General features: G+C 68.2%; 48 protein-coding genes (2 of these 48 only partly in view). 11 read left to right on the top strand and 37 right to left on the bottom strand.

Features of this window, described 5'->3' with window-relative positions; genetic code table 11:
- The 5 genes from R9B84_RS07320 to R9B84_RS07300 all read right to left on the bottom strand — a co-directional run.
- Positions 1-719: the 5' portion of a FecR domain-containing protein gene (locus R9B84_RS07320; RefSeq protein ID WP_423759782.1), read on the bottom strand. 643 nt of this gene lie to the left of the window's left edge; the window shows 719 of its 1362 coding nt (coding positions 1-719); the start codon lies at positions 717-719; its stop codon lies beyond the left edge, outside the window.
- Complete coding sequence (locus R9B84_RS07315) at positions 716-1420, bottom strand: response regulator transcription factor (protein ID WP_034183383.1); 705 nt, start codon at positions 1418-1420, stop codon at positions 716-718. The genes R9B84_RS07320 and R9B84_RS07315 overlap by 4 nt, the downstream gene beginning before the upstream one ends.
- A 267-nt stretch (positions 1421-1687) precedes the next feature.
- A complete protein-coding gene (locus R9B84_RS07310) occupies positions 1688-2122 on the bottom strand; it encodes a peptidase (RefSeq protein WP_423759781.1) in 435 nt (144 codons plus the stop codon).
- A 228-nt stretch (positions 2123-2350) separates the two neighbouring features.
- Positions 2351-2578 (bottom strand): sulfurtransferase TusA family protein, encoded by a 228-nt coding sequence (locus R9B84_RS07305; RefSeq protein ID WP_262542561.1) that lies wholly within the window; start codon positions 2576-2578, stop codon positions 2351-2353.
- Between the two features lie 116 nt (positions 2579-2694).
- Positions 2695-3630, bottom strand: a complete 936-nt coding sequence (locus R9B84_RS07300) for a LysR family transcriptional regulator (protein ID WP_065500209.1) — start codon at positions 3628-3630, stop codon at positions 2695-2697.
- Positions 3631-3738: 108 nt separating this feature from the next.
- On the opposite strand from R9B84_RS07300, the gene R9B84_RS07295 reads away from it, so the two are divergent.
- The gene (locus R9B84_RS07295; protein ID WP_423759780.1) at positions 3739-5259 is read left to right on the top strand and encodes a CoA-acylating methylmalonate-semialdehyde dehydrogenase; all 1521 of its coding nucleotides are present in this window, start codon (positions 3739-3741) and stop codon (positions 5257-5259) included.
- A gap of 94 nt (positions 5260-5353) precedes the next feature.
- On the opposite strand, the gene R9B84_RS07290 is transcribed toward R9B84_RS07295, so the two are convergent.
- The 8 genes from R9B84_RS07290 to R9B84_RS07255 form a co-directional block, all read right to left on the bottom strand.
- Positions 5354-6238, bottom strand: coding sequence for a MurR/RpiR family transcriptional regulator (locus R9B84_RS07290; RefSeq protein ID WP_096470737.1), 885 nt, complete (start codon positions 6236-6238; stop codon positions 5354-5356).
- Positions 6239-6529: 291 nt separating this feature from the next.
- Positions 6530-7702, bottom strand: a complete 1173-nt coding sequence (locus tag R9B84_RS07285) for a Gfo/Idh/MocA family protein (protein WP_423759779.1) — start codon at positions 7700-7702, stop codon at positions 6530-6532.
- A gap of 59 nt (positions 7703-7761) precedes the next feature.
- A complete protein-coding gene (locus R9B84_RS07280) occupies positions 7762-8688 on the bottom strand; it encodes a TIM barrel protein (protein WP_423759778.1) in 927 nt (308 codons plus the stop codon).
- Between the two features lie 62 nt (positions 8689-8750).
- Positions 8751-9764: a Gfo/Idh/MocA family oxidoreductase gene (locus tag R9B84_RS07275; RefSeq protein WP_423759777.1), complete on the bottom strand. Its 1014-nt coding sequence runs from the start codon at positions 9762-9764 to the stop codon at positions 8751-8753.
- Between the two features lie 59 nt (positions 9765-9823).
- Positions 9824-10735 (bottom strand): sugar phosphate isomerase/epimerase family protein, encoded by a 912-nt coding sequence (locus R9B84_RS07270; RefSeq protein WP_423759776.1) that lies wholly within the window; start codon positions 10733-10735, stop codon positions 9824-9826.
- 43 nt (positions 10736-10778) lie between these two features.
- Complete coding sequence (locus R9B84_RS07265) at positions 10779-11804, bottom strand: ABC transporter permease (protein WP_423759775.1); 1026 nt, start codon at positions 11802-11804, stop codon at positions 10779-10781.
- Positions 11805-11831: 27 nt separating this feature from the next.
- On the bottom strand, positions 11832-13427 hold the full coding sequence (locus R9B84_RS07260; protein ID WP_423759774.1) for a sugar ABC transporter ATP-binding protein: 1596 nt from the start codon (positions 13425-13427) through the stop codon (positions 11832-11834).
- Positions 13428-13495: 68 nt separating this feature from the next.
- Entirely contained in the window at positions 13496-14422 is a 927-nt protein-coding gene (locus R9B84_RS07255) for a sugar ABC transporter substrate-binding protein (protein WP_423759773.1), read from the bottom strand.
- A 306-nt stretch (positions 14423-14728) separates the two neighbouring features.
- Here R9B84_RS07255 and R9B84_RS07250 point away from each other — a divergent pair, with 306 nt between their 5' ends.
- The 5 genes from R9B84_RS07250 to R9B84_RS07230 all read left to right on the top strand — a co-directional run bounded on the left by R9B84_RS07250 (position 14729) and on the right by R9B84_RS07230 (position 21054).
- Positions 14729-16687 carry a bifunctional 5-dehydro-2-deoxygluconokinase/5-dehydro-2-deoxyphosphogluconate aldolase gene (locus tag R9B84_RS07250; RefSeq protein WP_423759772.1) on the top strand — a complete coding sequence of 653 codons (1959 nt, stop codon included), beginning with the start codon at positions 14729-14731 and terminating at the stop codon, positions 16685-16687.
- Positions 16688-16734: 47 nt separating this feature from the next.
- Positions 16735-18618, top strand: a complete 1884-nt coding sequence (gene iolD / locus R9B84_RS07245; RefSeq protein ID WP_423759771.1) for a 3D-(3,5/4)-trihydroxycyclohexane-1,2-dione acylhydrolase (decyclizing) — start codon at positions 16735-16737, stop codon at positions 18616-18618.
- Positions 18619-18679: 61 nt separating this feature from the next.
- A complete protein-coding gene (gene iolE, locus R9B84_RS07240; protein WP_423759770.1) occupies positions 18680-19609 on the top strand; it encodes a myo-inosose-2 dehydratase in 930 nt (309 codons plus the stop codon).
- 52 nt (positions 19610-19661) lie between these two features.
- Positions 19662-20480: a 5-deoxy-glucuronate isomerase gene (gene iolB, locus R9B84_RS07235; protein WP_423759769.1), complete on the top strand. Its 819-nt coding sequence runs from the start codon at positions 19662-19664 to the stop codon at positions 20478-20480.
- Positions 20481-20559: 79 nt separating this feature from the next.
- Positions 20560-21054 (top strand): heme-degrading domain-containing protein, encoded by a 495-nt coding sequence (locus R9B84_RS07230; protein ID WP_423759768.1) that lies wholly within the window; start codon positions 20560-20562, stop codon positions 21052-21054.
- Between the two features lie 61 nt (positions 21055-21115).
- Here R9B84_RS07230 and R9B84_RS07225 read toward each other — a convergent pair whose 3' ends face one another.
- The 11 genes from R9B84_RS07225 to R9B84_RS07175 form a co-directional block, all read right to left on the bottom strand.
- Complete coding sequence (locus R9B84_RS07225; protein WP_423759767.1) at positions 21116-21862, bottom strand: glucose 1-dehydrogenase; 747 nt, start codon at positions 21860-21862, stop codon at positions 21116-21118.
- A gap of 161 nt (positions 21863-22023) precedes the next feature.
- Positions 22024-22731 (bottom strand): ABC transporter ATP-binding protein, encoded by a 708-nt coding sequence (locus R9B84_RS07220; protein ID WP_423759766.1) that lies wholly within the window; start codon positions 22729-22731, stop codon positions 22024-22026.
- Positions 22728-23480: an ABC transporter ATP-binding protein gene (locus tag R9B84_RS07215; protein WP_423759765.1), complete on the bottom strand. Its 753-nt coding sequence runs from the start codon at positions 23478-23480 to the stop codon at positions 22728-22730. The genes R9B84_RS07220 and R9B84_RS07215 overlap by 4 nt, the downstream gene beginning before the upstream one ends.
- On the bottom strand, positions 23477-24706 hold the full coding sequence (locus tag R9B84_RS07210) for a branched-chain amino acid ABC transporter permease (protein ID WP_423759764.1): 1230 nt from the start codon (positions 24704-24706) through the stop codon (positions 23477-23479). The genes R9B84_RS07215 and R9B84_RS07210 overlap by 4 nt, the downstream gene beginning before the upstream one ends.
- Positions 24699-25634: a branched-chain amino acid ABC transporter permease gene (locus R9B84_RS07205; RefSeq protein WP_423759763.1), complete on the bottom strand. Its 936-nt coding sequence runs from the start codon at positions 25632-25634 to the stop codon at positions 24699-24701. Before R9B84_RS07205 ends, R9B84_RS07210 begins: the two co-directional genes overlap by 8 nt.
- A gap of 14 nt (positions 25635-25648) precedes the next feature.
- The gene (locus R9B84_RS07200) at positions 25649-26086 is read right to left on the bottom strand and encodes an acyl-CoA thioesterase (RefSeq protein WP_423759762.1); all 438 of its coding nucleotides are present in this window, start codon (positions 26084-26086) and stop codon (positions 25649-25651) included.
- A gap of 139 nt (positions 26087-26225) precedes the next feature.
- Positions 26226-26762, bottom strand: a complete 537-nt coding sequence (locus R9B84_RS07195) for an NUDIX domain-containing protein (protein ID WP_423759975.1) — start codon at positions 26760-26762, stop codon at positions 26226-26228.
- 331 nt (positions 26763-27093) lie between these two features.
- Positions 27094-30471, bottom strand: coding sequence for a filamentous hemagglutinin N-terminal domain-containing protein (locus R9B84_RS07190; protein WP_423759761.1), 3378 nt, complete (start codon positions 30469-30471; stop codon positions 27094-27096).
- A gap of 423 nt (positions 30472-30894) precedes the next feature.
- Positions 30895-34119, bottom strand: a complete 3225-nt coding sequence (locus R9B84_RS07185) for a GLUG motif-containing protein (RefSeq protein ID WP_423759760.1) — start codon at positions 34117-34119, stop codon at positions 30895-30897.
- A gap of 62 nt (positions 34120-34181) precedes the next feature.
- On the bottom strand, positions 34182-35738 hold the full coding sequence (locus tag R9B84_RS07180) for a ShlB/FhaC/HecB family hemolysin secretion/activation protein (protein WP_423759759.1): 1557 nt from the start codon (positions 35736-35738) through the stop codon (positions 34182-34184).
- A 526-nt stretch (positions 35739-36264) separates the two neighbouring features.
- Positions 36265-37506 (bottom strand): YbfB/YjiJ family MFS transporter, encoded by a 1242-nt coding sequence (locus tag R9B84_RS07175; protein ID WP_423759758.1) that lies wholly within the window; start codon positions 37504-37506, stop codon positions 36265-36267.
- A 127-nt stretch (positions 37507-37633) separates the two neighbouring features.
- Between R9B84_RS07175 and R9B84_RS07170 the strand changes: the two genes are divergently transcribed.
- Positions 37634-38548, top strand: a complete 915-nt coding sequence (locus R9B84_RS07170) for a LysR family transcriptional regulator (protein ID WP_423759757.1) — start codon at positions 37634-37636, stop codon at positions 38546-38548.
- A gap of 233 nt (positions 38549-38781) precedes the next feature.
- Here the strand turns inward: R9B84_RS07170 and alaS are convergent, their stop codons facing one another.
- Positions 38782-41406, bottom strand: coding sequence for an alanine--tRNA ligase (gene alaS, locus R9B84_RS07165; RefSeq protein ID WP_423759756.1), 2625 nt, complete (start codon positions 41404-41406; stop codon positions 38782-38784).
- A gap of 283 nt (positions 41407-41689) precedes the next feature.
- Between alaS and R9B84_RS07160 the strand changes: the two genes are divergently transcribed.
- Positions 41690-42910, top strand: a complete 1221-nt coding sequence (locus R9B84_RS07160; protein ID WP_423759974.1) for a CaiB/BaiF CoA transferase family protein — start codon at positions 41690-41692, stop codon at positions 42908-42910.
- 49 nt (positions 42911-42959) lie between these two features.
- Here R9B84_RS07160 and R9B84_RS07155 read toward each other — a convergent pair whose 3' ends face one another.
- The gene (locus tag R9B84_RS07155) at positions 42960-43508 is read right to left on the bottom strand and encodes an RBBP9/YdeN family alpha/beta hydrolase (protein ID WP_174383925.1); all 549 of its coding nucleotides are present in this window, start codon (positions 43506-43508) and stop codon (positions 42960-42962) included.
- Positions 43509-43673: 165 nt separating this feature from the next.
- On the bottom strand, positions 43674-43883 hold the full coding sequence (locus R9B84_RS07150) for an ornithine acetyltransferase (protein ID WP_006497729.1): 210 nt from the start codon (positions 43881-43883) through the stop codon (positions 43674-43676).
- Positions 43884-44135: 252 nt separating this feature from the next.
- Here R9B84_RS07150 and R9B84_RS07145 point away from each other — a divergent pair, with 252 nt between their 5' ends.
- Positions 44136-45845: a glutamine--tRNA ligase/YqeY domain fusion protein gene (locus R9B84_RS07145; protein ID WP_096470693.1), complete on the top strand. Its 1710-nt coding sequence runs from the start codon at positions 44136-44138 to the stop codon at positions 45843-45845.
- 114 nt (positions 45846-45959) lie between these two features.
- On the opposite strand, the gene R9B84_RS07140 is transcribed toward R9B84_RS07145, so the two are convergent.
- The 3 genes from R9B84_RS07140 to R9B84_RS07130 form a co-directional block, all read right to left on the bottom strand.
- Complete coding sequence (locus R9B84_RS07140) at positions 45960-46430, bottom strand: NUDIX hydrolase (RefSeq protein WP_423759973.1); 471 nt, start codon at positions 46428-46430, stop codon at positions 45960-45962.
- 11 nt (positions 46431-46441) lie between these two features.
- Positions 46442-46828, bottom strand: a complete 387-nt coding sequence (locus R9B84_RS07135) for an RT0821/Lpp0805 family surface protein (protein ID WP_423759755.1) — start codon at positions 46826-46828, stop codon at positions 46442-46444.
- 107 nt (positions 46829-46935) lie between these two features.
- A complete protein-coding gene (locus R9B84_RS07130; RefSeq protein WP_423759754.1) occupies positions 46936-48285 on the bottom strand; it encodes a cytochrome-c peroxidase in 1350 nt (449 codons plus the stop codon).
- Positions 48286-48499: 214 nt separating this feature from the next.
- Between R9B84_RS07130 and R9B84_RS07125 the strand changes: the two genes are divergently transcribed.
- Complete coding sequence (locus tag R9B84_RS07125; RefSeq protein WP_423759753.1) at positions 48500-50086, top strand: acid phosphatase; 1587 nt, start codon at positions 48500-48502, stop codon at positions 50084-50086.
- Positions 50087-50188: 102 nt separating this feature from the next.
- On the opposite strand, the gene R9B84_RS07120 is transcribed toward R9B84_RS07125, so the two are convergent.
- Genes R9B84_RS07120 through R9B84_RS07095 form a run of 6 tightly spaced genes read right to left on the bottom strand, consistent with a single transcriptional unit; the run spans position 50189 to position 55924 of the window.
- Positions 50189-51748, bottom strand: coding sequence for an alginate export family protein (locus R9B84_RS07120; protein ID WP_423759752.1), 1560 nt, complete (start codon positions 51746-51748; stop codon positions 50189-50191).
- Positions 51745-52440 carry a YoaK family protein gene (locus tag R9B84_RS07115; protein ID WP_423759751.1) on the bottom strand — a complete coding sequence of 232 codons (696 nt, stop codon included), beginning with the start codon at positions 52438-52440 and terminating at the stop codon, positions 51745-51747. The genes R9B84_RS07120 and R9B84_RS07115 overlap by 4 nt, the downstream gene beginning before the upstream one ends.
- Complete coding sequence (locus tag R9B84_RS07110) at positions 52437-53351, bottom strand: glyoxalase (RefSeq protein WP_423759750.1); 915 nt, start codon at positions 53349-53351, stop codon at positions 52437-52439. The genes R9B84_RS07115 and R9B84_RS07110 overlap by 4 nt, the downstream gene beginning before the upstream one ends.
- Before the next feature lie 26 nt (positions 53352-53377).
- Entirely contained in the window at positions 53378-53839 is a 462-nt protein-coding gene (locus R9B84_RS07105; protein ID WP_423759749.1) for a DoxX family protein, read from the bottom strand.
- Position 53840: 1 nt separating this feature from the next.
- On the bottom strand, positions 53841-55736 hold the full coding sequence (locus R9B84_RS07100) for an amidohydrolase (RefSeq protein WP_423759748.1): 1896 nt from the start codon (positions 55734-55736) through the stop codon (positions 53841-53843).
- A 20-nt stretch (positions 55737-55756) separates the two neighbouring features.
- A complete protein-coding gene (locus R9B84_RS07095) occupies positions 55757-55924 on the bottom strand; it encodes a DUF1427 family protein (RefSeq protein ID WP_047900440.1) in 168 nt (55 codons plus the stop codon).
- A gap of 117 nt (positions 55925-56041) precedes the next feature.
- Between R9B84_RS07095 and R9B84_RS07090 the strand changes: the two genes are divergently transcribed.
- The gene (locus R9B84_RS07090; RefSeq protein ID WP_423759747.1) at positions 56042-56965 is read left to right on the top strand and encodes a LysR substrate-binding domain-containing protein; all 924 of its coding nucleotides are present in this window, start codon (positions 56042-56044) and stop codon (positions 56963-56965) included.
- 25 nt (positions 56966-56990) lie between these two features.
- Here R9B84_RS07090 and R9B84_RS07085 read toward each other — a convergent pair whose 3' ends face one another.
- Positions 56991-57671, bottom strand: partial view of a hydrolase gene (locus R9B84_RS07085; RefSeq protein WP_423759746.1) — the 3' portion only. It continues 6 nt past the right edge of the window; 681 of the gene's 687 nt are visible here — the last part of the coding sequence; its start codon lies beyond the right edge, outside the window; it ends in the stop codon at positions 56991-56993.

Genomic DNA, 57671 nt, shown 5'->3' with positions numbered 1-57671 from the left:
GCGACGCCGACGGTACCGTCGAGCACTTCGACGCGCGTCGACGCATTGCCGGCCGCGTCGTAGTTCACGCGAAAGCGCGTGCCGCGCACGCCGGCCACGACCGACGGCGAGCGGATCAGGAAGCGGTCGTCGCGTTTCTTCAGATGGGTGACTTCGCTGTCGACCGAGCCGCGCGTGAGTTCGAACTGGCGATCGAGCGTGCCGGTCAGCACGGTACGGCGCAGCGCCTTCAGGTCGAGCTGGCTGTCGGGCGGCAGGCTCATGTGCGTGCCGTCGGCAAGCTCGAGCGTCACGAAGCCGTTCGCGCCGGTGCGCACGCGGTCACCCTCGGCGAGCGTCGCATCGTTCGCCAGCGGCACGTAAGCGTCGCCGGACGCGCGCTCGGCCGTGCCCTGCACCGCGACGACGCGCGCGGTCAGCTTTTCCTTGCGCAGGCGCGCAACCGGCAGCTTCAGCGCGACGCCGGGCTGCAGGTGCTTCGGTGCCGGAACGCCGTTGATCTGCTGGAGCAGTTGCCAGTCGTCCGCGCCTTGCAGGTAGCGCGCGGCGACGTCGTACAGCGTGTCGCCGGCCTGCGTGCGGTAGACGACCATCTTGCCCGCGGCAGCGGGCGGCTGTGCTGCCGCATGCTGCGCGGCGAACGCAAACGCGACCGCGCAGGCCGTGCGCAGCGCGATCGTGCGCAGATTCGCCGTGCGCTGCGTGATACCCGTGGTCACTCCGGTTCCCCCTGGCCGACCCGTTCGAGCCGGTAGCCGTAGCCGTAGATCGGCGCGAGGCGATAGCCGTTTTCGGGCCGCAGGCCGAGCTTGGTGCGCAGCATCGAGATGTGCGTATCCATCGTGCGCGACGGGATGTCGGTCGCCTGCTTCCACACGAGATCGAGAATGTGTGCGCGCGACAGCGGCCGGTCGAGATGCTGGAACAGCAGCAGCGCGAGTTCGAATTCCTTCTGCGTCAGGCTCACGGGCTTGTCGCCGACGTAGGCCTGCTTCAGGTTCACGTCGAAACGGAACTGGTCGAATTCGCGAACCGTCGCCTCGGCATTGACCGGATACGCGCGGCGCAGCAGCGAGCCGATGCGTGCGCGCAGGATCGGGCCCGACACGGGCTTGACCACGTAGTCGTCGGCGCCGGCGTTGAGGATCTGCGTGATCCCCGCCTCGTCGTCGCGGCTCGTCATGAAGATGATCGGCAGGCTGTGCTCGGTCTGGTTGGCGCGCACCCACTTGAGCACTTCCTCGCCGGACATGTCGGGCACGTTCCAGTCGAGCACCAGCAGATCGAACGTCTCGCGCTGCAGACGCTTCTTCAGGGCCTTGCCTTCCTTGAACGCATAGCACGTATGGCCAACGGCAGTCAGCGTTTGACTGACGAAATCCGTCTGGGCCGGATCGTCATCCAGTACAGCAATTCTCATAGCACCCCGCAAATCGAAAGCGATTCGTCCAGTTCAGCTCCCCGCACCCACCCCGCCGCGCTGCGCGCACGCGGCTTCCGGATACCGGCCGGCGAGCTGTCGTTCGCCGCTCGCGCCACCTGCGCAAACCGGCGACCCCGGCCAAATATCTCAAAAACGGGGCGCGGACGAACCGGCGATTTCATCATAGTAGTATGAAATTCGCCAAAAAATTGCGCGGACTACCGTCCTTTTTCGAATAATCCTTCCTGTCGCGCAGTCGGACGCCTAGTCGGCGCCCGCCATGCCGACCACCGGCTCGGCGAATTCATCGGCCGGCAGATGCTGCAACAGCGGTTGCGACGGCGCCGGTTGCGCAAGCATCCGCTGCAACTGTCCGCGCACGCGCTCCCACGCGGTGGCCGCGTAGTCGGGCTGGCCCGCCGCCCATGCCTGCGCCAGATCGAACACGCGCTCGATCGTCGCACCGCAGTAGGTCGGGCCCGAGCCGTCGTCCTGCGCAGCGTCGCGCAGCCGTTCGTCGAGCCACTCGGCCAGCCACGGCATCTCGGCCGCGGCTGAATCCGCATACGCCTCCAGCGCGGCACGCGCGTGGCGGTCCTGTCGCGGATCGAGCTCGATACGGCTCAATTCCGACGCACGCTCGGGCGCAATGCATTCCGCTCCGGACGGACTTCGAAGGGTCCCTGGTCTGAAGGACATGTCCTTTCCCCGTTGTACGACGGTAGCGTCAGGCATGGCCCCCGTGCCCGCCGTGCGACGTACCGTGGCCGGTGCTTCCGCTGGGAGCGGACGACCGGCCGGGTCAGTATACGCAGCCGGTCGCGAAGCGAGGTTTAAGAATTGTCAGAGGCTCGACCGGCCGGCGCCGGGCGTTGCCGGCCCGCTCACCGCGAGCGGACGCCGCGGCCGGGCGCGCGACGCGGGCCGTCAGCGGCGGCGCATCAGGAACACGTAGGTCTTGTCCTGCGTCGTCGATTCGACGATCTCGTTGCCCGTCTGCTTCGCGAACGCGGCGAAATCGCGCTGCGAGCCGGGATCGGTCGCGAGCACCTTGAGGATCTGCCCGCTTTCCATATCGGCAAGCGCTTTCTTGGCACGCAGGATCGGCAACGGGCAATTGAGCCCGCGCGCGTCCACTTCCTTGTGAATCTGCATCGGCTGTCGACCTTCGAATGTCGCGCCACACGAGGCGCGGGAGGAAGCCGCGATTTTACCGCAGCGCCGCGGCGCCCGCCCAGGCACGCCGCGGCCCGGCGCCGCGGGCGCCGGCGTCACGCGCCGGAGAAACCGCCCGCGAGCCGTTCGCGCAGGTGCCGCACGAGCGCGCGCACCGCGCTCGGCACGACCGGGCTGTACGGGCGGATCGCGAAGATGTGGTCGCCGAACGCGCCCGACGGCCGCCAGCCGTCGAGCAGCGCGACGAGCCGGCCGGCGTCGAGATCGCGTCGCGCGCTGAAATCGGGCAGCAGCGCGATGCCGAGCCCGCCGAGCGCGGCCTCGCGCATCGCCTCGCTGTTGTTCGCCGCGAAACTGCCGCGCACCGGCACGCTCACGCGCTGGCGCCGCCGGCCGTCCGGCTCGAAGCTCCACGCGGCCGGTTCGTTGTCGCGCAGGTAGCACAGGCAGCTGTGGTCGACGAGTTCGCTCGGGTGCCGCGGCGCGCCGCGCGCGTCGAGGTAGTCGCGGCTCGCGACGAGCAGCGAGCGCGTGTCGCACAGCTTCCACGCGACGTGGGTCTGCGGCGCGGTGGTCGTATGGCGGATCGCGAGGTCGAAGCCCTCCTGCGTCAGCGAATGCAGCCGGTCCGACAGGTCGAGCTCGATGTGCACGCCCGGATGCTGCCGCAGGAAATCGGGCAGGTGCGGCACGACCTGCTGGCGTCCGAGCGCGACCGGCGCCGTCACGCGCAGCAGGCCGCGCGGCTCGCCGGCCAGGTCCTTCACGCGCGCGAAATGCTGCCCGATCGACTCGAACGCGTCGCGCGTGCTGTCGACGAGCGTCTGGCCCGCATCGGTGAGCCGCACGCTGCGCGTCGTGCGGCGCACGAGCGGCACGCCGGCCGCCTTTTCGAGATCGGCGATGCGCTGGCTCATCGCGGCCTTGCTGATGCCGAGCCGCTGCGCGGCGGCCGTGAAACTGCCGGCCGCGGCCAGTACCGTCAGCGAATGGATATGCGGCCAGAGCGCCTGGACATTTTGCTGATTCATTCGTCGATTATTCAGAATTCTGAACAGTGAATCAAGTTGCGCGGCCTTCTCCCGCCCCGCCGGTTTCCCTAGACTAGGTTCCGTTCCCCCTCATTCCCAGGAGACACGATGAATCCGGTTCCCGCGTACACGTCCGACGCCGACGTCGGCCACTATGTCGACGGCGCGCCCGTTGCCGGCCGCAGCGGCCGCTTCCAGGACGTCCTGAACCCGGCACTCGGCCGCGCGGTGCGCCGCGTGGCGCTCGCGGACAACAGCGAAGTGCAGCAGGCCGTCGCGTCCGCCCACGCCGCGTTCCCGGCCTGGGCCGAGACGCCGCCGATCCGCCGCGCGCGCGTGCTGCACCGCTTCCTGCAACTGATGAACGAGCACCGCGACACGCTCGCGGCGATCATCACGGCCGAGCACGGCAAGGTGTTCTCCGACGCGCAGGGCGAAGTCGCGCGCGGCATCGACATCATCGAATTCGCATGCGGCGTGCCGCAGCTCCTGAAGGGCGACTTCACCGACCAGGTCAGCACCGGCATCGACAACTGGACGATGCGCCAGCCGCTCGGCGTCGTCGCGGGCATCACGCCGTTCAACTTCCCGTGCATGGTGCCGTGCTGGATGTTCCCGGTCGCGATCGCGACGGGCAACACGTTCGTGCTGAAGCCGAGCGAGCGCGATCCGTCGGCGGCGCTGTTCATCGCCGACCTGCTCACGCAGGCCGGGCTGCCGGCCGGCGTGTTCAACGTCGTGCAGGGCAACAAGGACGCGGTCGACGCATTGCTCGACCACCCGGACGTGCAGGCCGTCAGCTTCGTCGGCTCGACGCCGATCGCAGCCTACGTGCAGCAGCGCGCGGTGCAGTCCGGCAAGCGCGTGCAGGCGCTCGGCGGCGCGAAGAACCATCTCGTCGTGATGCCCGACGCGAACATCGAGCAGGCGGTCGACGCGCTGATCGGCGCTGCATACGGCTCGGCCGGCGAACGCTGCATGGCGATCAGCATCGCGGTGCTGGTCGGCGACGTGGCCGACCGGATCGTGCCGGCGGTTGCCGAGCGCGCGCGCAAGCTGGTGATCGGCGACGGCATGCAGCCGGAAGTCGAGATGGGCCCGATCGTCACCGGCGAAGCGCTGAAGCGCATCGAAGGCTATATCGAGCAAGGCGTGAACGAAGGCGCGCAACTGGTGGTCGACGGGCGCGGGCTGCGCGTGCCGGGCCGCGAGGCAGGCTTCTTCACCGGCGGCACGCTGTTCGATCACGTGACGCCCGACATGCGGATCTACCAGGAGGAAATCTTCGGGCCCGTGCTCGGCTGCGTGCGCGTGAAGGATTTCGGCGCAGCGGTCGACCTGATCAACGCGCACGAGTTCGGCAATGGCGTGTCGTGCTTCACGAGCGACGGCGGCATCGCGCGCGAATTCGCGCGGCGCATCCAGGTCGGGATGGTCGGCATCAACGTGCCGATTCCGGTGCCGATGGCGTGGCACGGCTTCGGCGGCTGGAAAAAGAGCCTGTTCGGCGACATGCACGCATACGGCGAGGAAGGCGTGCGCTTCTACACGCGCCAGAAGTCGGTGATGCAGCGCTGGTCGTCGAGCATCGGCAAGGGTGCCGAATTCGCGATGCCGACCGCGAAGTAAGCCGGCCGGTGCGCCGCCCGTCGGCCCAGGGCCTGTTCACAAGCCCGTTATTAGCGGGAACAGGCCCTGGCGGGCGGTGCGCCTGCAGAACGCGTCAGCCGGCTTTCGTGCCGTGCGCGCCGTCGGCGGTCGGCAGGTACGACAGTTCGAGCCGGTACGCGAGCGCGACGAACAGGCTCTGCGCGAGGCCCATCGTGGCCGTCAGCGCGCGGAACCCGAACGTCTCGCTGTCCTGCACCATCAGCGTCACCTCGGCCTCCCGCGCGAGCGGGCTCATCCGGCTGTCGGTGATCGCGATCAGGCGCGCGCCGCGCTGCACGGCCTGCTGCGCGACCTGCACCGTCTCGTCCGCATACGGCATGAACGAGATGACGATCATCACGTCGCCCTTGCGCACCGACCGGATCTGCCCGAGATGCATGCTGCCGAGCGCGCTGAACAGCCCGATGCGCTTGTCGGTGTGCTGCAGCGCATAGTCGAGATACACGGCGATCGGAAACGCGCGCCGCGAACCGGCGATCCAGATCGCCTGCGTGTCGGCGAGCAGGTCGACGGCCTGCGCGAGCGCCTGCGGGTCGAGCGTCTGCCGCAACTGCTGCATCCCGGCAATGCTGCCCTTGATGAATTCGTCGGCGATCTGCTCGGGCTGCAGGCTCGACGAACCCGATTCGATCACGTCGCGCAGCCGCAGGTTGTACGCACGCCCCGGCGCGATCTGCTGCGCGAGCCCTTCGCGGAACAGCCGCTGCATCTCGGAGAAGCCGGAGAAGCCGAAATGCTTCGCGAAGCGCACGACCGCCGACGGCTGCACGCCGCACGCCTCCGCCAGCGACTGGATGCCTTCCAGGCCAAGCTGGTCCCGATGCGTTTCCACGTGACGCGCAATGACCTTCAGGCGATTGCTGAGGCCGTCGTATTCCTGCGTCAGGTGCTGCAGGAACTGCTCGACGGTAGCGGGAGGTTTCTCGGATGAACTCATCGGATTGCGCGAAGTTGACGGCCCCGGTGCACGCGCGATGCTGACGGACGCGGCCCGAAGCTCACCTGGAACATGCATGAAGGGCGAATTTAATCACGTTTGCGGCACGGCCCGCGCCGCGCGTATCGCTCCCACGCGCTCGATCATCACCTGCACACGCTCCACGGCAAGACTGGAAACGATTGTCCAACGCTCTCGCGGCGTCGTAAAGATTAGGGTGTCTACCGAGCCTACCGAGGCCGGCGGCCAGTGCGAAGCGGCGCGTGGCGCACCGCTTCCGGCCTGCCCTGCTCAGCGATAGTCGACCCACACGCTGCCCGCGTCGGCGGAACGCACGCAGTTCTCGACCCATCGGACGCCCTCGACGCCCGCGTGAACGTCCGGAAAGCGGATGCCCTTCAGCGCGGCGGCGTCGCCGCGATCGGCCGCATCCATTGCGAGCGCGAAGCGCGCGTAGAGATTCGACCACGCCTCGAACAGCCCTTCCGGATGCCCGGCGCCGATGCGATCCTCGCGCAATGCGTTCGGATGCAGATAACCCATCCCGCGATCGAGCACTTGCGCGGGCTGCCCCTGCACTTCGTAGCGCAACTGGTTCGGATGCTCGTCCCACCATTCGACGCTCGCCTTCGAACCGATCACGCGCACCTTCTGGCCATGCATCGAACCCGCGTTCACCGCGCTCGACCACACGTAGCCGACCGCGCCCGTGTCGTATTCCATGATCGTGAACGCGTTGTCTTCCAGCGGCGCGCGGCTCTTCACGAAGCTCTGCCGCGAACACATCAGCCGCCGGATCTTCAGCTCGGGCGCCATCACCTCGGAGATGTACAGCGGATGCGTGCCGATGTCGCCGAGCACGTAGCTCGGGCCCGCGAACTTCGGGTCGACGCGCCAGCGCGCGGCCGCGCTCGCGGCCTCGACGCCTTCACTGTGAAACCCGTGCGCGAACTGCATCTGCACGATGCGGATCTCGCCGAGATCGCCGCGCGCGATCATCTCGCGCGCCTGTTCGATCATCTGGTGACCCGAATAGCCGTATGCGACGCCGACGATCCGGTTCTTCTCGACCGACAGGCGCTGCAACGTCTCGGCCTCCTCGGTCGTGAAGCACAGCGGCTTCTCGCAGACCACGTGCAGCCCCGCGTTCAGCGCGGCGCGGCAGATCTCGAAGTGCGTGTTGTTCGGCGTCGCGATCGACACCGCGCGAATTCCGTCCGGGCGGCGCGCCTCGGCGTCGAACATCGTCGCGTAGTCGGGATAGCAGCGATCCGCCGCGACGCCGAGCTTAACGCCGAACTGGCGGCCGCGTTCGGGATCGATGTCGAACGCGCCGGCGACCAGCTCGAAGCTGCCGTCGCGCAGCGCGGCCGACCGGTGGCTGTAGCCGATCTGGCTGCCGAGCCCGCCGCCGACCATGCCCCAGCGAATCGAGTGTCCAAGCAGAATCTGTCCGTCAATCATGATGGTGGTGTTCCTGGTCCGTGTTCAGGTGTTCGGTGGTTCGGGCGTTCATGCGAAGTTCATGCGAAGCCGGCCGACGCGAGAAACGCGCGGCTCGCGGCAACGTCGCGCAGGCTCGTGCCGGCATTGCGCGGATCGCGCTCCTGTTCGATCGTGATATAGCCCGCGTAGCCGATGTCGTCGAGCGCGTGCCTGATCGCCCGGTAGTCGAGCACGCCGGTGCCGATCGGGCACATCACGCCGCGCGCGCACGCGGCGAAGAATGCGATGTGCTCGCCCATCACCGCGTCGTACACGGCTGCGTCGATATCCTTGAAATGCACGTAGTCGAGACGCGCCGCATGACGGCGCAGCCAGGTCTCCGGATCCATGCCCGAGTAATGCAGGTGACCCGTGTCGAGGCAGAGGCCGGCCGTGTCGGCTGGAATATCGGCGACGATCCGGTCGATCTCGTCCGCGAACTCGATGTAGCCGCCCGCGTGCGGATGAATTACCGCGCGCACGCCGAACTCGTCGCGCGCGATCGTCGCGATCTGCCGGATGTGCTCGACCATGTGCGCCCAGCGTTCGCCGGACAGCCGCGGCGCGCGATCGGCGTGGCCAGCCGCGTAATCGCGTTCTTCGTGCCCCCAATCCATCACGACCAGGTACGGCGCCGCGTAGCGTTGCCCGTCCTGCGTCGGCAGCTTCGGCAGCCGCGTGATCAGCGCGCAGATCTCGCGCGTCTGGCGCAACAGGTTCGGCAGGTTCTCCGGCGACACGAGATCGTCGAAGATCGTGCCTGCGGTAATGCTCAGGCGCTGCCGCTCGAGCTCGGCGCTCACCACGTCGAGTTCGAGCGGGATATAGCCGTACGGGCCGAGCTCGATGCCCGAATAGCCGGCCTGCGCGGCCTCGGCAAGCACGTGCCGCCACGGCGGCAGGTGCGGGTTCTTCACGTCGTCGACACCCCAACAGCACGGTGCGCAACCAATCTTCATCGTCATGTCGGTCAGTCCGGCAGGTACGCGGCACGCGGCCGCACGAGTCGTGGCAATGCGGCCGCGGTTCAGCCGCGGTAGAACGCGGGGCGGTCGGCCATCGCGATCGGTTCGACCGCACCGCTCTTTTGTGCACGCACGCATGCGTCGGCCGCGACCGCCGCCGCGTAGCCGTCCCATGCCGACGGGCCCGTCAGCGCACCCTGCCGCACGCCGTCGATGAACGCCTGCAGCTCGACGTCGTACGACGCGATGAAGCGCTCCTTCCAGTCGGTCATGATGTCGACCGACTGCCGCGCTGCGCGCTTGAGCCCCACGGCCGGCGGATCGGGCAGCTTCGCGATGCCCTGCTCGCCGACCACTTCGCACTGGATGTCATAGCCGTACTGGCAGTTCACGAAGATCTCGACGTCGATGCGCACGCCGCTCGCGGTTTCCAGCAGCACGATCTGCGGATCGGCGAGATGCGCGGACGCGTGGCGCGTTTTCTTCGGATAGACGACCTGCGCGCTCGCGTAATCCTCGCCGAGCAGCCAGCGCAGCACGTCGAGCTCGTGGATCAGCGTGTCGGTGATCGCCATGTCGGTCGTGTAGCGCTCGCCGACCGCCTGGTTGCGGTGCGCGCAATGCAGCATCAGCGGCGCGCCGATCTCGCCGCTGTCGATCACGCGCTTCAGCGCGCGATAACCTTCGTCGTACGGCCGCATGAAGCCGACCTGCACGAGCCGTTTGCCGTGCGCGACTTCCGCTTCGACGATCCGCATGCAGCCGTCGGCCGTGACGGCAAGCGGCTTCTCGCAGAACACGGGCTTGCCGTGCGCGATCGCGTCGAGCACGAACGCTTCGTGCGTCGGCCCCCACGACGTGACGAGCACGGCCTGCACGTCGGCGGCCGCAACCACGTCATGGCCGTCGCCGTAGATCTCGGCGTCGAGCCCGTATTTCGACACCGCATCGCGCGCCTGCTGCGGATCGATGTCGTTGACGGCCACGACGCGCGCACCGGACAGCGTGCGGGTCAATCTGCGGATATGGTCCTGGCCGATCGCGCCGCAGCCGATCACGCCGATTTGCAAGGTCATCTGGGAGTCTCCAGTCGTTCATCAGCGGCGCGGCCCGTGCCGCGCCGGTCAGTAATCGGTCAGCGCATCGTGCGATCGAAATGACGATCGACGTAGCGCTGGATCGTGTCGCGCATGTAGCGCGACGATGCTTCGGCGCGGTCCTCCCACGCGAACACGCACGACGACATCACGCCGTCGAAGCCCGCGGCGCCGAGCGCGCGGAAAAACACGTCCCAGTCGATCTCGCCCTGCCCGATGTCGAGATGCTGGTGCACGCGGATCTGGGTCGAACCCGGCGGGTTCACGATGTAGCGAAGCTGGCTGCTCTTGCGGTGGTCGAAGGTGTCGGCCACGCGCACGTGCGCGAGGATCGGTGCGGCCTGCGCGATCATCGCGGCGATGTCGTCGCCGTAGTAAAACGTGTGCGGCGCGATATACGACAGCTTCAGCGACGGCGAGCCGAGGTTCGTCACGATGTCGATCGCCGGTTGCAACTGCTCGATCCAGTCCTCCGGATGCGGTTCGACCGACAGCACGATGCCCTCGCGTTCGAGAATCGGCAGCAGCTCGTCCATCGACCGGAACCACGCGGCTTCGCACAGCTCCTTCGGGTTCGCGCCCGGCCGCTCGCCGACCGAGCGCTCGGGCGACGCACCGCGCCCGAACTCGGACACCATCAGCGCGCACTCCATCTCGACCGCGACCTCGATCGCCTTCTTCCAGCAGCGCACGGCCCATAACCGCTCGTCCTCGAACGGGCTGGCCCAGCGGTACATCGGCTGCAGCGACGCGAGGCCGACGCCGCTCGCGCGCATCGCCTGGCGGAATGCGGCCATGCGCTCGCGCGTCGCGCGCGGCATCACCCACCAGTCGAGGAAATCGCTGCGCGGCGACAGCTCGATCTGGTCGTAGCCGAGCTCGGCCACCGCGTGCGGCAGCCGGTCGAGCGGCAGGTGGCGAATCATGTAAGGGTCGAGCGCGATCTTCATCAGGCATCCTTGGCGATATCGGATTCCAGTCGGACAGGCAGGGTCAGCGACGCTTCTTCTTGTTGCGATACTGGTCGGCGATCACGGCCGCGACGATGATCGCGCCCTTGACCATCTCCTGGTAATACGCGTCGATGCGGATGAACGTGAAGCCCGACGTCATCACGCCGAGGATCAGCACGCCGATCACCGTACCCGTCACGCGGCCGAGGCCGCCCGACAGCGACGTGCCGCCGATCACGACCGCGGCGATCGCATCGAGCTCGTACATCACGCCCATGCCCGACTGGCCCGAGATCGCGCGCGCGGCCGTCACGGTGCCGGCGATCCCGCTCAGCAGGCCCGCGATCGCATAGACGAACACCAGGTGACGCGTGACGTTGATGCCCGAGACGACCGCCGCATGACGGTTCGCGCCGATCGCATAGGTGTACTTGCCGAAGCGCGTGTAGCGCAGCACGACGTGGAAGATCGCGGCGATCACGAGAAAGATGATCACCGGATTGGCGCCCGCGCCGATGGCCGCGAACGGGTCGGTCAGCATCGACACCGGCATCCCGTTGGTGAACCACTTCGCGAACCCGCGCGCGGCCACCATCGTGCCGAGCGTCGCGATGAACGGCGGGATGCCCGTCATCGCGATCAGCGAACCGTTCAGCAGGCCGACCAGCAGCCCGACGCACACGCCGGCCAGCACCGGCCAGATGATCGGCAGGTCGGTCAGGTGCGGAAACACCGCGCGCGGGAAATCGGACACCTGCGCGAGGCTCGCCGACACGACGGCCGCGGCGGCCACGACCGACCCCGACGACAGGTCGATCCCGCTGGTGATGATCACGAGGTTCACGCCGACCGCGATGATGCCGATCACGGCCATCTGCAGCACGATGATCTCGAGCCGCTCGGCATTGAACAGGAAGCTCTGGCCGACGACGATCCAGCCGACGATCTCGAAGAACAGGCTGATGCCGACCAGCACGAGAAAGATGCTCAGCTCGGGCGGCCACTTCGTGTGCCGCGGCTTGATGGTCATGGTCTGCGCATCCGCGACCGGATTCAGGTTGCCCATTTCATTTGTCTCCAATCTTGTTTCGGCTCAACGCGACGCGAGATCCATGATGCGGACCTGGTCGGCGTCCTTGCGTTCGACGATGCCGGTCATGCGCCCTTCGTGCATCACCATCACGCGGTCGCTCATCCCCAGCACCTCCGGCATCTCCGACGAGATCATCAGCACCGCGACGCCCTTGCCGGCGAGCGCGCTGACGAGCCGGTGAATCTCGGCCTTCGCGCCGACGTCGATGCCGCGCGTCGGTTCGTCGAGGATCAGGATGCGCGGCTGCGTGAGCAGCCAGCGCCCGATCAGCACCTTCTGCTGGTTGCCGCCCGACAGGTTCTGGATCTCCTCGTGCAGCCCCGGCGATTTCACGCGCAGCATCCGGCTCATTTCCTCGCAGTCGCGCTTCAACTGCGCCTGCCGCACGAAATTGAACTTCACGTAGCGGTTGCTGAGCACGGCCGCTTCCATGTTCGCGAGCAGGTCGAGATTCAGGAAGCAGCCGGTATCCTTGCGGTCCTCGGTCAGGAACGCCATCCCGTGCTTCATCGCCTGCGCGGGCGTCGCGATCCGCACCGGCTTGCCGTCGATCCGGATCTCGCCCGACGTGGCCGGCACGACGCCGAACAACGCCTCCGCGACGTTCGAGCGCCCCGAGCCGACCAGGCCCGCGACGCCGAGGATCTCGCCCGCGCGCAGCTCGAAGCTCACGTCGCGGAACACGCCGTCGACGCCGAGGTTCTTCACCGACAGCACGACGTCGCCGATCGGCACCTCCTCCTTCGGGAACATCTGCGTGATCTCGCGGCCGACCATCATACGGATGATGTCGTCGCGCGTGACGTCGCTCGATGCGTGCGTGCCGATGTACTTGCCGTCGCGGAACACCGAGAACTCGTCGGCGATTTCGAACAGCTCGTTCATCTTGTGCGTGATGTAGACGATGCCCTTGCCCTGCTCGCGCAGCTGGCGAATGATCCGGAACAGGTGCGTGACTTCCTTGTCGGTCAGCGCCGACGTCGGCTCGTCCATGATCAGCACGTCCGAGTCGAACGACACGGCCTTCGCGATCTCGACCATCTGCCGGCTCGCGACCGTCAGCGTGCGCACGTCGGTTTCCGGATCGATGTCGATCGACAGCCGCTCGAACAGCTCGGCCGTGCGGCGGCGCAGCGCCGCGTGATCGATCAGGCCGAAGCGGTTCTTCGGTTCGCGGCGAATCCAGATGTTCTCCGCGACCGTCATGTACGGCATCAGGTTGAGTTCCTGATGGATCATCGCGATCCCGCGGTCGAGCGCATCGAGCGGCCCGTTCAGCACGACGGGTTCGCCGTTGATCAGGATCTCGCCCTGATCGGGCGTGTAGACGCCCGCGATGATCTTCATCAGCGTCGACTTGCCCGCGCCGTTCTCGCCCATCAGCGCATGGACGGTGCCGCGGCGCACGCGGAACTGCACGCCGTCGAGCGCGACGACGCCGGGAAAGGACTTGCCGACGCCGCGCACCTCGAGCACGCAGTCGGCCGCGGCAGAAGCCGGCGACCCGGACGATCCGGATGCGCCGGGCGCTCCGCCGGATGAAGCGGCCGGCGCGTCGACGCCGGCCATCGGGCGCGCGATCCTGGCTGTAAACATGGACGTTCCTCGACAAGTCGCGCGCGAACCCGGCCAGGCCGGGCCCGCGCAGTTCAACGGATCGCCGCTCAGTGCTTGGCGTACTGGTTCATGTTTTCGGGCGTCACGAGCTCGAACGGCACGTTCACGAAGCGGTCGACGGGCTGCTTCTTCGCGAGCTTCAGCGCGGCGGCAACCGACTGCGCGCCCTGCCCGGCCGCGTTCTGGTACACGGACACCTTCAGCTCGCCGCTCTTCATCGCCGCCAGGCCGTCCGGCGTCGCGTCGATGCCGGCGACGACGGTTTTCGGCGTCAACTTGCGCGCGGCCTTCAGCGCGTTGATCGCGCCGATCGCCATTTCGTCGTTGTTCGACACGATCGCGTCGAACTTCGTCCCGGAACTCAGCCAGTTCATCGTGATGTCCTGGCCCTGCGTGCGGCTCCACTTGCCTTCGCGCTTGTCGACGATCTTCATGCCCGAGCAGTCCTTCGTCGCGATGACTTCCTCGATGTCCTTGGTGCGGGCGCGCGCCGATTCGTTCGACAGCTCGCCCATCAGCACGAGGAGGTCGCCCTTGCCGCCGAGCAGCTTGCACACCTGGCGCGCCTGCAGCGTGCCCGACTGCTTCTCGTCGGACGCGACGACCGCGACGCCGGCCGGCAGCTTGTCGAAATCGACCGGCTTGCGGTTCACGTAGACGAGCGGGATCTTCGCCGCCGTCACCATCTTCGTGATCTTCGGCGTCGCGTCGGTGTCGACCGCGTTCACGATGATCGCGTCGACCTTCTGCGCGATCATGTTCTGGACCTGGCTCAACTGCTTGCCGACGTCGTTGCCGCCGTCCTCGATCTGCACCGTCGCACCGTCCTTCTTCGCTGCGTCGGTAATGCTGTTGCGCAGGATGGTCAGGAACGTGTCGTCGAACGACGCCATCGTCACGCCGATCTTCTCGGCATGCGCGAGCGGCGCAGCCAGGATCGCGGCGGCCGCGACGGCCATCAGCTTGGTCTTCATGATCACTTTGTCTCCTCATCTCCGGGGGGCGGAAGACGGCGCGTTGCGCGCCGCCGGGCCGAGTCCGATACGGACTGAAGCATCCGGATGAAACTGTAGATCACTTCCTCGAAAATTTGGAAATTTATTTCTACGTGATTTCACCTAGGGAACTGGATTTCCAAAAAGTCTAGACTGCGTCCGTAGCCCGATTCCTTGCGGCAGGCAGCCTCGCGTCGTGCAGCGCACGTTGCGGACCGTCGCCGGCGGATCGGTCCCCTAATCTGCCGGCACCGCCGAACGCCGGCCGCGAGCGTGACACGTGATATGAGCCTGCTGAACTTTCCGAGTGACCGCCCCATCGATCTCGCCTGCCTCGGCCGCGTGGCCGTGGATCTCTATGCGCAGCAGTACGGCAGCGGCCTGGAGGACGCGCGCAGCTTCCAGATGTATCTCGGCGGCTCGTCGGGCAACGTCGCGTTCGGCGTCGCCCGGCTCGGGCTGAAGACCGCGATGATCTCGCGCGTCGGCGACGAGCAGATGGGCCGCTTCCTGCGCGAGACGCTCGAGCGCGAAGGCTGCGACACGAGCCAGCTGCAGACCGACCGCGAGCGCCTGACCGCGCTGGTACTGCTCGGGCTGAAGGATCGCGACACGTTCCCGCTGCTGTTCGTGCGCGAGAACTGCGCGGACATGGCCGTGCGCGCCGACGAGATCCGCGAGGACTTCATCGCCGGCTGCCGTGCGCTTGCGATCACCGGTACGCATCTTTCGACGCCGGCCACGCGCGAAGCGTCGCTGACCGCGCTCGGCTACGCGCGCCGCCACGGCGTCGTGCGGATCCTCGACATCGACTACCGGCCCGTGCTGTGGGGGCTGACCGCGCGCGGCGCGGGCGAGAACCGCTACGTGCCGGACGCGCAGGTGACGCAGCAACTGCAGCAGGTGCTCGGCGAATTCGACCTGCTGGTCGGCACCGAAGAGGAATTCCTGATCGCGGGCGGCGTGCCGCACGACCTGATCGGTTCGTTGCAGGCGGTGCGCGGGATCACGAACGCCACGCTGGTCGTCAAGCGCGGCGCGCTCGGCTGCTGCGTGATCGAAGGCGACATCCCCGCGCGCATCGACGATGCGCCGACGTTTCTCGGCGAACGCGTCGAGGTGCTCAACGTGCTCGGCGCGGGCGACGCGTTCCTGTCGGGCCTGCTGTCGGGGCTGCTGCGCGGCCGCGACTGGGCCGAATCGACGCGCATCGCGAACGCATGCGGCGCAATTGTCGTATCGCGCCACGCGTGCTCGGCCGCGATGCCGACGCCGGCCGAACTCGCGCACTGGTTCGACGGCAGCCGCAATCCCGTGGTCGACGCGGACCGCACGCTCGCGCACCTGCATCGCGTCACGGTGCCGCGCCGCGAATGGGACGACCTGTGCGTGATGGCGTTCGACCATCGCAGCCAGTTCTACGAACTCGCGGTGCAGGCCGGCGCGGACGAAGCGCGGATCAAGACGCTGAAGCGCCTGCTCGTGCGCGCGGCCGAACAGGTCGAGCGCGATCGTCATATCGAAGGCCACGTCGGTGTGCTGATCGACGGCGGCGCGTACGGCAGCGACGCGCTCGCGTCGGCCACCGGGCGCGGCTGGTGGGTCGGCCGCCCGGTCGAGCTGCCGGGCTCGCGGCCGCTGCGCTTCGACGAGACGCGCTCGGTCGGCTCGTCGCTCACGCACTGGCCGACCGAGCAGGTCGTGAAGTGCCTGGTCCACTACCACCCGGACGACGACGTCGACCTGCGCGTCGAGCAGGAGCAGCGCGTGCTGGAGCTGTGGGAAGCCACGCGCGCCAGCGGCAACGAGCTGCTGCTGGAAGTCATTCCGCCGCGCGCGGTCACGCCGGCCGGCACCGAGGACGATGCGGTGCTGCGCGCGGTCGCGCGCTTCTACAACCTCGGCGTGATGCCCGAATGGTGGAAGCTCACGCCGCTGAGCGCCGACGGCTGGGCGCGGCTCGCTACGCTGATCGCCGAGCGCGACCCCCATTGCCGAGGCGCGGTGATCCTCGGGCTGAACCAGCCGCTGCAATATCTCGTCGACAGCTTCCGCTCGGCGACCAACCCGATCGTCAAGGGCTTCATGGTCGGGCGCACGCTGTGGGCCGATGCGTCGCTGAACTGGCTCGCCGGCCGGATCGACGACCAGGCACTGATCGACGAAGTCGCCGGCAACTTCGCGCAGCTCGTCGACGCGTGGCTCGGCCGCCGGGGCGCCGCGCGCGCCGCCGCCGCGGCCTGATGCGCGCGCCCGTCATGACCGATCCGATCCTTCTTCACCGACCGACGATGCCCCCTACCGTGAGACTGACCGTCAGCCAGGCGCTCGTGCGCTACCTGGCCGCCCTGCGCACCGAAGTCGTCCAGCCCGACGGCCGCACCGAGATCCTGCCGTACTGCGGCGGCGTGTTCGCGATCTTCGGCCACGGCAACGTGGCCGGGCTCGGCGAAGCGTTGCATGCAGAAAAAGACCGGCTGCCGACGTTCCGCGCGCATAACGAGCAAGGGATGGCCAACGCGGCCGTCGCGTTCGCGAAAGCGAATTTCCGCCAGCGGATGATGGCGGCGACGTCGAGCATCGGCCCCGGCGCGACCAACATGCTGACGTCGGCCGCGCTCGCGCACGTCGGCCGGCTGCCGCTGTTGCTGCTGCCCGGCGACGTGTTCGTGTCGCGGCTTCCCGACCCCGTGCTGCAGCAGGTCGAGGATTTCGAACAGGGCGACGTCAGTGCGAACGACTGCTTCCGCCCCGTCACGCGCTACTTCGACCGGATCACGTCGCCCGAGCAGTTGCTCGTCGCGCTGCCGCGCGCGATCCAGGTGATGACCGACCCCGCGCAATGCGGCCCCGTGTGTCTCGCGCTGCCGCAGGACGTGCAGACCTTCGCGTACGACTGGCCCGAGGATTTCTTCGCGCCGCCGGTGATCCGGATGCGCCGGCCGCCGGCCGACGCGCTCGAACTCGCCGATGCGCTCGACGTGCTGAAGGCCGCGAAAAAACCGCTGATCGTCGCCGGCGGCGGCGTGCTGTACAGCCAGGCGTGGGACGCGCTGCGCGCGTTCGCCGACACGCACGGCGTGCCGGTCGCCGAATCGCAGGCCGGCAAGGGCAGCCTCGCGTGGGATCACCCGCTGAACCTCGGCTCGATCGGCGTGACCGGCTCGCCCGCCGCGAATCGCGCGGCCGCGCAGGCCGACGTCGTGCTCGCGGTCGGCACGCGGCTGCAGGACTTCACGACCGGCTCGCACGCGCTCTACGGCGACGCCACGCTGCTGAGCCTGAACGTGCAGCCGTTCGACACCGGCAAGAAACGCGGCCGGCAACTGGTTGCCGATGCGCGCACGGGCCTCGGCCAGTTGTCGGCCGCGCTGGCCGGCTGGCGCGCCGACGCGGCATGGACGGCCGCCAACCGCGACCAGGCCGCGGCATGGAACGCGCGCGTGACCGAGCTGACGACGCGCGTGCCGAAGGACACGCTGCCGTACGATGCGGACGTGATCGGCGCGGTGCGCGATTCGGCGGCCGACGCGGGGTGCGACAGCGCGCGCGACGACCTCGTCGTGTGCGCCGCCGGCACGCTGCCGGCCGAGCTGCACAAGCTGTGGCGCAGCGGCGTGCCGGGCAACTACCACATGGACTATGCGTATTCGTGCATGGGCTACGAAGTCGCGGGCGGCCTCGGCGCGAAGCTCGCGCGGCCCGAACGCGAAGTGATCGTGATCGTCGGCGACGGCTCGTACATGATGCTCAACGCCGAGCTCGCCACTTCCGTGATGCTCGGCCGCAAGCTCATCGTCGTGATCCTCGACAACCGCGGCTACGGCTGCATCGAGCGGCTGCAACTGAATTGCGGCGGCGCAAGCTTCAACAACATGCTCGACGACTGCGTGCCGGAAGGCGGCGAGCGCTCGACGATCGACTTCGCAATGCATGCGCGCGCAATGGGCGCCGACGCCGTGCATGTGCGCGACGTCGGCGAGCTGCGCAGCGAAATGAAGCGCGCTCGCGCGGCGAAGACGAGCCAGGTGCTCGTGATCGACACCACGCACCAGCGCACGACCGACGACGGCGGCGCGTGGTGGGAAGTCGCGGTGCCGCAGGTATCCGAGCGTGCCGGCGTCGAGCAAGCGCACCGCGCGTATCTCGACGCAAAGACCCGGCAGCGGCGCTGATGCCGCGCGCTGCCCACCCACCCGCCCCGCGAAAAACCCATTCGAACCAAGGAAGCACGCCATGAGCTGGAACGTCCGCATCGGTATCAATCCCCTGTCGTGGATGAACGACGACCTGCCGTCGCTCGGCGGCGAGACGCCGCTCGAAACGGCGCTGAAGGAAGGCGCAGAAATCGGCTACGCGGGCTTCGAGCTCGGCAACAAGTTTCCGAAAACGGGCCCCGAGCTGAAGGCGAAGCTCGCCGAGTTCGGGCTCGTGTGCGTATCGGGCTGGTATTCGGGTTTCCTCGCGGAAGTCGAACCGGGCATGAGCGACGCCGATGCGGTCGCCGCGGAAATCGAACGCTGCCGCGCGCACCTGACGAAGCTGCAGTACAACGACGTGAAGGTCGTCGTCTACGGCGAATGCGCGGGGACGATCCAGGGGAACATCGACACGCCGGTCGCGAAGCGGCCACGCTTCGTCGACGACGCAGCGTGGCACCGCTACGCGGCGCGCCTCGACGCATTCGGCGCGCACCTGCTCGCGACCTACGGTATCAAGCTCGCCTACCATCACCACATGGGCGCATACGTCGAATCGCCCGACGACGTCGACCGGCTGATGGCGCTGACCGATCCGGCCAAGGTGTTCCTGCTGTTCGACACCGGCCACGCGTATTTCGGCGGCGCGGCCGACCCGGTGACGCTGCTGAAGAAACATGTGTCGCGCGTGGTCCACGTGCATTGCAAGGACGTGCGGGCGCAGGTCGTCACGCAGGCGCGCAACGACGGCTGGAGCTTCCTGAACGGTGTGATCAACGGCACCTTCACGGTGCCGGGCGACGGCGCGCTCGACTACGACGCGACGCTGCGCACGCTGAAGGACGCCGGCTACGAAGGCTGGCTCGTCGTCGAGGCCGAGCAGGATCCGGCCGTCGCGCCGAGCTACGCGTATGCGAAGAAGGGTTACGAGTCGCTGCGCGCGATCGTCGACCGGTTGAGCGCGTGAGCATGCAAGTGCTCGAATGCTTGAGCCCTACCCTATTGCGGAGCCCCACCCCATGACGATTTCTCCCCTGCTGGTCAAGGCATCCGCCGACCGCGAAATCTGCAACGTCACGCCCGAGTCGGCCGGCTGGAAGCATGTCGGTTTTCGTGCGCTGCGCCTGAAGGCCGGCGATACCGAAACGCTCGACACCGGCGCGCGCGAGCTGTGCATCGTCGTGCTGACGGGCACGGTGCGCGCGGAGGTCGACGGCGAAACCTACGATGCGCTCGGCAAGCGCGACAGCGTGTTCGAGGACGTTTCACCGGACGCGCTGTACGTGCCGGGCGGCAAGAGCGTCACGCTGGTCGCGACGCGCGATGCTGAAATCGCGCTGTGCACCGCGCCGTACGCGAGCGGCGACAAGCCGGTGCGGCGCCTCGATGGCGAACGGATGCGCCGCTCGGTGCGCGGGCAAGGCACCAACACGCGCTACGTGTGCGACATCCTGATGGGCGACAACCCTGCTGCCGACCGGCTGCTGGTCGTCGAGGTCGTCACGCCGGCCAGCCATTCGAGCAGCTATCCGCCGCACAAGCACGACCGCGACGCGGCACCCGACGAAACCTCGCTCGAGGAAACCTATTACCACCGGATCGATCCGCCGCAGGGTTTCGCGTTCCAGCGCGTGTACACGGACGACCGCAGCCTCGACGAAGCATGCGCGGTCGAGAACCACGACGTCGTGATGGTGCCGCGCGGCTACCACCCGGTCGTCGCGCCGCACGGCTACAACCTGTACTACCTGAACGTGATGGCCGGGCCGAGCCGCGCGTGGGCGTTCAAGAACGATCCTGCGCACGAATGGATGCTCGACGCGGCGCCGAAGCGCTGAACGAACCACGGGCAAGCGCGCGGCCCGTGACGAGGCGACGCCGGCGCGCGAACCCGACTTGCGACGATACGGAGCCGCCATGGTGACGACCTTCCTGCGCATCGATCACGCGCCCTTCGACGACGACGCGCCGGACATGGCGCTGCCACGCTTCAATGCCGACGTCGCGCGCCGGCTCGGGGAAATCGCGGTCAATATCGCATCGCGCCGCGGGCTGCCGATCGCGGTCGGCATCGTCGGCGAAGCGGCACCGCTGTTCTATTGCGCGCTCGACGGCAGCCGTGCGGAAGACAGCGATGCGATTCGCCGCCGGCAGAACACGGTGCTCCGTTTCGGCCTGAGTTCGCTCGAGGTCGGCACGCAGTTTCGCCGCGCCGGCTGGTCGCTGCGGTCGCAGGGCCTGTCGGACGACGACTATGCGCTCGACGGTGGCGGCGTGCCGCTGCGAATCGCCGGTGCCGGCCTCGTCGGTGCGATGACGATCGCGGGGCTCGACTCCGAACGCAATCACGCGCTCGTCGTCGAGAGCCTGCGCTGGCACGTCGGCGCGAACGCGCTGGCGATGATCGCGTAACGACGCAATCGGCACGACCGGCGCACGCGCGCCGATGGTGCCGATTTGCCGTATCGCTCGATCAGTTCAACCCGCCGCTCACGACGAGGTGTTCGCCGGTCATCCAGCGCGCATCGTCCGATGCGAGGAACACGGCGACCGACGCGATATCGTCCGGCTCGCCGAGGCGGCCGAGCGGCGTCTCGCTGCGCACCTGCTTGTCGAGATCGGAACCGATGATGCCCGCGCTGTGCGTGCCCTCGGTCACGATCATGCCCGGGTTGATCGCGTTCACGCGGATCTTGCGCGGGCCGAGTTCGAGCGCGAGCACGCCGGTGATCGCGTCGACCGCGCCCTTGGTGCCGCTGTACACCGCGCTGGCGGGCGGCGTGATGCTGGTGACCACCGAGCTGATGTTGATGATGCTCGCGCCTTCGCCGAGATGCTTGACGGCCGCCTGCGTCACGAGCAGCACGCCGAACACGTTCGTGTCGAACTGCCGGCGGTAGTGTTCTTCGGTGATCGCTTCGATCGGCGAGAATTCGTACACGCCGGAATTGTTGACGAGCACGTCGAGACGGCCGTACGTGTCGACCGCCGTATCGACGATGCGCTGCGCGTCGGCTGCCTTCGACACGTCGCCGCCGACCGCGACCGCGCGGCCGCCGGCTTCGACGATCGCGCTCACGACCGCATCGGCGCCCGCCTTGCTGCTCGCATAGTTGACGACGACCGACGCGCCTTCCGCGGCCAGCGCCCTCGCGATCGCGGCACCGATGCCCTTCGATCCGCCCGTGACGATCGCTACCTTGCCTGCCAGCTTGCTCATGATTTCATTCCTCAGTCAGATGACTATCGATGGATGGCGCCGGGCGCCGCGTCGATGCGGCGGCCCGGCATGACTGGCAATTTAAGGTGCGGCGCGGCGGCGATAAAGCGGCTCGACGCGAATTGTCTGGCGGGGCCAGCCGAACAATCGGGTCGGCGCCGTCAACCGGCGCTCAGCCACGCGTTGGCGACATCGCCGCCCAGGCCGTCGAGCGCGCCGTCGTAGACGATCCGTCCGCGCCCCATGACCGCGACGCGCCGCGCGAGCCGCGGCGCGAACTGCAGCCGCTGCTCGATCAGCACGATCGCGACGCCGTCGGCCTGCAGCGTGGCGAGGCACGCACCGACTTCGTCGACCGCGAGCGGCGCGAGCCCTTCGGCCGGTTCGTCGACGATCAGCACGCGCGGGCTGCCGGCGAGCGCACGGACCAGCGCGAGCACCTGCTGCTCGCCACCCGACAGCCGCCCTGCCTTCACGTCCGCGCGCGCGGCCAGCAGCGGAAAGCGGTCGAACAGGCGTTCGAGCGCCGCGCGTTCGGCCGCGCCACGCATGCCGCGCAACCCGAGCGTCAGGTTGTCGCGCACGGTCAGCAACGGAAACACGTCGCGGCTTTCGGCAACGTAAGCGACGCCGCGCCGCGCGATCTCGAACGTGCGAGCGCCCGCGCATTCGGCGCCGGCGATGCGCACCGAGCCGGCCGTGCGCACGAGCCCCATCACGGCCTTCGCGAGCGTCGAGCGCCCCGAGCCGTTGCGGCCGAGCAGCGCGAGCGTCTCGCCCGGCGCGAGTGCGAGATCGACACCGTCGAGCACGGGCTGCATCCCGTACCACGCGCGCAGGTCGCGAATGTCGAGCAGTGCGTTCGTCATGCGCTGCCCTCCCCGAGATACGCGGCGCGCACGGCCGGATCGGCGCGGATCGCATCGGGCTCGCCGGTCGCCACCACCGAGCCGCGCACGAGCACCGTGATGCGTTCGGCGAAGCCGAACACCGCATCCATGTCGTGCTCGATCATCAATACCGTACGGCCCTGCGTCGTCGCGCGGATCAGCGCGATCATCCGCGCCGCCTGCGCGCGGCTCATGCCGGCCGTCGGCTCGTCGAGCAGCAGCGTGCGCGCGCCGCTCGCGAGCGCGATCCCGAGATCGAGCGCGCGCTGCTCCGCATAGCTCAGTTCGGCGGCCGGCGTGTCGCGCCGCGCGTCGAGGCCGATGTCGTGCAGCACGCGCGCGGCCGCGAGATCGACCGACGCCGATTCGCGCAGCCGGTTCCACCAGCGCCGCCGCTCGGCCGGCGCATGCAGCGCCGCGCAGCGCAGGTTGTCGAATACGGTCAGCCGCGCGAACGCACTCGTCTGCTGGAAACTGCGGCCGACGCCGAGGCGGCTCGCGACGACCGGCCCGCGCCCGCGCAGCTCGACGCCATGCAGCACGACGCGCCCGCGGGTCGGCCGCGTCGCACCCGCGATCACGCCGAACAGCGTCGACTTGCCTGCGCCGTTCGGCCCGATCAGCGCATGGCGCTCGCCGGCCGCGATGCTCAACTCGATGCCGTCGAGCACGGTCTGCGCACCGAAACGCTGCGTGATGCCGTGGAGCGCGATCGCGTTGCCGTTCATCGCCCGTCCTCCCGCTTGCCGGACCGCGTGCCCTGCACGAGCCGCGCGCGCCAGCCCCACAGCAGCGTGCCGATGCCCGCCGCCGAGCACGCGACGGCCCAGCCGGCCGGCGTATCGGCGTCGATGCCCCAGGCGCCGAACGCGAGGCCCGTGCCGTCGTCCTGCGCGAAGCGCCACGCATAACCGAGCTCGGCCGCGCAGACGATCGCGACGCCCCAGAACACGCACGCGCCGACGCCGCACAGCATGCGCCACCGCTCGGCTGCCGGCGCGCCGCGGCGCAACGCCTGCGCGAGCGCTTGCGCGATGCCCGCGATCCCGCGCGGCGCGGCCATGACGATCACGACGAACAGCACGCCGAGATACAGCGCCCACGCGCGCGACACGCCCGCGACGACGATGCTCAGCGCCGTCAGCACGGCCGCGCCCGCCGCCGGCCCGAAGAACGCGCCGGTGCCGCCGATCACCGCGGCGATCAGCACGGTCGCCGAGCGCGCCATCGACATGCTGTCGGGTGTCGCTATTTCGACGTCGATCAGCGTCAGCGTGCCGGCGATGCCCGCGAAGAACGACGCACAGGTGACCATCGCGAGCCGCACGCGGCGCGGATCGGTGCCGAGCGCGGCGACGCGCGCCGGGTTGTCGCGCACCGCGTTCGCGAGCCGCGCGAGCGGCGTGCGCGTCAGCGCATGCATCGCGAACGCCGACACGACGCACCACGCGGCAATCACCGCATATGCGTGCGCCGGCGCGCCGAAATGCCAGCCGCCCCACGGCGTGCCGCTCGCGCGGTCGATCGGCACGCCGCCGATGCCGCCGAACCACGCGGGCACGCTCCACGCGGCGGCCGCGACGCATTCGCCGAGCCCGAGCGTGATCATCGCGAACGCGGTGCCCGAACGGCGCGTCGCGAGCAGCCCGGCGACGAAACCGAAGCCCGCGCCGGCCATGCCGCCGACGAGCGGCAGCAGCGGCAGCGGCCCGCCGAAGCGGTTGAACCAGTGCGCGGCAGCGAAGGCGCCGAGGCCCGCGAACGCCGCATGCCCGAACGACAGCAGCCCGGTCGTGCCGAGCTGCAGGTTGTACGACAGCGCGAGCACGACGAGCGCGGCCGTCTGCGCGAGATAACCGAGCACCGCGCCGTGCGGCCACAGCCACGCGGGCAGCGCGACGCACGCGGCGAACAGCGCCCAGCGCGCGAGGCCGGCGAGCGCGCGGCTACGCATCGGCACGCTCGCCGAACAGCCCGCGCGGCCGCGCGACCAGCACCGCGACGAGCAGCAGGTACGGCACCAACGGCGCAAGCTGCGCGATCGACACCGCGGCCACGCTGTCGGGCAGCGCGACGCCGGCCCATAACGCGAGGTCGCGCAACGACGTGTCGCTCGCGGCCGCGAAAGTCTGCGCGAACCCGACCGCGAGCGACGCGGCGAACGCGCCGCCGAGCGAGCCGAGCCCGCCGATCACGACGACCGCGAACACGACCGATCCGACGGTCTCGGCGAGCGCGGGCTCGATCACCGCGAGCGGCGCGCCGATCACGCCGGCCAGCGCCGCGAGCGCGGTGCCCGCGCCGAACAGCGCCGTCATCACGCGCGGCACGTCGTAGCCGAGCGCCTCGACGGCCGCGCGATGCGTCAGCGCCGCACGCACGACGAGCCCGATGCGCGACACGCGCAGCAGCGCGCCGAGCGCGACCAGCATCGCCGTGGACATCCCCATCATGAACAGCCGGTAACGCGGCAACGCGAGGCCGAACACGGTCACGGGCGCGCCGTCGAACAGCGGCGGCACGGGCGCCGGCAGCGGCGCGAGGCCCCACAGCAGTTTCGCGCCCTCGCCGATCAGGTAGGCAAGGCCGAAGGTCAGCAGCAGCTCGCTCGTATGGCCGCGTGCCTGCACGCGGCGCAGCAGCCCGCGTTCGCAGCCGGCGCCGAGCAGCCCGACCGCGAGCGGCGCGAGCACGAGCGCAGGCCAGAAACCCGCGCGGGCCGCGATGCTGTAGCCGACATACGCGCCGAGCATGTAGAAGCTCGCATGCGCGAAGTTGAGCACGCCCTGCACGCTGAAGATCAGCGTGAGGCCCGCCGACAGCATGAACAGCAGCAAACCGTAGCTGAGGCCGTTGAAGGCCTGGAGCGCGAACGCGTGCACCGCCGCGCGTTCCGTCAGGCCGCGAGCGGGTCGAGCGCCGCGCGCAGCGCGTCGGGCAGCGGCACCGGGCGGCGCGTGCCGCGATCGACGTACACGTGCACGAAATGCCCCTGCGCGGCGGGCGATGCGTCGCCTTGCGCGAACAGCCCGACCTCGTAGCGCACGCTCGACGTGCCGAGCTTGACGACGCGCAGCCCCGCGTCGACCGACTGCGGAAACACGAGCGGCGCGAAGTAGTTGCATTGCGTCTCGACCACCAGCCCGATCGTCTGCCCGTGCTCGACGTCGAGCACGCCCGCGCGGATCAGGTACGCGTTCACGACGGTGTCGAAGTAGCTGTAGTAGACGACGTTGTTCACGTGCCCGTAGACGTCGTTGTCCATCCAGCGGGTCGTGATCGGCAGGAAGTGGCGGTAGGCGTCGCGCGGACGCGGCTGCGGCTTGTCGGACATGGCGATGGCGGTCAGGACGATGGGGGCGATGAAGACGAAGCGCGGCGGCCGTACGGCACGGCTCGCCGGCAAGAAGCGAAGCGCCGCGTCGCGATCGCGCGCGGCACGGCGGATGAAACCCTGCGGACGGGCCGGCCCGTCACTGCCCCGGCCGGTCGACGAATTCGAAATCGAGGCCGCGCGCGCGCATCCAGTCGGCGAGCGCGATGCCCGTGCCGGCGCGCCACGGGCGCAGCAGCGGCGGATCGACGAGCTTGTATTCCAGCAGTTCCGGCGACAGCGCGACCGTGCCCGACGCGCGCACGTGATACGCGATGATCAGCTCGTTCTTGCGGATGAATTCGTAGACGCCGACGAGCGACACGTGCTCGGCCTTCAGCGCCGTTTCCTCGAACACCTCGCGCGCGATGCCGTCCTCGGGCGTTTCGCCGTTTTCGAGGAAGCCGGTGATCAGCGCGAACATCCCTTCGGGCCAGGCCGCGTTGCGCGCGAGCAGGATCTTGCCGTCGAGCTCGACGATCGCGGCGACGACGGGCAGCGGGTTGTTCCAGTGCACGTAGCCGCAGGTGTCATCGGGGCACGCCTGGCGGACGCGACCGCCTTCGTGGTCGGAATCGGCGCGCTCGGTCAGCGGGCTCGCGCAGCGCGGGCAAAAACGGTAGTCGGCGGTGGTCATCGGTGGAGACATGGCGAACGGGGCCGCCTGCAGCGGCGGCCCCGTTCGCGCTCGGCGCGGGAAAGTCTCGATTCTAGCGAGTTTGCGCCGCGGCGAGGCTTTCAGCGACGACAGGACGAGCCGGCCGGAACGGCGCGGGCGATGCGATTCGCCCGCGTTCGCCCCGGCCGGGTGACGCACCGGCACGCACGCAGGTGCACGCGCCCGGCGCGCCGCGCCCCGCCGGCATGCAGCGGCCTGCCGTCCCGCTCAGGCCGCCGCCGGCGTCCGGATGGCCGGCATCCGGACGCCGGCCGGTCGGTCAGACCGTAGCCGGCGCGGGCGGCGCCGGTCAGTCGCGGATGCTGCCGTAGTTGATACCGGCGAGCGGCATTCCGGTGTTGTTGCCGGTCGTGCTGCTGCCGGTCACGTTGCCGAAGTTCAGGCCCACGAGCGCGCCGGACTGCTGCGCGTACCCCGGCGTCAGCGCGACGCGGGTTTTCGTCGTCGAGCTGTCGATCCAGCCGAAGTTCGCGCCCGCCAGGCCGCCGAGCCGCGCGTAGTAGCCGCCGGAAACCGTGCCGGCCGACGTCGACGATGCGATCGCCCCGCTGTTGAAGCCGACCAGGCCGCCGACCGAGCTGTAGTGGCCGCCGCTTGCCGAACCGGTCGCGCTGGACGCTTCGATCGACGCACCCATGTAGTTCTCGCCGATCAGGCCGCCGACATAGCCGGACGAGCCGGCTGCGACTTCGCCGGACGCGCTCGACGCGGATACGCGGCCGGCGTTGAAACCGATCAGGCCGCCCGCCTTGCCCGCGCCCACCACGGTGACCGCACCCTTCGCGTCGGACTTGAGCACCGACCCCGTGTTGCGGCCGACCAGCCCGCCGGCGATGCTGTCGAATGCGGTCCAGACCTCGCCCGATGCCGACGATCCGTCGACGACGCCGCTGTTGGTCGCCACGAGGCCGCCGACGACGCTCGAGATGTCGCCCGCCACCAAACCCGTCGCATCGGATGCCTGCACGGTGCCCGCATTGACACCGACCAGCCCGCCGGCTTGCCCGGACATGCCTGCCACCACGGTGCCGCTCGACGACGACGCGCGGATCGTACCGTCGTTCACGCCGACGACGCCGCCCGCCGTTGCGTAGTCGCGTGCGAAGACGTTGCCGCTCGCGGACGACGCGAGCACTTCGCCGGTCGCCGCATTGCGGCCGGCAAGCCCGCCCGCGATACCCTTCGCGCCCGCCGCGACGTAACCGGTCGCGCTCGACGCATCGATCTTGCCGGCGTTGTGGCCGACCAGCCCGCCGGCCACGCCGGCAATGCCGGCTTCCACGCCGACGCTCGACGTCGATTCGAGAACGCTCGCGAAGTTGGCGCCGACGAGGCCGCCGACGTTCGACGCACCGGCCATCACGCGGCCGGCTGCCTTCGACGCGTTGACGACGCCACGGTTTTCACCGACCAGCCCGCCCACGCGAGCACTGTCGCCCGCCGCCACGATGCCCTTGAACCCGGACGCATCCACCCGGCCCGCGTTGTGGCCGACCAGACCACCCACCGATGCGCTGCGTGCGGCCCGTACATCCGCTGCGGCCGTCGATGCGTTGACCACGCCGCCGCTGTTGGTGCCGACCAGGCCGCCGACGCGGGCGCCGGTGCCAAGCGCCGTCACGGTGCCCGTGACCGTCGACGCATCGACCATCCCACGGTTGTCTCCGACCAGCCCGCCTGCGCTGCCGCTCGACGAACTGACGACCTGGACGTCGGCACGGCTGTTGCGGATCGACGCGTCGTCGAATGAGAAGAACGAGATGTTTTCACCGACCAGGCCGCCGACGTTCAGCGCATCCCTGCCGCCGTTGACGCGCCCCACCACGGATGCGCGCTCGATCGCGCCGCCGAAGTTGCTGCCGACGAGGCCGCCGACGATCGTGCGTCCGTCGCCGCTCACGGAGACGTTCGTCGCCTTCACGTCCGAGATGGTGCCCATGTTGTAGCCGGCCAGCGTGCCGACGCTGACGGGCGACCAGTAGGACGGCACGACCGCGCGCGTCGTTACCTTGTCCAGGCCGAGGTTGGCGATGCGGCCCGCGTTGAACGCGAACAGGCCGACGGCGTTGCCGCCCTGATTGGAGATCGACAGATCGCCGATGGTGTTGCCGAGACCGTCGAACACGCCGTCGAACGAACCGTACGCGCCGATGCTCCGGAACGCCGCGCCCTGGCCGTCGATCGCGTTGCCGAGCACGTAGCGGCCCCTCAGGTTGCGGTCGACATTGCGCAGGCCCGCGACGTCGTGGATCACTTGATACGTTTCGCCGTTCGACGAGAACGACGCATCGCGGCCCGACAGCGTCGCCGATGCGTTGTCCTGCGTGAACCGGTGGCCCTTCGTCGCGTTCAGTTCGAGTCGTGCCTGCTCGCCCGTCAGTGCCAGTTTGTCGCCTACGCGGATCTCGCCTGCCGCGTTCGCCGATACGCTCGCCTTCGCACCGCTCGCCGTCAGTGCCTCCTTCAGCACGACATCACCCTGTTTCGACGTCAGCGTCAGCGCATGATCGTTCGTCCAGTTCACCGCGCTGTCCACCGTCAGGTCACCCGACGTGTTCGTCAGCGCGACGTTCGTCGTGCCCAGCGTGCGCGACAGCGTCTGTCCGTTCAGCGCGCCGTCTGCTTCGGCGACGTTCGCGTTCGCCGATTCGATCGTCCACGTACCCGTGCGACCCGACGCGCTACGCGTATCGACCTGCGCGTCGCTCGACACGCGAACCTGTTCACCGCGCGTCGTCACTTCGCCGCCTGCGGCGTTCAACTTGCCGGCAACCTGCACCAGCCCGCCATCCAGCACGATCTTCCCGTCGCGCTTGCTCAACCCCTGCGCTTCGATCGTCCCGCTGTTGTTCACCACCGCGTTCAGCAGGCCATTCGCCGCGCGCGCCGTCATCAGCACCTCGCCGCCATCCGCCTTCAGTAGACCGCCGTTGTGCGCCTGCGCGTCCATCGCGCCGCCTTCAACCTGCAGGTTCAGCAGGCCGTTGCCGTCGAAGTTCACGGTAAACGCATCGCCCGCGCCCAGCGCCACGCGGCCCGCCTGCGCACGAATCACCCCCGTGTTCGACACCCGCGCACCCAGCAGCGCGACGCTGCCGCCCTCGGCCGCCGTGACCGTCCCCGCGTTCTCCACCGACTTGCCCGATGCGCCCGCGAACCTGTAGTTGCCTGCGAGGAAATCCTTGTCCGACACGTCCTTCGTCGACGCCACCAGACCGCCCACGTTCACCTGTGCGCCCGCACCGAACACCACGCCATTCGGGTTCACCACGAACACCTTGCCGTTCGCATCGATCTGACCGTGGATCTGGCTGCCGTTCGCCCCGATCACGCGGTTCAGCGCGATCGACTGCTGCGTCGGCTGCTGGAACGACACGCGCTCGCCGCCGCCCACGCTGAAGTCCTGCCAGTTCGTGATCAGCTTGTCCGTGTGCTGGTTGATCGACATCGTCTTGCCGTCCGCCGACGTCGCGATGTCCGCCAGCCCCGATGCAACCGCGCCGCCCGTCGGCAGCGCGTATGCGTTCGTTGCCGCCAGACCCAGCAGCGACACCCCCGCCGCCAGCAGGCGCTTGCCGCCCGCCTTGCCGCGGCGACGCGCGGTTTCGCTCACCGCACACCAGCCGCCCTGCGCTTCGTTCCATACCAGCGAGTAGGCCTTATTCATTTGAAATCCTCTTTAATTTACGTTTCAACCGGTCCGCCTTCGACGGACCTCCGATCACGCCACCCGGCAACGCCGGGCAGCCTGAACCCATGCGCCCGACAGGCAAGCCTGTCGGCCCCGCGCGTCGCCAAACGGATACGCGCAGGGATCGACCCGGCATAGCCATTCGATTTGCATACCTGAATGAATTCTGAAATGGAGGGTGGCAAGAAGCGATTCGCGGCCTGCCTCGCGGATGTCGACACCACACGTGCCCGGCACGCCGGCATCGCTTCGTTCGACACGGGAAAGCCGGCCCATCGTGAACGGGTCGGCCGCGACTCGGTTGCAGTCCTCGGAGAGCGGGATGGGCGGGCGGCGGCACCGGGCCGCGCGATTGCCGCCCGGCGCCGTGCACAACGCCACACCCCGCGTTGGTGCGAATTAACGCTTGCCGTCGATCAACCCGATATTGATACCGGTGAACGGTTCAGCCGATGCCGCACCCGTCGTCTGGCTCGATTCGATGATTCCGGCGTTGATCGCAGCGAAACCGCCGATAAACTGCGGCCGTTCGTGCGCCAGGTATTCGACCTTCGAGCTCGTCCACGACGAACGAATCGTGCCGCCGTTACCACCCACGAAACCGCCGCCCCACGAAGCCTTGCTCGACACGGTGCCCGACGATTCCGAATCGGTGATCAACCCGTCGTTCCACCCGACAAACCCGCCGAGGTTTCGCGCACCGACAACCGCCACGTTGCCGAGCGCCTTCGAGTCGCTCACGACGGATTTGCGGCCCTTGTTGTAGCCAACCAAGCCGCCCGCGTTGCTGTCGCGCTCTGCGGAAACGTTCGACGTCGAGCTCGACGATGCAATCGTGCCGCGGTTCTCGCCGACGAGCCCGCCAATACGGTTGTCCAGACCGCCGCGCACCGCCCCGCTCGACCGCGAAGCTTCGATCTTCCCGTCGTTGATGGCCACGAGCCCGCCAACGATGCTCCCATTGCCCGCGCTCGCGTTGCCTTCCGCCACACCCTGGCGAATCGCGCCGGCGTTTCTGCCGACCAGACCGCCGACGACGCCATTCGCGGCATCGGTCACTCGGCCCTTCGCCGATACGTCCGCGAGGACACCGCCGACGTTCTCGCCCGCGAAGCCGCCAACCGCGGCCGCACCTTTTCCGGTCACGTTGCCGGACGCATGCGATCCGCTGATCTCGCCGCCATCGTTGCTGCCGACGAACCCGCCGATCGTGCTGCCTGCCGCCGCGACGACCTGGCCACTTGCCGCCGCATCGCGAATGATGCCGTCGTTGCCGCCGACCAGACCGCCGACCTTTGCCCCGGACGCCGCGCTGACGTTGCCGCTCGCCGATCCATCGTGGATGGTGCCGCCGTTGTTGCCGACCAGACCACCGACCATCGCCCCGGACGTTGCGCTGACGCTGCCGCTTGCCGACACGTTCGACAACGCACCGACGTTCCAGCCGACCGCGCCCCCGATATAGCCCGCTTTCCCGGCCGATACGGCCATCGACGCATTCGAGCGATCGATCGCGCCGCCGGCCGTGAAGCCGGCCAGGCCGCCCGCGAACGTGTTGTCGCTCACCGACAGTTTCCCGCTGCTGGACGAATTCGTGACGATCGAGTCCCAGTTCATGCCGACGAGCCCGCCCACCATGTACATGCCGAACGACGACGACCCCTTGCTCGCGATCTCCGCGTCGACGCGGCTGTTCGCGATCCGCGCACCGGCGACGTTCTGGCCGGCTATCCCGCCGATCGCTGTTGCCCTGCTGTAGCCAGTGATACGCCCCTGGAAACGTGCGCCGTCGATGACGCCACCGTCGTTGAGGCCGACGAGACCTCCGACATGGTTCTGGCCCCGGTCTGCGGACGACGACGAGACGTTCATCCGCGTCGCGCGAACGTTCGAGATCGTCCCTCGGTTGTGACCGGTCAGGCTGCCGACCATCGAAACGCGGGCGTTCGACGCGCTGCCGACGGTAAACGAGTCGAGCGCGAGATTGGCGATGCGGCCGCGGTTCTCCGCAAACAGCCCGACGGACGGGGTGATCCCGGTGACATACAGTCGGGAAATCGTATTGCCCAGGCCGTCGAATACGCCGTCGAACGACTCGTCCAGACCGATGCTCTGGAACGCGACGCCCTTGCCGTCGATCGCGTTGCCGAGCACGTAGCGGCCCTTCAGGTCGCGGTCCACCCTGCGCAAGCCCAACACGTCGTGGATCACCTGATATGCTTCACCGTTCGACGAGAACGACGCATCGCGGCCCGACAGCGTCGCCGATGCGTTGTCCTGCGTGAAGCGGTGGCCCTTCGTCGAGTTCAGTTCCAGCCGTGCCTGCTCGCCCGTCAGTGCCAGTTTGTCGTTCACGCGAATTTCACCTGCCGCGTTCGCCACCACGCCCGCCTTCGCACCGCTCGCCGTCAGTGCCTGCTTCAGTGCGACGTCGCCCTGTTTCGACGTCAGCGTCAGCGCGTGATCGCTCGTCCAGTTCACCGCACCATCCACCGTCAGGTCGCCCGACGTGTTCGTCAGCGCGACGTTCGTCGTGCCCAGCGTGCGCGACAGCGTTGCCGCGCCGATCGCAGCATCCGCGCTATCGACGTTCGCGTTCGCCGATTCGATCGTCCACGTACCCGTGCGACCCGACGCGCTACGCGTATCGACCTGTGCATCGCTCGACACGCGAACCTGCTCGCCGCGCGTCGTCACTTCGCCGCCTGCGGCGTTCAACTTGCCGGCAACCTGCACCAGCCCGCCATCCAGCGTGATCTTCCCGTTGCGCGCGCTCAACCCTTGCGCTTCGATCGTCCCGCTGTTGTTCACCACCGCGTTCAGCAGGCCGGTCGCCGCACGCGCCGTCATCACCACTTCACCGCCATCCGCCTTCAGCAAGCCACCGTTATGCGCCTGCGCGTCCATCGCACCGCCTTCCACCTGCAGGTTCAGCAGGCCGTTGCCGTCGAAGTTCACGGTGAACGCATCACCGGCGCCCAGCGCCACGCGGCCCGCCTGCGCACGGATCACCCCCGTGCTCGACACCCGCGCACCCAGCAGCGCCACGCTGCCGCCTTCGGCCGTCGCGATTGTCCCCGCGTTCTCCACCGACTGGCCCGATACGCCCGCGAACCGGTAGTTGCCTGCGAGAAAATCCTTGTCCGACACGTCCTTCGTCGACGCCACCAGACCGCCCACGTTCACCTGTGCGCCCGCACCGAACACCACGCCATTCGGGTTCACCACGAACACCTTGCCGTTCGCGTCGATCTGGCCGTGGATCCGGCTGCCGTTCGTCCCGATCACGCGGTTCAGCGCGATCGACTGCTCCGTCAGTTGATGGAACGACACGCGCTCGCCACCGCCCACGCTGAAGTCCTGCCAGTTCGTGATCAGCTTGTCCGTATGCTGGTTGATCGACATCGTCTTGCCGTCCGCCGACGTCGCAATGTCGGCTTGCCCCGACGCCACCGTGCCGCCCGTCGGCAGCGCATACGCACTTGACGCCGCCAGACCCAGCAGCGACACCCCCGCTGCCAGCAGGCGCTTGCCGCCCGCCTTGCCTCGACGGCGCGCCGTTTCGCTCACCGCGCACCAACCGCCCTGCGCTTCGTTCCATACCAGTGAATAGGCCTTATTCATTTGGAATCCTCTTTATTTGATTCTTGAACGCTCGCGGGAAACGAGCACCCGATCACGCACGCTCAGAAATACTGGGCGGCCTGAACCCATACGCTCGGCGAACGGGTCGGCGAATCGCTTCCCCGGCCGAGCGGCAATGCGGCCGTCAGCGTGACTTGCCGCTTCGCGCCATACCAGCTCGCGCCGACACCCGCAGCCTGCATGTGCTGCGTATTCCGTTCGCGCTTCCACGGATGCCGGTTGATCTGTACGCGGCCTGCGTCGACGAACGTGCTGACCTGCCATCCGGGCGCGACGAGATAACGCAGCTCGGCGCTGGCCTGCCAGCCCTGATCGCCGCTGCCTTCACCCAGCGCATACGCGCGCACGCCATAAGGGCCGCCCAGGCTGAATTTCTCGGACGAATCGAGATTGCGCGAAGCGAGCTGTGCGCCGATTTGCGCATACACCTGGAACCGGCTGCCGACGGCCTGAATCCGCTGCACGTTCAGGTTCAGCTTCGTGAAGCTGCCGATCGCCTTCGTCAGTTCGTTCGCCGCGAACGCGTCGCTGCTGCGCAACCGTCCCACGCCGAACATCACCGAGAAGCCGTTGCGGCCGCCGCCCAGCCAGCCGTCCTGGCTGTTGCCGCTGAGCCCGAAGGTCCACAGGCCGACGTTCTTGTCGTTGCGGAGCTCGAACGCGCCGTATTCGTCGTGCAGGTTCTTGTTTTCGTATTGCACCTGCGCGGTGAGGCTGAAATCACGTGCACGCACAAGCGGCTGTGCGACGTAAGCGGTCTGCACGCTGGCGCGCCCGCTCATCTCGAGATCGGAAAAACTCCCTGCGACCCGGTAATGCAACGACGAATACGCGACGCCGACCCGCGTGGACACCGGCCCGACCGGCACCTGATACGCGGCGCGGTAGTAGCGTTGCCGTTCGTCGCTGACGAGCCCGCGCAGGCTCAGCCGATCGCCGAGCCGAAACGGCGCATTGACGTCGACGCTGCCGCCGACGCGGTAGCGCCCCGTCGATACCACGCCGAAGTTGTCGAATTCGAGCGACCCGGACGCGAGCGGCGCGCGATCGGCATCGACGACGAGATCGGTGGTGCCGGGCGCTTCGCCGGGGCGCAGCGTGCCGCGCGCGCCGACGCCCGCCAGATCGTCGAGCAGCAGCAGGCTGCGCTCGAGACTGGAGCCGCGCACGACATCGCCCGAATGCAATGCGGAAGGCGGCTGCCGCAGCACGGCGTCGACTACGCGGGAATGGTTCTGGATCTCGATCTTGCCGTAGCGTCCTTCGGCGACTTCGATGCGCACGACACCATCCTCGATGTCCTGCTTCGGCAAATAGGCGCGCGCAAGCACGTAGCCGCTCTCGCGATAGTAGGCGGTGATCCGCTCGGCCGCGCGCTGCAGGTCGGCGAACCCGAGCGTGTCGCCGGCGAGCCCGGCGACGAGTGCCTGCAGCGTTGCGCTGTCGAATACGGTGTTGCCGCCGACCTCGAACGCGCGCACGACGATGCGCGGCCCGGCTTCCGGTGACGGCTGCGCGGCGCTTTCGGACGGGACGATCTCGAGATCGGGTGCGGCTTCCTGCGGCAGGGCCGGCCGCGACGTTTCGACGTCGCGCATCGCCGCTCCGGCGTTCGGCACTTGCGCGTGCGCCTGTCCGGGAACACCCGCGGCGCCCGCGCCCCACAACAGCGACAGGCACAGCGCAAGGCTGCCTCCTCTGATTGTGTGTCGCACGCCGCCGGCTTCGACGGCCACGGCCCGCGAGCCGGCCACGCGAGGATCGGCGACGAGGAAACCGCCGATGTCGTCACGGAAACGGACGACGATTCTTGTTTGAACTTGATCTGCCCACATACGCCACAGCATCCGAAGTCGAGCCGCCGGAACACTCCGGCGATCAATTTATTCGGCGGATGCTACAGACAGACATTCCGGATGTATGTAGATCAGGTACGAAATTTACGCGGCAACTTTCGTTCAAATGCGGTCGCGTACCAAGCCGCGCCGAAGAACAATAGCAATCCTATTAATTTATCCTGTTCGAATCGACATCATCCGTAGACGGCTCGCGCGTTTGCGGTGAAAGCCGGTTGCGCACCGCCCTTCGATGCGGCACGCGGTCCGACGACGTCGACCGTCGGTTTCACGCGCGCCGATGCGCGACGGCGACCACCGCGATCGCCGCGAATCCGGCCGCCCCTGCCAGCAGCGCCGCGGCCGCCACCCACAGCGCGGGTGTGAACGATCCATATCGCGAGACCAGCGGCGCCGCCACGAGCGGCCCCGCGATCTGCCCGACGCCGTACGAAGCGGTCGCATAGCCCATCAGCCCCGCCGCGCGTTCGCCATGCAGGCGGCGCGCCTCGCGCATCGCGAACAGCGTGATCGCGGTGAACGGCAAGCCGAGCAGCACGCAGCCGAGCGAAAAACCCGCCGCGCTGGGCCAGACGATACCGGCCGCGATGCCCAGCGCCTGCGTCGCGCAGCCGAGCGCAAGCAGCAACCGGTTGTCCCAGTGCCCGGGCAGCCGCGCGGCGGCGAGCGCGCCGACAATCAGCGCCGCACCGAACATCGGCCAGAACAGGTCGGGCCACGGCGAGCCGGCCGGCAGCGCCGCGCGCGCGATCACCGGCAGGAAGGTCGCCGTGATGATGTAGCCGAAGCCCGGCATCCCGTACAGCACGACGAGCCACGCGGCATCCGCACGATGGCGGCGCGAGGTATCCGGCGCGGCCACGGCCGCTGCAGGTGGCGCGGCGCGGGAAGGCGGCTGGCCCACCGCAGGCGTCACGGCGAACGCGCGCCAGATCGCGACCGACAGCACGGCCGACAGCGCCGCGAAGCCGAACCAGCCGAGCGCAGCGCGATGACCGGCCAGCGCGCTGCCGATCAACCCCGTCAGCACGATGCCGGCACCCGGCCCCGCGTAGATCACCCCGCTCCACTCCGGCGCGTGCAGTTCCGAGAGCCGGCGCAGCCCCCATTGCGATACGAACACGAACGTCCACGCGCTAATGACGCCGGCAACGAAGCGCACCGCAAGCCACAAGGGCAGCAGATGGCCGGCGCCCATCGCGGCCGTGAGCAGCACGGTGGCCGCGAGCCCGAAGCGGACCATCCGCGCGGGCGCGACGCGCAGCGCCGCGCAACTGACCGCGCCGGCGAAGTAGCCCGCGTAATTCGCCGACGCAAGCCAACTGCCGGCCTTCAGGCCGATCGAGCCGTCGGCGAGCATCAGCGGCAGCAGCGGCGTGAACGCGAAGCGGCCGACGCCGAGCGCGACGGCCAGCCCGATCATGCAGGCCAGCGCGGCCGCACGGGCGCGGCGGTCGGCTTCGTCTGACGAAAGCGCATGGGCGGCGGGTGGTGCATCGAAACGGGACATGGCGGCAGCTCGGGCCGCCGCATGCGATGCGCCAGCCGGACGAAGATCAGGATGGCGACATCGTAGCTTGACCAAACGTTCTCGAAAAATGAATAATTGAGAATCCAGTCATCCCTTGGAGAGAATCATGGATCTGGCGGCGCTGGCGATTTTCCGGGCGGTCGTGCGCGAGAACGGGGTGACACGCGCAGCGGCCAAGCTCAATCGTGTGCAGTCGAACGTGACGACGCGTATCAAGCAGCTCGAGGAAGAACTTGGCGCGGCGCTGTTCGTGCGCGACGGCCGCCGGCTCGTGCTGACGCCGGCCGGGCACACGCTGCTGCCGTACGCGGAGCGCCTGCTCGCGCTCGCCGACGAAGCGCGCGACGCGGTGCGCGAGGACACGCCGCGCGGGCGGCTGCGGCTCGGCACGATGGAGAGCACGGCCGCGAGCCGGCTGCCGACCGTGCTCGCGCGCTATCACCATGCGTGGCCCGACGTGTCGCTCGAGCTCGTGACGGGCACGACGGGCTGGCTGATCGGCAAGGTGCGCGACTTCGAGATCGACGCCGCGCTGTTCGCGCGCCCGCCGGCACCGGACACGCTGCCCGACACGTTCGAGACGGTGCCGGTCTTCCGCGAGGAGCTCGTGTTGCTCACGCCGCGCGGCCATCCGCCGGTGCGCACGCCGCGCGACGTGATCCTGCCGACGCTGATCGCGTTCGAGCGCGGCTGCACGTATCGGAAGTACGTCGAGCAGTGGTATGCGGCGCACGGGATGAAGCCGGCACGCGTGCTCGAACTCGGCTCGTATCACGCGATCGTCGCGTGCGTCGCGGCCGGCGCGGGCATCGCGGTCGCGCCGCGCTCGGTGCTCGACCTGCAGCCGGAAACCGACCACGTCACCGCGCATGCGATTCCGGAATTCGAAGGAATCGATACGCTGTTGGCGTGGCGGCAAGGTTATGCGTCGGCGGCGCTCGCCGCGCTGCGCGACGCGCTTGGGGAGGCCGGGCGGCAGCCGGACTCAGTACGGAAACCGCGCATGGCGCTGCCGGCCTGACGCGATCCGCCAACGGACGCGCGACGGCGAACTCGCGCACCGTCCGTTTGCGTGCCGGGCAACCGTCCGTGCGTCACGCATGGTGGCGGATCGCCCCCTCGCACCGCGCGTAAACGCAAAACGACCCGGCCGGCACCCATGCCGATCGGGTCGTTTCATGCGATTCCGTCGAAAGAACCGCGCGGTGCCGGCCGGTGCGCCGCCCTAGCGGGCGCCGCGCCGGCCAGGCCCGATCAAAGACGCTCTTCGACCCAGCCCTTCACGCCAGCCAGCGCGCCCGGCAGGTTCGCCGGCTCGGTGCCGCCTGCCTGCGCCATGTCCGGACGGCCGCCGCCCTTGCCGCCGACCTGCTGCGCGACGAAGTTCACGAGCTCGCCGGCCTTGACCTTCTTGCTCGCGTCGGGCGTGACGCCCGCGATCAGGCTGACCTTGCCGCCTTCGACGGCCGCCAGCACGATCGCCGCGCTCTTCAGCTTGTCCTTCAGCTTGTCGACCGTTTCGCGCAGCGTCTTCGCGTCGGCGCCGTCGAGCGTCGCGGCCAGCACATACACGCCGCCGATCTCGACAGCTTGCTGCGCGAGCTCGTCGCCCTGGCTCGATGCGAGCTTCGACTTCAGCGCGCCCAGTTCCTTCTCGAGCGACTTCACCTGGTCCTGCACCTGCGCGATACGCTGCGTGAGCTCCGACGGCTGCGCCTTCAGCGCGGCCGCCGCTTCGTTCACGCGTGCGTCGAGATCCTGCACGAAGCGCACCGCGTTGTCGCCGGTGATCGCCTCGACGCGGCGGATGCCGGCCGCGACGCCGCCTTCGACGACGATCTTGAAGAAGCCGATGTCGCCGGTGCGGTGCACGTGCGTGCCGCCGCACAGTTCGCGCGAGAAGCCGAGATCGAGCACGCGCACTTCATCGCCGTACTTCTCGCCGAACAGCGCCATCGCGCCGCCCTTCACCGCTTCGTCGTACGGCATCACGCGCACGATGCCCGGCGCGTTCGCGAGGATTTCGTTGTTGACGATCTGCTCGACGCGACGGATTTCGTCGTCCGTCATCGGCGCGTTGTGCGCGAAGTCGAAACGGGTCTTGTCGGCGTCGACCAGCGAACCCTTCTGCTGCACGTGCGCGCCGAGCACTTCGCGCAGCGCCTTGTGCATCAGGTGGGTGGCCGAGTGGTTGCGCTGCGTGCGCGCACGACGATGCGCATCGATTTCCGCGCGCAGCACGTCGCCGACCTTCAGCGTGCCCTGCTCGAGCGAGCCGTGGTGGCCGACCACGTCGGCCTGCACCTTCAGCGTGTCGGCCACCGCGAAGCGCGTCGACGCATTCGCGAGCACGCCCTGGTCGCCGACCTGGCCACCCGATTCCGCGTAGAACGGCGTGTGGTCGAGCACGACGACGGCATCCTGGCCGGCCTTCACTTCGCTGACCGACGAGCCGTCGACGTACAGCGCGACGACCTTCGCGTCGTCGAATGCGATTTCTTCATAGCCGTGGAAGGTGGTCTTCGCGCCCGTGTATTCGAGGCCCTGCGTGGCCTTGAACTTGCCGGCCGCGCGCGCCTGCTCGCGCTGGCGCGCCATCGCATCGTCGAATGCCGGCTCGTCGACCGTCATGCCGCGCTCGCGGCACACGTCGGCCGTGAGGTCGAGCGGGAAGCCGTAGGTATCGTGCAGCTTGAACGCGAGTTCGCCGTCGAGCACCTTGCCGCCCTTCGCTTCGACGTCGGCCAACGCGCCCTCGAGGATCGACATCCCGTGCTCGATCGTCTCGAAGAAGCGTTCTTCTTCCTGGCGCAGCACGTCGGTCACGCGCTGTTCGGCTTCCTTCAGCTCCGGATACGCGACGCCCATCTCGGCGACGAGGTCGGCCACCAGCTTGTGGAAGAACGAACCCTTGCGGCCGAGCTTGTAGCCGTGGCGGATCGCGCGGCGCACGATCCGGCGCAGCACGTAGCCGCGGCCTTCGTTGCCGGGAATCACGCCGTCGACGATCAGGAACGAGCATGCGCGAATGTGATCGGCGATCACCTTCAGCGAGTTGTTGGTGAGGTCGCTGATCTCGGTCACGCGCGCGGCGGCCTTGATCAGGTTCTGGAACAGGTCGATCTCGTAGTTGCTGTGCACGTGCTGCAGCACCGCGGCGAGGCGCTCGAGGCCCATGCCGGTGTCGACCGACTGCTTCGGCAGGCGCGTCATGTTGCCCTGCGCGTCGCGGTTGAACTGCATGAACACGAGGTTCCAGATCTCGATGTAGCGGTCGCCGTCTTCTTCAGGCGACCCCGGCGGGCCGCCCCACACGTCCGGGCCGTGATCGTAGAAGATTTCCGTGCACGGGCCGCACGGGCCCGTGTCGCCCATCGTCCAGAAGTTGTCCGACGCGTAGCGCGCGCCCTTGTTGTCGCCGATCCGGATGATGCGCTCGGCCGGCACGCCGACTTCCTTCGCCCAGATGTCGTATGCCTCGTCGTCTTCCTGGTAGACCGTGACCCACAGCTTTTCCTTCGGCAGCTGGTAGACCGTGGTCAGCAGCTCCCACGCGAAGCGGATCGCGTCGTGCTTGAAGTAGTCGCCGAACGAGAAGTTGCCGAGCATCTCGAAGAACGTGTGGTGGCGCGCCGTGTAGCCGACGTTTTCGAGATCGTTGTGCTTGCCGCCCGCGCGCACGCTGCGCTGCGCCGTCGTGGCGCGCGAATACGGGCGCGGGTCCGTGCCGAGGAAGACGTCCTTGAACTGGACCATGCCCGAGTTCGTGAACATCAGCGTGGGGTCGTTACCGGGCACGAGGCTCGACGAACGGACGATCGTGTGGCCCTTCGATTCGAAGAATTTGAGGAATTTCTCGCGGATTTCGGCAGCTTTCATGGCGTGCGGGGACAGTCTGGCAAAGACGGCTTCAAACGCCGGCGCCCTTGGCGGGGCGCGCGGCGGCATGGATTCGGAAACGATCGATTATACGGGATCGGGGCCGGCTTCCGGGCAAAGCGCCGGCAAAGCGGCTCGCCCATCCGGCCGGCCCGGTCGGAGCCCGTTCCCGCTGATAACAGGCTCCAGGCCACCCGCGCGGCCGATTCGCCTTAAGATGCTCGGCATGCCAATCGGCCTTGCCGAGCAACGGAGGCCAGCCATGAAAGGAGACGATTCGACGATGGGTGCCCTGAGCCATATCCGCGTGCTGGACCTCACCCGCGTGCTCGCGGGCCCGTGGTGCGCGCAGACCCTTGCCGATTTCGGCGCGGACGTGATCAAGGTCGAGCGCCCGGGCGCCGGCGACGACACGCGCCACTGGGGGCCGCCGTACCTGAAGGACGCGGACGGCGCGGATACCGCCGAGGCCGCGTACTACCTCGCGGCGAACCGCAACAAGCGCTCGGTGACGATCGACATCGCGACGCCCGAAGGCCAGCAGATCGTGCGCGAACTCGCCGCGCGAAGCGACGTCGTGCTCGAGAACTACAAGGTCGGCCAGTTGAAGAAATACGGGCTCGATTACGAATCGCTGCGCGCGGTGAAGCCCGATCTCGTCTACTGCTCGGTCACCGGCTTCGGCCAGACCGGCCCGTACGCGCACCGCGCGGGCTACGACTTCATCGTGCAGGGGATCGGCGGCTTCATGAGCATCACCGGCGAGCGCGACAGCGAGCCGGGCGGCGGCCCGCAGAAGGCCGGCGTCGCGATCGCCGATCTCGCGACCGGCCTCTACTCGACGATCGCCGTGCTCGCCGCGCTCGCGCACCGCGACCGTACCGGCGAAGGGCAGTACATCGACATGGCACTGCTCGACGTGCAGGTCGCGCTGCTCGCGAACATGAACACCAACTTCCTCGCGAGCGGCAAGCCGCCGGTGCGCTGGGGCAACGCGCACCCGAACATCGTGCCGTACCAGACGTTCCAGACCAGCGACGGGTGGATCATCGTCGCGGTCGGCAACGACGGGCAGTTCCGCAAGTTCGTCGAGGCCGGCGGCCGGCCCGAACTGGCCGACGACGAGCGCTTCGCGACCAACCCGTCGCGCGTGCGCCACCGCGACACGCTGGTGCCGATCCTCGCGGAGATGGTGAAGGCGCGCGGCAAGGCCGACTGGATCGGCGTGCTCGAAGCGGCCGGCGTGCCGTGCGGGCCGATCAACGATCTCGACGAGGTGTTCGACAACGAGCAGGTCGTCGCGCGCGGGATGCAGGTGTCGCTGCCGCACCCGTGCGGCGCGGACGTGCAACTCGTGCGCAACCCGATCCGGATGAGCGCGACGCCGCCCGACGCGCGCACGGCCCCGCCGTTGCTCGGCGCGCAAACCGACGACGTGCTGCGCGACATGCTCGGATACGACGACGCGCGGATTGCGGCGTTGAAAGCGAAGCAGGCGATCTGACGCGCAGCCGCTTCAACGGCTCGCGCGGCGGCGGCTACCCGACCGGCGACTACCGCGCGAGCGCGTCCAGCCAGCCACGTGCGGCCGGCCAGTCGCCGAGCCCGCTGTCCGCGTTGATGTGGCCGCGCGGGCCGATGTCGCGAAATTCACTGCCCCACGCGTGCGCGCAACCGCGCGCAAACGCGAGCGAGCCGTACGGATCGTCGCTGCTCGCGACCACGCAAGTCGGAAACGGCAGCCGCTCGTGCGGCACGGGCCCGAAACCGTGCGCGTCGGCCGGAAACGCCGGGCCGCCGGGATCGGGCAGCGCAACGAGCAGCGCGCCGCGCACTTTCGCGAGCGCGGCCGGGCGCGCATAGCGCGTCGCCCACCACGCGGTGGTCAGCGTGCCGAGGCTGTGGCCGGCGATCAGCACGGGCCCGCGCGCGGCTTCGACCGCACGATCGAGCGCGAGGCACCAGCCATTGCGGAACGCACGGTCCCAGTCGGGCATCGCGACGCGCGAGAAGCGCGCATCGGCGCGCTCCCAGCGGCTCTGCCAGTGCAGCGGGCCCGAATTGGCGTAGCCCGGCAGGACAAAAACGAGGGGGTCGCTCATGAAAGGATTCGTCGACGAATGGTGTCGTTATGTGATGTCGACGAAGTGTCGCACACCCTCCTCTCCCTGATGCTGCCTGTCAAAATACCGGAAGGGTGTGCAGTGGAACGTGACGTGTTCAGGACGATGTCACGACCGGCCGGCGCTCAGGCGCGCCGGCTTCGATCAGCGTACGCCGGCGCCGACCAGGCCGCCTGCTGCTGCGCCGGCAACCGTGCCGACCGGGCCGCCCGTGATCAGGTAGCCGAGCGCGCCGCCCGCGGCCGCGCCGATACCGGCATTGCGTTGCGTATGCGTCATCGCGCAGGCGCCGAGTTGCGACAGCGCCGCGACGATCACCGCGGTACGAACGAGAAAAGTGGTCTTCTTCATCATGGTTATTGGCTTCCTCCCGCCACGCGATGACGCGAACGGCGGCATTGAATCGGTAAAGCCATCATAGGAAAACCCGAACGGCGCGGGCAATCCGATTTACGTCGTGTTACAGCCGACACACTATCGAGATATTGCGGTACACATCGCGAACACACCGGCCCTCACCCGCAACCCGCGCGGGACGGACCCCGGTCAGGTAGAATTACAGGATTAAACCGGCGCGACGCGCCGACACAACCTGACGCCAACCGCATGAGCACCGAACGCAACGACGCCCCCGCGGCTTCCAATTTCATCCGCAACATCATCGACGACGACAACCGCACCGGCAAATGGGGCGGCCGCGTCGAAACGCGCTTCCCGCCCGAGCCGAACGGCTATCTGCACATCGGCCACGCGAAGAGCATCTGCCTGAACTTCAGCGTCGCGCGCGACTACGGCGGCGTGTGCCACCTGCGCTTCGACGACACGAACCCGGAAAAGGAAAGCGTCGAGTACGTCGACTCGATCGTCGACGCGGTGCGCTGGCTCGGTTTCGACTGGCGCAAGGACGCGGTCGATCACCAGTATTTCGCGAGCGACTACTACGACAAGCTGTACGAATTCGCCGAGCTGCTGATCAAGCGCGGCAAGGCCTACGTCGACAGCCAGAGCGCCGATGAAATGCGCGCGAACCGCGGCTCGCTGACGGAAGGCGGCAAGCCGTCGCCGTTCCGCGAACGCACGCCCGACGAAAACCTCGACCTGTTCCGCCGCATGAAGGCCGGCGAGTTCAAGGAAGGCGAGCACGTGCTGCGCGCGAAGATCGACATGGCTTCGCCGAACATGAACATGCGCGACCCGGTGATCTACCGGATCCGCTACGCGCACCACTACCGCACCGGCGACGCATGGTGCGTGTATCCGATGTACGACTACACGCACTGCATCTCGGATGCGCTCGAAGGCATCACGCATTCGCTGTGCACGCTCGAGTTCGAGGATCACCGCCCGCTGTACGACTGGGTGCTGAACGAACTCGCGGAAGCCGGCATGTTCACGCGCCCGCTGCCGCAACAGATCGAATTCTCGCGGCTGAACCTCACGTACGCGATCACCAGCAAGCGCAAGCTGCTGCAGCTCGTGACCGAAGGCCACGTCGACGGCTGGGACGATCCGCGGATGCCGACGATCGTCGGCGTGCGCCGCCGCGGCTTCACGCCGGAGAGCATCCACCTGTTCTGCGAGCGGATCGGCGTGACGAAGATCGATTCGTGGATCGACATGAGCATCTTCGAAGGCGCGCTGCGCGACGACCTCGACGACAAGGCCGCGCGCACGGTCGCGGTGCTCGATCCGCTGAAGCTCGTGATCGACAACTATCCGGAAGGCCAGGAAGAAGCGTGCACGGCGCCCGTGCATCCGCATCACCCGGAGCGCGGCGTGCGCACGTTCCCGATCTCGCGCGAGCTGTGGATCGAGCGCGAGGATTTCGTCGAGAACCCGCCGAAGGGTTACTTCCGCCTGTTCCCGGGCAACAAGGTGCGCCTGCGCTACGGCTACGTGATCGAGTGCACGGGCTTCGACAAGGATGCCGACGGCAACGTGACGGCCGTGCACTGCAACTACTTCCCGGACAGCAAGTCGGGCACCGACGGCGCGAACACGTACAAGGTCAAGGGCAACATCCACTGGGTCAGCGCGAAGCATGCGCAGCCGGCCGAAGTGCGGATCTACGACCGCCTGTTCAAGGAGCCGCATCCGGACGCGGGCGGCGCGAACTTCCTCGAAGCGCTGAACCCCGATTCGAAGAAGATCGTGCAAGCGTACGTCGAACCGGGCAACAGCGACATCGCGCCGGAAACGCGCCTGCAGTTCGAGCGGCACGGCTACTTCGTTGCCGACCGGGTCGATTCGAAGCCGGGCAAGCCGGTGTTCAACCGGATCGTCGGGCTGCGCGACAGCTGGGGCAAGCCGGCCTGACGGCCTGCTCCGCGCGCGGCGCGCGGCCTCGGGCCGACGTCGTGCGATCATAAAAAAACCGGCTCGATAGCCGGTTTTTTATTGCGCGGATCGAAGCGAAGCCGCCGCGTTGATTCACGCGCCCGACAGCCGCCGATGCAGTTCCGCCAGCGACAGCTTCGTGCGAAACAGCCGCGCGAGGCTGCGGCTCGCATACGCGTCGATCTCGGCCGGCACGGTCCAGCGGTACGCATCCATCTCGGGAATCATCGAGCCGTCGCGACGGCTCGGGAACAGCGACGTGCACGTGCACAGCGCGGGATCGATCTCGCCGTCCGCCACCTGCACCGCGAACAGGTGCAGGTCCTTGTCGTGCCGGTACGCGAAGCGGCCGAGATCGAGCAGCCGCGCCGGCGCGAATTCGATGCCGGTTTCCTCGAGCAGCTCGCGCAGCGCGGCGTCGGCCGGCGTCTCGCCGGGCTCGCCCTGCCCCTTCGGGATGTCCCAGTGCGTGGTGTCCGTTGCGTGCGCGAGGAACACGCGGCCCGCCGCATCGAGGATCACGACACCGCACGACACCGTGCGCGGCGCGCCGCCCCGCTTTATCACACGCGTGCTCAGCGCTTCTGCAACTGCCACTTGCCCGCGGACGTCTTGCAGTAGACGGGCTTGAGCGTCATCGCCTGGCCCTTCGCGGTGATGTCGGTCGTGATTTCACGGCAGGTCTTGCCGTCCGTCTCGGTCGTGGTCGGCGTGAGCTTCGCTTCGATCTGCGTACGGCCGCCGCTGTTCTGCCACGGCGTCGTCTCGCCGTCCTTGCCTTCGTCGCGCACCTTCGCGACGGCCTTCGACAGCGATGCCGTGTCGGCCTTGCTGAAATAGCTGAGCGGCGTGTCGTTCAGGAAATTCAGGTTGTTCTGCGCGTGGGCGGGCAGCATCGCGGCTGCGCACGCAGCGCCGGCCAGCACACGCGTGACGATGGAAAGGGATGCACGCATCGACATGTTGTTCTCCTTGGATGTTCGATCGAACGGCGCGGTGCATGCCGGCGAACCGGCACGCGCCACGCCCGTCAGCGAGCGAGCATAGCATGCGTGCCGCGTGCGAGCTTTTAGCGGGCCGCCTGCGTCGCCCCGGGTTGATATCCGTCAGTCAGCGTGCCCAGGAACGCGATCACGTCCTTGATCTCGGCCGCGTTCAGCGCCGGCTGCTCGCCGCGCTTGCGGTCGAACGGCGGTTCGCGGTTGATGTTCGGCCAGTAGCGCTTCGGCAGGTCGTCGTAGATCTGCACCTTGCCGTGCACGACCGGGTAGAACTTCTCCGGATGAATGTCGCGCTCGACGTAGAAGCGCATCACGTCCTCGAGCGAGTGATACACGCCGTTGTGGAAGAACGTCTTGCGCAGCGCGACGTTACGCAGCGACGGCGTACGGAACAGCCCGCAGAATTCGTCGCGGCCCTTCAGGTCGGTGCGCTCGGGGCCGCACGCGCCGAGATCGTGGAAGCGCGGGTCGCGGTTGACGGGCAGCGCGCGGTTGCGCGGCACCGCAATCGCGATCAGCCCGAAATCGCTGAACTGCGGCGGGCCGCCTTCAAGCGTGCGCTGGCTGATGTGGCAGCTCGCGCAATTGCCCTTCTTCTCGTCGTTGAACAGTTGCAGCCCGTGCAACTCGGCGGGCGTGAGCTGCGCGCGGCCGGCCAGGTACGCGTCGTACTTGCTCGTGTACGGATCGAACAGCGCAGGCTGCTGCTGGAACGCATCGAGCGCACGCAACACCGCGTCGAAGATCGCCTGATCGTCGCCGAGCACCCGCTCGCCGAACGCGTTGCGGAACGCATCCGCATACGGTGCCGCGCGCACCGCCTGCGCGACCCGCGCCGGCGAGCTGCTCATCTCGAACGGCGACAGGAGCGGAATGCGTGCCTGCGCGTCGCGGGTGTCGACGCGGCCATCCCAGGTCAGCCCGCCGGTCGGGCCCGCGTCGATGCTTTCGTCGCCCTCGTCGGGCGAATCGTGGAAGTGCTCGCTGAACGGCGGGATGCCGCGCACGTACTTCAGCGACGGTACCGCGCGAAAACCGGTGCGATGCATGTCGTCGCCGCCGAGCTGCACCGACAGCGCGTTCGGCGGCCCGAACGCATGGTCGGCGCTGTGGCACGACGCGCACGCGAGCTTGCCGGAGCCCGACAGCGACGGATCGAAGAACAGTTGCTTGCCGAGCGCCGTCATCTGCTTCACGCCCTCGAACACCTGCGCGCGCGTCTGCGGCTGGCTGGCCGGTGCGACCGCGGGCGCGGCCGGCGCGGCCTGGGCGGCCGGCACGACGGACGCGGCCGGCGAATTCGCGCCGGGATTTGCATCGCAACCGGCGAGCGCCACGAGCCCGGCAGCCAGCGCCAGGGCCGCCGCGGCACGGATCAACGATCGCGCGGATGCAGAGGATTTCGGGGAGGTGGGCATCGTCGTTCTATCGGTAGCGGTGGGCAATCGGCCGGAGCTTATGTCAGTTCCGTGACCGTCGCATGACGTTCAACCGACAGTCAATTGAAAGCACCCCTACACCCGCCTGTCAAATGGGTTCCAGATAATGCGCGCAGCCGGTCGGCGCCTGCCGCGCCGGCCCCAAGCCAACCCGGTTCCCACACGCGACCAACGACGAAAGAGAGAACATCGCATGAAGAAGCACGCCTGGATTCGCTACACGCCGATCGCCCTCGCGGCCGCGCTCAGCCTGACCGCCTGCGGCGGCGACGACGTCACGCAACAGGGCCTGTCGTCCGTCAAGAACGTTGTCGTGATCTATGCGGAAAACCGCAGCTTCGACAACCTGTACGGCAACTTCCCGGGCGCGAACGGCCTGCAGAACGCAACGGCCGCAAACTCGGTGCAGAAGGATCGCGACGGCTCGACGATGGCGACGCTGCCGAAGGTCTGGGGCGGCCTGACCGCGACCGGCATCACGCCGGCCGTCAGCGAGGCGATGACGGCGAACCTGCCGAACGCGCCGTTCGCGATCGACGATCCGAACGGCTTCAACCAGTCGATGAGCATCGCGACGCGCGACATCGTGCACCGCTTCTACCAGGACCAGATGCAGATCAACGGCGGCAAGAACGACATGTATGCCGCGTGGACCGATGCGGGCGGCCTGACGATGGGCCACTACACGCCGGACCCGTCGAAGCTGCCGCTGTGGAAGATCGCGCAGCAGTACGTGCTCGCCGACAACTTCTTCATGGGCGCGTTCGGCGGCTCGTTCCTGAACCACCAGTACCTGATCTGCGCGTGCGCGCCGTTCTACGCGAACGCGAACACGAGCCCCGCGGCCGGCAAGATCGCCGCGTTGAACGCGGACGGCAAGTCGCTGAAGGTCGCCACGAACTCGCCCACGTCCGCGCTGAGCGGCCCGCCGAAGTTCGTCAACGACGGCGCGATCACGCCTGACTTCTTCGCGGTCAACACGATGCAGCCGCCGTATCAGCCGAGCGGCAACAAGGCCGCCACGGGCGGCGACCCGCTGCTCGCCGACCCGGCCAACGCGTCGACGATGCCGGCTCAAACGGCGACCAATATCGGCGACCTGCTGACCAGTGCGAACGTGACGTGGGCATGGTATGGCGGCGCGTGGGGCCAGGCGCTGCAGGCGAGCCAGAACGGCACGTCGAACGTGATCTACGGCCCCGACCTGTCGACGCCGAACTTCCAGCCGCACCACCAGCCGTTCAACTACTTCGCGAACCAGGCGCCGGGCACCGCGAGCCGCGCGCAGCACCTGCTCGACGGCGGCGCGAACGGCGCCGAGTTCATCAAGGCGATCGACGCGGGCACGCTGCCGGCGGTGGCGTTCTACAAGCCGCAGGGCAACCTGAACGAGCACCCGGGCTATACGGACGTCACCTCCGGGGACCAGCACATCGCCGACGTGATCGCGCACCTGCAGGCGAGCCCGCAGTGGAAGAACATGGTCGTGGTCGTCACGTACGACGAAAACGGCGGCTTCTGGGATCACGCCGCGCCGCCGACCGCCGACCGCTGGGGTCCAGGCACGCGCATTCCGGCGCTGATCGTGTCGCCGTATGCGAAGAAGGGCTTCGTCGACCACACGCAGTACGACACGGGCTCGATCCTGCGCTTCATCACGCGCCGCTTCTCGCTGCCGCGCCTCGCGGGCCTGCAACAGCGCGACGACGCGCTGAAGGCCAACGGCGCGCAGCCGATGGGCGACCTGACGAACGCGCTCGCGCTGTCGCCGAACCTGTAACGGCATCGCGACGCACGGGCCGGCGGCGTTGCCGGCCCGGACGAACGAAGGGCGGCCACTCGGCCGCCCTTTGTCATGGATGCGCGTTGCCGCGCCCGTTCGTCACCAGCCGTATTTGAGCTCGACGCCGACATAGTCGGCGTTGTGCCCGCCCGCCTGCCGGATCGCGTCGCCGACCTGGAAATGCACGGCCTCGACCGCGCCGATCAGGTTCGCGGCGATCGTCCAGTCCGCACGCAACTGCACGTACATCCCCGTCCACAACCCGCCCTTGCCGGCCGTGCCCGGCACCACGGCATTGCCCTGCTGGTAGACGGCGTCGCCGGTCGTCTCGCGCCACTGGAAACCGAGCGCGCCGAGCAGCGACAGATTCGACGACGGCTTCAGCGTCACCGACGGCTTCACGTGGATCAGGTTCGAGTAACCGGTGAAGCCCGCGAGCGTGAAGTAATAGCCGTTCGGAAACAGCGGATTGAAGGTGCCGACGCGGCCGTCGTGCGGATGCCGGTCGCCCGACGCCGCGTCGACCTGCAGCGCGACGCGCGGCGACCACGGCGCGTCGAGTCGATAACCGGCGATCGATCCGACGGCCCATGCGCGGATCGAACTGCTGCCGACCGTGCCCGTCTGCAGCATCGTTTCGAGATCCCAATCGAAGCGGCCCTGCGTGCCCGTGTAGCGCACGTCCCACACGTCGCGGCGCTCGGCGCCGCTCGCGTCGAGAAAACGCGCGTTGCTGCGGTTGTAGCGCGACCAGTAGCCCGACAGGTCGCCGGGCCCGACCGACTGCCGCTCGATGCGCACGCCGCTGAACGTGAGGTCGCGGTTCGACACGTCGTCGAATACGGACACGGTGCGGTTCTGCACGGGCTGCGTCGCATACGCGATGAAGCGCCACTTTTGATACTCGTAGTCGGCCCACACCGCATCGAACGCCTGCCGCACGTTCGGGCCGTCGCGCGCGGCGATGAAGCGCTGCAAATCGAACGCCATCTCCTGCCGGCCGACGCGGAACTTGAACGTGCCGCCGCCGAGCGCACCCGTGTAGGTCGCGAACGCCTGTTCGAGATCGAGCGGGTTCCTGTCGACCGGCGAGATCGTGTTCTTGCCGAACGCGCGGTCGTCCTGCAACTGCACGAAAAACTGCCAGTGCTGACCGAGATGCGCATCGGCATGCACTTCGACGCGCTGGATCAGGTACGTGTCCGATTGCGCGGAGCCGATGCCGAACAGCGGCGCGTCGTTGGTCTCCAGACGCTCGCGCAGGTTCACGCCGAGCGACAGATAGGAGGCCGGATCGTTGCCGAGCGGGATGTATTTCAATCCGTCGAGCGGCGCGCGCGGCACGCACGGATTCGCGAGCACCGACCAGTCTTCCTGCCAGCGGTTGAACAGCACGGTCGGCCGCTTGGCCGTGCACGTCGATGCCGGCGCGCTGTCGGCTGCCGCCGGCACCGTCGTCGTGTCCGCGAACGCCGCATCGGCACCCGCGAGCAGCAGCCCCGCGACAACCGACGCGCGGGCAACCCGGTCGAAGCGGCGGCCTCGTGCCGTCGCGGTACGCTGTCCGCTTGTCGCGGCCGTCCGTTCGCGACCACGTGCATCGGTCCGGCCCGCTCGCCCCGCGCGGTCGCGACGCGCCCCTCCACGCCACACGATCATGCATGCTCCTGCGTAACGGTACGGGCGGACATCCCCGCGCATGCCGCCAGCACAGCGAGCGCACCGGCGGGCACCAGCAGCGCCCAGAACCCGACATGGCGAAAACCCAGCGCGCCGCATATCGCGCCGAGCGCGAACGCGACGATCGCCGGCAGCATCTTCGCGAAGCGCGCGCGTGCCGTCGCGCGCACGCTGTCGGCCGTGCCGGCGGACAGCATGTCGACGACGTCGAGGATCGCCTGCGTGACATTGCCGGTCATCACCGTGTTCGGCACGCCGGCGCGCGCGATCACGCGCGGATGCGCGTTCTGCACGCCCATCGCGAACGTGCCGACGATGCCGGCCAGCAGCACCGGCAGGCTGTCGGATTGCGTTACGGGCGTCGCCCATACGCCGGCCGCGCAGAATCCGAGCAGCAGCACGGCCTGTACCGCATGCAGCGCGCGCGTGCCCTGCCACGCGGGCCGCCCGGAAAGCGCGCGCGCAATCAGGCTGCTCGCGACGACGCCGCACACGAACGCAGGAAACACGCTGAGCTTCAGCAGGATGCCCTGCCCGAACCCCGCGAGACCCGCGCCGATCAGCACGAAGTTGCCGGTCACGTGCGCGGTGAACAGCCCGAACAGCGCGACGAAGCTCAGCGTGTCGACGAAGCCGGCCACCGCGGCGAGGATCGTGTCTTCGTGCTTCATCGTGCCGCGCTCGCGTGGATCTCGGCGACGTAGCCGCCCGGGAACCGGACCACCGCCGCGTCGCGCCCGTCCGCGGTGTACGACGGCACGAGCACGTTCACGCCCGCGGCCTGCGCCTGCTTCAGCGTCGCGGCCAGGTCCGGCACTTCATAGCCGGTCATCTCGCGGCCGAACGGGTACGGCAGTTGGCCGTCCGTCACGAGCACGGTCATCTTGCCGAAGCCCGACGTGATTCGAATGCGGCGATAGGTATCGTTCGGCCGGCCGATCTCGATGCCGGGCGCCTTGAGGTTGTCGGACACCACCTTGCCGTTCGAGAACTTGACGAAATCGTGGACGAACTTGCGCACGCTCTGGGGCGACACATACACGCGATTCTCGGGGATGGTCTGCAGCGCCTCGTAGTTCGGCGCCTGCGTGTGCCAGTAGAGCTGCATCTTCACACCGCCCGTCCACGCAATCACCGCATCGCGGCCGATCGGATCGGGGAACGTGTCGACGATCACTTCCGCGCCATGCTCGCGCGCCACCTTCATCGCCGCGTCCATGTCGGTGACGAGGTAACCCGTGCGCTCCGCACCGAACGGCCAGGGCACCGGCGTCTTGAAACCGAACACGGAGATCGTGCCGGACGGCGTAAAAACGAGTTGCGACATCGTCTGGCTCGGGGTTGGCGTGACCTGGAACACGCCCTGCTTCGACTTGCTGCCGCCGAACGTCGCGACGAAGCTGTCGGTGAAGCGATCGAAATCCTCGGGTGCCACGTACACGTGCGTCGTGTCGTATTGCGGCCCGACGGCAAGCGTCGGCGTGGCCGCCGGCGGCACGGGCGGCTTCGCGTACGACGCCGGCGCCACGACGAGGCCGGCGGCGACCGCAAGCGCGAGCAAGGCGGAACGAATCGTTTTCATGACTGGATTTCCTTGTTGTTTCATCGTCATCGAGTGATGCGACCGTCGCCGGCCGGATGCTTCGCATCGGCGAGCAGCGTCGCGAGCACGAGTGCGGCGATCAGCCCGAGATGCTCGAAAAAGCTGTTGAGCGCCATGAAATGCTCGGCGCCCGTGCGGTTCCAGAAATCGTTCGCCACTGCCATCGCGACGAGCGTCAGCATGCCGAGGCTGCCGGCGCCGAGCCACGTGAAGCGGCGAAACACCACGCACAGCGAGCCGGCGATCTCGATCGCGATCGCAAGCGCCGCCCAGAGCGCGGCCGGATGCAGGCCGAAATGCGCCTGTTCGGCGACCGCACCGTCGAAATCCAGCGCCTTCGCGACGCCGCCGATCAAGTAGGCGGACACCAGCGCGACGCGCACGAGCGGCAGGCCCCACGGCCGCGCCAGCAACGCGCGGACCCACGCCGGATTGTCGAAGCCGCCGGAGTTGGTCGAGGCCGCCATGTCAGACCGCCCAGCACGAACAGCCGAACGCGCCCCAGAAGCCCTTCGTATCCGACGTCGGCAACGCGCGGCCCCATGCGCTCGCATGCGCATGCTCGTGTACGTTGCACGCGCTCGCACAGCCGCACATCGCCGCAGCGGCAGCGGCCGCACGCTGCAACGGTGCACCGTTGCGCTGCGTCGCACCCCAGCCGCCATAACCGCCGTACTCGCGCACGGGCGACCAATCCGGCATCGCGGGCGGAATCGGCGCATCGTGCGACGCGAACGGCCCCGCACCCCATACGATCTTTCCGCCAACTACCGTCAGCAACGCTGTCGTGTCGACGATATCGTCCTCCGCACATGTGAAGAAATCGCGATCCGGGACCATCAGGTCGGCGAGCTGCCCGACCGCGATGCGCCCTTTCTTCCCTTCCTCGTTCGAGAACCACGTCACGTATTCGGTCCACATCCGCAGCGCGGTCTCGCGATCGAGCAGATTGCGCTGCGGGTACATGCGCAAGCCGCCGACCGTCTTGCCCGTCACGAGCCACGCGAGCGACACCCACGGGTTGTACGACGCAACACGCGTCGCGTCGGTGCCGGCAGAGACCTTGAGCCCCTTGTCGAGCATCTTCGCAACGGGCGGCGTCGCTTCGGCCGCCTGCGCGCCGTAGCGCTCGACGAAGTATTCGCCCTGGTACGCCATCCGGTGCTGCACCGCCACACCACCGCCCAACGCGGCGATGCGGTCCATCGATTGTTCGGAGATCGTTTCCGCGTGGTCGAAGAACCAGTTCAGGCCGGCAAGCGGGATGTCCTTGTCGACCTTTTCGAACACGTCGAGCGCGCGGCTGATCGTTTCATCATAGGTCGCATGCATGCGCCACGGCCAGCGGTTCTGTGCGAGCACGCGCACGACGCCCTCGAGATCGTCTTCCATCTGCGCCGGCAGGTCCGGGCGCGCAACGCGGAAGTCCTCGAAATCGGCCGCCGAGAACACCAGCATCTCGCCCGCGCCGTTGTTGCGAAAATAGTCGGTGCCGTCGTGATACTTGACGCTTTTCGTCCAGTTCACGAAGTCTTCCTTCTCCGCATTCGGCTTCTGCGTGAACAGGTTGTACGCGATCCGGATCGTCATCTCGCCCGCGTCGTGCAGCTTGCGGATCACTTCGTAATCGTCGGGATAATTCTGCGACCCGCCACCCGCATCGATCACGCCCGTCACGCCGAGACGGTTCAGTTCGCGCATGAAGTGGCGCGTCGAGTTGTACTGGTATTCGAACGGCAGCTTGGGCCCCTTCGCGAGCGTCGCGTAAAGGATCGTCGCGTTCGGGTTCGCGAGCAGCAACCCGGTCGGGTTGCCCGCGGCGTCGCGCAGGATCGTGCCGCCCGGCGGCTCGGGCGTGTCCTTCGTGTAGCCCACCACGCGCAGCGCGGCCGCGTTCAGCAGCGCGCGGTCGTACAAGTGCAGGATGAACACCGGCGTGTCGGGCGCGGCTGCGTTGAGTTCATCGATCGTCGGCAGCCGCTTCTCGGCGAACTGGTGCTCGGTGAAACCGCCGACCACGCGCACCCACTGCGGCGCGGGCGTGATCGCGACCTGCCGCCTGAGCATCTCCATCGCAACGGCAAGCGAACGCACGCCATCCCAGCGCAGCTCCATGTTGTAGTTCAGGCCGCCGCGAATCACGTGCGTATGGTTGTCGATCAGGCCCGGCAGCACGGTACGGCCGTCGAGGTCGACGACCTTCGTCGCGCGGCCCGCGAGCGGCACGATGTCCGCGTTGCCGCCGACCGCGACGAAGCGGCCGTCCTTGATCGCAACGGCGGTGGCGACGGGGTTCGCACGATCGAGCGTCGTGATGCGCCCGTTGTGCAGAATGAGATCGGGTTGAGTGTCGGTTGCGCTCATCAATTGAGTCCTCGATGCAATCAGAAGCCGAGCCAGTGACGGACCGGTGCGATGGCCCCTGCGCCGATCAGCATGCCGGCCAGGCCGACCAGCGCAATCAGCGGCGGTGCGGGCGAACGCACCTTGATCACGCTGTACACGACGCCGATCAACACGCCGGCGCCCAATGAAACGAGATACGATTCCATGCGATCCCTCCCGACTGGATTAGAATGACCCGCATTGCCGCCCGCTGGGCGCCGTGCGCCGGCGGCGCGATCCGCTGCCGCCGAATCCGCTTCGCTTCCCTGCCACGCCTTCCAGCCATGCAACATCTTCCCGATCTCGAAGCCTGGGCCATCTTCGCGCGTGTCGCGGAGACCGGATCGTTCGCCAAGGCCGCCGAGCTGCTCGGCATATCGCAGCCGACCGTATCGAAAGCGATCGCGCGCCTCGAAAAACGCCTCGGCTCGATGCTGCTGTACCGCACGTCGCGCAAGCTGTCGCTCACGCCGACCGGCGAACTGCTGCGCGATCGCGCGATCCGGCTGCTCGCCGACGCCGAGCTGATCGAGGGTGAAGCGTGCGCGCATGCGCTCGAACCGCACGGCCTGCTGCGTGTGAACGCGCCGATGTCCTACGGCCTGTGCAATCTCGCGCCGCTGCTGCCCGCGTTTCTCGAGCGCTATCCGCGCGTCGACGTCGACCTCGTGCTCACCGACAACTTCGTCGACATCGTGTCCGGCGGCTTCGACGTCGCCATCCGGATCGCCGAACTGAACGATTCGTCGCTGCGCGCGCGCCGCCTCTGCGCGGTGCGCCGGCCGCTCGTCGCATCGCCCGCGTATCTCGACCGGCGCGGCCGGCCGACCCATCCGAGCGAACTCGACCAGCACGTGTGCCTGACCTACACGAACATCCCGACACCCGAGTACTGGCGCTTTCGCCACACGGCGTCGGGCGACGAATTCGGCGTGCCCGTGCGCGGGCGCATCCGCGCCAACAACGCCGACGTTCTCTGTCCCGCGCTGATTGCCGGCCACGGGCTCGCGCTGCAACCGGCGTTCCTGGTGTGGGATGCGCTGCAAAGCGGCGAGCTCGAGGAAGTGATGCACGACTGGAAAATCCCCGACATCAACGTCAACCTCGTCACGCCGCCCGGCATGCTGCGAGCGGCGCGCGTGACGGCCCTGCTCGACTTCCTCGTCGAGCATTTGACACACGCGCCGTGGGCATTGCCGCCCGTCTGAACGTGCAGCGGCGGCATGCCGTACGTTACTTCGCCGGCACCGGCGCAAGCGACTCATGCGGCGTCGCGGTGCGCTGTTCGGCCTTGTGAACCATCGTGTACGCGTAGTCGACACCCATCCCGTACGCGCCCGAGTGCTCCTTCGCGATCGCCATCACGGCGTTGTAGGTGTCGCGGCGTGCCCAGTCGCGCTGCCACTCGAGCGCGACCTGCTGCCACGTGACGGGCACGACGCCGGCCTGGATCATCCGTTGCATCGCGAAGTCGTGCGCGTCCTTCGACGTGCCGCCCGATGCATCGGCCACCATGTAGATCTCGTAGTCGCCTTCGAGCATCGCGCAGAGCGCGAACGTCGTATTGCAGACTTCGGTCCACAGGCCCGACACGATCACCTTCTTGCGGCCGTTCGCAGCCAGCGCGTCGCGCACCTTCTGGTCGTCCCACGAGTTCATCGACGTGCGTTCGAGCGTCTTCTGGTTCGGGAATACGTCGAGCAGTTCGGGATAGGTGTAACCCGAGAAACTGTCGGATTCCACCGTCGTGATCGTGGTCGGAATGTTGAATGCCTTCGCGGCCTTCGCGAGCCCGACGACGTTGTTCTTCAGCGTCTGGCGATCGATCGATTGCACGCCGAACGCCATCTGCGGCTGCTGGTCGATGAAGATCAACTGGCTGTTCTCGGGAGTGAGGACTTCAAGCTTGGGGTT

This window comes from Burkholderia sp. NLJ2 (genome assembly GCF_049487195.1).
GTDB lineage: Bacteria > Pseudomonadota > Gammaproteobacteria > Burkholderiales > Burkholderiaceae > Burkholderia > Burkholderia pyrrocinia.
The sequence above is the reverse complement of the archived record's forward strand: the minus strand, read 5'-3'. Positions and strand labels throughout refer to the sequence as shown.

Bases quoted from the DNA above. Each gene is read 5' to 3' on its own strand.
- R9B84_RS07315 (WP_034183383.1), bottom strand. From the start codon at position 1,420: ATGAGAATTGCTGTACTGGATGACGATCCGGCCCAGACGGATTTCGTC.
- R9B84_RS07310 (WP_423759781.1), bottom strand. From the start codon at position 2,122: ATGTCCTTCAGACCAGGGACCCTTCGAAGTCCGTCCGGAGCGGAATGC.
- R9B84_RS07305 (WP_262542561.1), bottom strand. From the start codon at position 2,578: ATGCAGATTCACAAGGAAGTGGACGCGCGCGGGCTCAATTGCCCGTTG.
- R9B84_RS07300 (WP_065500209.1), bottom strand. From the start codon at position 3,630: ATGAATCAGCAAAATGTCCAGGCGCTCTGGCCGCATATCCATTCGCTG.
- R9B84_RS07295 (WP_423759780.1), top strand. From the start codon at position 3,739: ATGAATCCGGTTCCCGCGTACACGTCCGACGCCGACGTCGGCCACTAT.
- R9B84_RS07290 (WP_096470737.1), bottom strand. From the start codon at position 6,238: ATGAGTTCATCCGAGAAACCTCCCGCTACCGTCGAGCAGTTCCTGCAG.
- R9B84_RS07285 (WP_423759779.1), bottom strand. From the start codon at position 7,702: ATGATTGACGGACAGATTCTGCTTGGACACTCGATTCGCTGGGGCATG.
- R9B84_RS07280 (WP_423759778.1), bottom strand. From the start codon at position 8,688: ATGACGATGAAGATTGGTTGCGCACCGTGCTGTTGGGGTGTCGACGAC.
- R9B84_RS07275 (WP_423759777.1), bottom strand. From the start codon at position 9,764: ATGACCTTGCAAATCGGCGTGATCGGCTGCGGCGCGATCGGCCAGGAC.
- R9B84_RS07270 (WP_423759776.1), bottom strand. From the start codon at position 10,735: ATGAAGATCGCGCTCGACCCTTACATGATTCGCCACCTGCCGCTCGAC.
- R9B84_RS07265 (WP_423759775.1), bottom strand. From the start codon at position 11,804: ATGGGCAACCTGAATCCGGTCGCGGATGCGCAGACCATGACCATCAAG.
- R9B84_RS07260 (WP_423759774.1), bottom strand. From the start codon at position 13,427: ATGTTTACAGCCAGGATCGCGCGCCCGATGGCCGGCGTCGACGCGCCG.
- R9B84_RS07255 (WP_423759773.1), bottom strand. From the start codon at position 14,422: ATGAAGACCAAGCTGATGGCCGTCGCGGCCGCCGCGATCCTGGCTGCG.
- R9B84_RS07250 (WP_423759772.1), top strand. From the start codon at position 14,729: ATGAGCCTGCTGAACTTTCCGAGTGACCGCCCCATCGATCTCGCCTGC.
- iolD (WP_423759771.1), top strand. From the start codon at position 16,735: ATGCCCCCTACCGTGAGACTGACCGTCAGCCAGGCGCTCGTGCGCTAC.
- iolE (WP_423759770.1), top strand. From the start codon at position 18,680: ATGAGCTGGAACGTCCGCATCGGTATCAATCCCCTGTCGTGGATGAAC.
- iolB (WP_423759769.1), top strand. From the start codon at position 19,662: ATGACGATTTCTCCCCTGCTGGTCAAGGCATCCGCCGACCGCGAAATC.
- R9B84_RS07230 (WP_423759768.1), top strand. From the start codon at position 20,560: ATGGTGACGACCTTCCTGCGCATCGATCACGCGCCCTTCGACGACGAC.
- R9B84_RS07225 (WP_423759767.1), bottom strand. From the start codon at position 21,862: ATGAGCAAGCTGGCAGGCAAGGTAGCGATCGTCACGGGCGGATCGAAG.
- R9B84_RS07220 (WP_423759766.1), bottom strand. From the start codon at position 22,731: ATGACGAACGCACTGCTCGACATTCGCGACCTGCGCGCGTGGTACGGG.
- R9B84_RS07215 (WP_423759765.1), bottom strand. From the start codon at position 23,480: ATGAACGGCAACGCGATCGCGCTCCACGGCATCACGCAGCGTTTCGGT.
- R9B84_RS07210 (WP_423759764.1), bottom strand. From the start codon at position 24,706: ATGCGTAGCCGCGCGCTCGCCGGCCTCGCGCGCTGGGCGCTGTTCGCC.
- R9B84_RS07200 (WP_423759762.1), bottom strand. From the start codon at position 26,086: ATGTCCGACAAGCCGCAGCCGCGTCCGCGCGACGCCTACCGCCACTTC.
- R9B84_RS07195 (WP_423759975.1), bottom strand. From the start codon at position 26,762: ATGACCACCGCCGACTACCGTTTTTGCCCGCGCTGCGCGAGCCCGCTG.
- R9B84_RS07190 (WP_423759761.1), bottom strand. From the start codon at position 30,471: ATGAATAAGGCCTACTCGCTGGTATGGAACGAAGCGCAGGGCGGCTGG.
- R9B84_RS07185 (WP_423759760.1), bottom strand. From the start codon at position 34,119: ATGAATAAGGCCTATTCACTGGTATGGAACGAAGCGCAGGGCGGTTGG.
- R9B84_RS07180 (WP_423759759.1), bottom strand. From the start codon at position 35,738: ATGCGCGACGTCGAAACGTCGCGGCCGGCCCTGCCGCAGGAAGCCGCA.
- R9B84_RS07175 (WP_423759758.1), bottom strand. From the start codon at position 37,506: ATGTCCCGTTTCGATGCACCACCCGCCGCCCATGCGCTTTCGTCAGAC.
- R9B84_RS07170 (WP_423759757.1), top strand. From the start codon at position 37,634: ATGGATCTGGCGGCGCTGGCGATTTTCCGGGCGGTCGTGCGCGAGAAC.
- alaS (WP_423759756.1), bottom strand. From the start codon at position 41,406: ATGAAAGCTGCCGAAATCCGCGAGAAATTCCTCAAATTCTTCGAATCG.
- R9B84_RS07160 (WP_423759974.1), top strand. From the start codon at position 41,690: ATGGGTGCCCTGAGCCATATCCGCGTGCTGGACCTCACCCGCGTGCTC.
- R9B84_RS07155 (WP_174383925.1), bottom strand. From the start codon at position 43,508: ATGAGCGACCCCCTCGTTTTTGTCCTGCCGGGCTACGCCAATTCGGGC.
- R9B84_RS07150 (WP_006497729.1), bottom strand. From the start codon at position 43,883: ATGATGAAGAAGACCACTTTTCTCGTTCGTACCGCGGTGATCGTCGCG.
- R9B84_RS07145 (WP_096470693.1), top strand. From the start codon at position 44,136: ATGAGCACCGAACGCAACGACGCCCCCGCGGCTTCCAATTTCATCCGC.
- R9B84_RS07135 (WP_423759755.1), bottom strand. From the start codon at position 46,828: ATGTCGATGCGTGCATCCCTTTCCATCGTCACGCGTGTGCTGGCCGGC.
- R9B84_RS07130 (WP_423759754.1), bottom strand. From the start codon at position 48,285: ATGCCCACCTCCCCGAAATCCTCTGCATCCGCGCGATCGTTGATCCGT.
- R9B84_RS07125 (WP_423759753.1), top strand. From the start codon at position 48,500: ATGAAGAAGCACGCCTGGATTCGCTACACGCCGATCGCCCTCGCGGCC.
- R9B84_RS07120 (WP_423759752.1), bottom strand. From the start codon at position 51,748: ATGATCGTGTGGCGTGGAGGGGCGCGTCGCGACCGCGCGGGGCGAGCG.
- R9B84_RS07115 (WP_423759751.1), bottom strand. From the start codon at position 52,440: ATGAAGCACGAAGACACGATCCTCGCCGCGGTGGCCGGCTTCGTCGAC.
- R9B84_RS07110 (WP_423759750.1), bottom strand. From the start codon at position 53,351: ATGAAAACGATTCGTTCCGCCTTGCTCGCGCTTGCGGTCGCCGCCGGC.
- R9B84_RS07105 (WP_423759749.1), bottom strand. From the start codon at position 53,839: ATGGCGGCCTCGACCAACTCCGGCGGCTTCGACAATCCGGCGTGGGTC.
- R9B84_RS07100 (WP_423759748.1), bottom strand. From the start codon at position 55,736: ATGAGCGCAACCGACACTCAACCCGATCTCATTCTGCACAACGGGCGC.
- R9B84_RS07095 (WP_047900440.1), bottom strand. From the start codon at position 55,924: ATGGAATCGTATCTCGTTTCATTGGGCGCCGGCGTGTTGATCGGCGTC.
- R9B84_RS07090 (WP_423759747.1), top strand. From the start codon at position 56,042: ATGCAACATCTTCCCGATCTCGAAGCCTGGGCCATCTTCGCGCGTGTC.